The organism is Methylorubrum podarium, assembly GCF_022179745.1.
Classification (GTDB): Bacteria; Pseudomonadota; Alphaproteobacteria; order Rhizobiales; family Beijerinckiaceae; genus Methylobacterium; species Methylobacterium podarium.
Genome location: NZ_BPRD01000182.1, coordinates 1 through 40,382, shown reverse-complemented (window position 1 = coordinate 40,382; position 40,382 = coordinate 1). Strand labels below are relative to the sequence as shown.

Here is a 40,382-nt window from a genome sequence, read left to right as displayed (position 1 = left end):
CCCCCACCTCCTGCCTCCTCCCCACAAAGGGGAGGAGCGGAGCGACGGCGGCCGAAGCGATCGGGCGGATGGGGTAGGAGCTGAAAGGCCTCCTACGGCACCACGCGGGTCGAGACCGAGGCGCCCGTCAGGATCGCGGTGACCGAGCTCGGCGCGTGCACCGAGCCCACCACGATGGTGAGCCGGCTCTCGCGGGCGAGCGCGAAGGCGGCGGTGTCCATCACCTTGAGATCGCGGGCGATGGCCTCGTCGTGGGTGATCGAATCGTAGCGGACCGCCTCCGGATCGCGCTTCGGGTCGGCGGAGTAGACGCCGTCCACCTGGGTCGCCTTCAGCACGGCGTCGCAGCGCAGCTCCGCCGCGCGCAGGACCGCGGCGGTGTCGGTGGTGAAGTACGGGTTGCCGGTGCCGCCCGCGAGCACCACCACCTGGCCCTTGTCGAGATGGTGCAGCGCCGGCTGGCGGGCATAGGTCTCGCAGATCGTCGGCATCGAGACCGCCGACATGGTGCGCGCCTGCACGCCCGCGGCGTTGAGCGCCGTCTCGATGGCGAGCGAGTTCATCACGGTCGCCATCATGCCGAGCGAGTCGCCGGTCGCCCGGTCGATCCAGCCCGCCTGCGAGATGCGCGCGCCGCGGATCAGGTTGCCGCCGCCGACGACGAGCGCGATCTGGATCCCGCGGGAGACCGTGGCGGCGATGTCCTCGGCGAGCGCCGCCAGCATCGGCGGATGGAGCCAGTATCCGTCGGGGGCGGCCAGAGCCTCCCCGGACAGCTTCACGAGGACTCGGCGGTAGGGCGTCGTCTCCGGCATCGAATCCTCGTCGGCTCGGGCTGATAGCGCCGCGGCTTCTAACAACACGAGGGCCGAAACGTCGAGGGGCGGCGGCATCGCTGCCGCCGCCCCCCCGCCGGGTGACCTGTGAGGATCGGTGATGATGCGCGCCGCGACCGGCCCTCATCCCGTCCTTTGCCGCGCTCCCTGACGCCGAACCGGCATCCGTTTCGGCGCGGCGCTCCTCAGCGCGACATGCTCGCGACTTCGGCGGCGAAGTCCGGACCCTCGTCCTTCTCGATGCCCTCGCCCAGCGCGTAGCGGATGAAGCCCTTGATCGTGACCTCGCCGCCGGCCTTGCCCGCGGCCTCCTTGAGCACCTGGGTGATGGTCTTGGAGCCGTCGTGGACGAAGGGCTGCTCCAGGAGGGTGACCTCCTTGTAGTAGCTCTTCAGGCCGCTCTCGACGATCTTGGCCATCACGTGGTCCGGCTTGCCGGCGTTCTTCTCGCGCAGGATGTTCGACTCGCGCTCGACCACGGCCGGATCGACGCCGGAGGCATCGAGCGCCACCGGACTCGTCGCGGCGATGTGCATGGCGATCTGGCGGCCCAGGGTCGAGAGGAACTCGACGTCGCCCTCGGATTCCAGCGCGACGAGCACGCCGATCTTGCCCAGCCCCTCGCTGATCTGGCCGTGGACGTAGGACGCGATCACGCCCTTGCCCACTTCGAGCTTGGCGACGCGGCGCAGGGTCATGTTCTCGCCGATGGTGGCGATGAGGTTCGAGAGCTTCTCCTGGACCGTCTCGGACGAGCCGGGGAAGGTCGCGGCCTGGAGGCCTTCGAGGGTGCCGTCGGTGTTCAGCGCGAGCTTGGCGGCCTCGCGGGCGAACGCCTGGAAGCTGTCGTTGCGGGCGACGAAGTCGGTCTCGGAATTCACCTCGACGATCGCGGCGTGCCGGCCGGCGGACTCGGCGGCGACGAGGCCTTCCGCCGCGACGCGGCCGGCCTTCTTGGCGGCCTTGGCGAGACCTTTTTTGCGCAACCAATCGACTGCTGCCTCGAGGTCGCCGTCGGTCTCGTTGAGCGCGCCCTTGCAATCCATCATGCCGGCGCCGGTCTTTTCGCGAAGCTCCTTCACGAGTGCGGCGGTGATGTTGGCCATGGCGATCCTCTTACGGCTGAAGTGCGGGTCTTGAAGTGCAGGTCTTGAAGTGAATGAGCCCGGCGCTCGTTGAAAGCACCGGGCTTTGCAGAAAGATGACGGTCGGGCCGCCGGGCCGAAGATCCCGGCGGCGAGCGTTGCAACTTACGCCGCGGCGGCCTCGACGAAGGCGCGGGACTGCTCGATCCAGCCGTCGCGGGCGATGCGGCCGTTGAGCTTCAGGTCGGCGTCGAGCTTGGCCACGTCGTCGGGCTGCATGGCGGCGATCTGCCAGTAGTGCCACACGCCGGCATCGTTGAGCTTCTGCACGAGCTGCGGGCCGACGCCGTTCAGCTTGGTCAGGTCGTCGGGCGCGCCGCGGGGGGCGGCGAGCTGCTCGAAATGCTCGGTCGACTCGGCGAGCGCCGCGACGTCGGCCGGAGCGATCGCGTCGGAGGCCACCGAGGCCACGACGTCGTCGTTGGCCGGCAGCTCCTCGGCGGTGGGCTCCTCGGAGGCGCCGACATCGATGCCGAGCGCGCCCTGGCCGCGGCCGATGCCCTCGATCGCCGCGCGGGCGATCAGGTCGCAGTACAGCGCGATGGCGCGGCCGGCGTCGTCGTTGGCCGGGACGATGTAGGAGATGCCGTCCGGGTTGCAGTTCGTGTCGACGATGGCGGCGACCGGGATGCCGAGGCGCTGGGCCTCCTTGATCGCGAGCTGCTCCTTGTTGGTGTCGATCACGAACAGGAGGTCGGGCACGCCGCCCATGTCCTTGATGCCGCCGAGCGCCTTCTCGAGCTTCTCCTTCTCGCGGGTCAGCATGAGGCGCTCCTTCTTGGTGAGGCCGACGGCCCCGCCTTCGAGCGTCTCATCGACCTTGCGCAGGCGCTGGATCGAGCCGGAGATGGTCTTCCAGTTGGTCAGCATGCCGCCGAGCCAGCGGGAGTTGACGTAGTACTGGGCCGAGCGCTTGGCGGCCTCGGCGATGGCATCCGCCGCCTGGCGCTTGGTGCCGACGAACAGCACGCGACCGCCGCGGGCGACCGTGTCGCTCACCGCCTGGAGGGCGGCGTGCAGGGCCGGCACCGTCTGGGCGAGGTCGATGATGTGGATGTTGTTACGGGTGCCGAAGATGTAGGGCTGCATCTTCGGGTTCCAGCGGTGCGACTGGTGCCCGAAATGGGCGCCGGCCTCGAGGAGCTGGCGCATAGAGAAATCGACGGCCATGACTTTTGTTCTCTCCGGTTGATACCGCCGCGGAGGAAGCAGCCGGCCGATCGGCCAGCCACCGGAAACGCCTCATTCAGGCATGAGGCCGGCTCCGCGTGTGGGATGGGCGGGGCGTTAGCAGAGACGCAGGCGGATGGCAAGGCAGCGTGGCCGGCAATGATCGGAGCCACGCAACAGCCTGGGCCGCACACCGGCGGGCCGCGAGGCTACCCTCTCGGACACGTTCGGGCTCGATCCCGACTCTCCGGCGGGACTGCTCACCCCGTGGCGGGCGCGGGCGCCTCATACGGTTTCTGGTTGATTACTTCGGTTTCACCATCCGCCGTCATTGCGAGGCGAAGCCGTGGCAATCCAGGGCGTGACTTTTCCGGAGAGGGCGCGCCCTGGATCGCTTCGGCTCCGCCTCGCGATGACGGAACGGGGCACGGCCCGAGGTGATCAGCCAGAAACCGTATCAGGCGGGGGCGGAACCAAGAGCCGTCCCGCCCGAACGGCGATAGCCGGCCCGGCGGCTCACGCCGCCGAAGCCACCGCCGGCGAGATCATCTTCCTCGCCTTCTTGTCCTCGGTCGAGCCGAGGAAGGCCTGGGCCTCCTCCTTGCGCTCGAAAACGTGGGGGGCGACGCCGCGCTTGGTCAAGGCCTCTTCCATCTTCAGGCGCAGGAAGGCGCTCGTCGCGTAGCGGGTCGTCGTCGCGTAGTAGTTCGCCTGGAGATACTGAATCATCCCGGCGTAATCGTCGTAGAGGTTCTCGTTGAGCCGGAACCCGTCGTGGTTGATCACCGCGTTGACCCGCTGGCCGGCCTTGCGGCAGGCCTCGACGATGGTCATGCGCAGCTCGTCCATGTCGCTCTTCACCCGGCAGTACCAGCCCTCCAGGTTGATGAAGAGGATGTTGCGCTCGGCATCCAGGCTGACGCGCGACTTCAGATCCAGGTTGAGCAGGTCCGAGATCAGATCCATCGGCTCGTCGCGGAAGATGCGCGCGTCCATGCTCACCGGATTGCGCACCACGGGGGCGAAATCCATGTGGGCGAGGATGTCGCGCTCGATGTCGATGCCCGGCGCCACCTCGATCAGTTCGAGCCCGTCCTTGGTGAGCTGGAAGACGCAGCGCTCGGTCACGTAGATCACCGGCTGCGAGCGCTCGACCGCGTAGGGGCCGGAGAAGGTGTTCTGCTGGACTTGGCGAACGAACTTCCGGGCCCGGCCTTCCTGGACGATCTTCACCTGCCCGTCCTGGACGGCGATCTCCAGGCCGCCCGCGGTGAAGGTGCCGGCGAAGACGACCGAGCGGGCGTTCTGCGAGATGTTGATGAAGCCGCCGCAGCCGTTGAGCTTGCCCCCGAACTTCGAGGTGTTGACGTTGCCGGCCGCGTCGCACTCGGCCATGCCGAGGCAGGTCATGTCGAGACCGCCGCCGTCGTAGAAGTCGAACATCTGGTTCTGGTCGATGATGCAGTCGGCATTCGTCGCCGCGCCGAAGCTCGACCCCGAGGCCAGGACGCCGCCGACCGCGCCGGCCTCCGTGGTGAGCGTGATGTAGGGGGTGATCTTCTCCTCGTTCGCCACGGAGGAGATGCCCTCGGGCGCGCCGACGCCGAGGTTGACCACGCCGTTGGGCGGCAGTTCGAAGGCGGCGCGCCGGGCGATGATCTTGCGCTCGTTGAGCGCCATCCGCTTGATGCCGGTGACGGGGACGCGGATCTCGCCCGCGAGCGCGGCGTCGTACATCACGCCGTAGTTCATGCGGTGCATCTCGGGCTCGGCGACCACGACGCCGTCGACGAGGATGCCGGGCACCCGCACGTCCTTCGGCAGCAGGTAGCCGTCATCGACGATGCGCTCGACCTGGGCGATGACGATGCCGCCGTTGTTGCGCGCGGCCATGGCCTGGGCGAGGCAGTCGAGGGTCAGCGCCTCCTTCTCGAAGGAGAGGTTGCCCGACGGGTCGGCGGAGGTGGCGCGGATGAAGGCCACGTCGATCTTGGTGGCGGTGTAGAACAGCCACTCCTCGCCATCGACCTCGACGAGCTTGACGATGTCCTCCGTCGTCAGCTCGTTGACCTTGGCGCCGCCGTGGCGCGGATCGACGTAGGTCTTCAGGCCCACCTTCGAGAACAGGCCCGGCTGGCCGGCGGCGCAGGCGCGGTAGAGCTGCGAGATCACGCCCTGGGGCAGGTTGTAGCCGCGGATCCGGTTGGCCTGGGCCGCCTGCGCCACCTTCGGCATGCGCCCGAAATTGGCGGCGATGACCCGCGAGAGCAGCCCGTCATGGTGCAGCCGGCCGGTGCCGAGGCCCTTCGAGTCGCCCGCGCCCGCGGTCATGATCAGGGTGAGGCCGCGGGGCGAGCCGGTCTCGACGAAGCGCTTCTCGAGGGCGGCGTGCAACGCTTCCGGGATGCAGCTCTGGACGAAACCCGTGGTCGTCAGGACATCGTTCTCGCGGATGAGGGCGATCGCCTCCTCGGCCGTGATGACCTTGTTCTTCTTCATAGGTCCCGCCGTCCTCCGCTTGCCTGGCCCGGCCGGGCGGTAGGGTCCGCCTCTCGCCGCTTCCGCCCGGATCATCGTTGCCCGGCCCCGCAGGATCGGACAGATTCCGTCCGCTTAGGGCCGCCTGAATTCTGCATGCACTTATCATTGCAGTGCATCGGTATGCTGTCGCACTGCAATAAACTGCACGTCTCGTCTACGACAATACCCGAAAACCTTGCCGGCGTACGCCTGAAAAACTCTTCGTTCCAGCTTGAGAAAAATTGCAGGCCGCGCGGCAGGGGCTGCCGGAGCCCGCGAAACCGCCGCGCGGAAACGGGACCGGGACATTGCCTTTCGCTCGCCGCGCTTGCCCGTGCCCCGGCGCATGATTACGAGGGCCGCGATGCCCGGATCATCGTCCGGGCCGCCCGACACTCGAAGACCTTTCGGAGATCTCCCATGGGCTTTCTCGCCGACGCCCTCTCGCGGGTGAAGCCGTCCGCGACCATCGCGATGACCCAGAAGGCGCGAGAGCTCAAAGCCTCCGGCGTCGACGTCATCAGCCTCTCGGTCGGCGAGCCGGATTTCGATACGCCCGACCACATCAAGGAGGCGGCGATCGACGCGATCCGCCGCGGCGAGACCAAGTACCCGCCCGTCTCCGGCATCAACCCGCTGCGCGAGGCGATCGTCAAGAAGTTCAAGCGCGAGAACGGGCTCGACTACAAGGTCTCGCAGACCATCGTCGGCACCGGCGGCAAGCACGTCATCTACAACGCGCTGCTGGCCACGCTGAATCCCGGCGACGAGGTGGTGATCCCGCGTCCCTACTGGGTGTCCTACCCGGAGATGGTGATCCTGTGCGGCGGCACCCCGGTCTTCGCCGACACCGACATGGCGCACGATTTCAAGCTCCAACCGGACGAGCTCGAGCGCGTCATCACGGGGAAGACCAAGTGGATCATCCTCAACTCGCCGTCGAACCCCTCGGGCGCCGCCTACACCCGCGACGAGATGAAGAAGATCACCGACGTGCTGATGCGCCATCCGCAGGTCTGGGTGCTCACCGACGACATGTACGAGCACCTGACCTACGGCGACTTCGAGTTCGTCACCCCGGCCCAGGTCGAGCCCGGCCTCTACGAGCGCACGCTCACCATGAACGGCGTCTCGAAAGCCTACGCCATGACCGGCTGGCGCATCGGCTACGCCGCCGGCCCGGAGCCGCTCATCAAGGCGATGGACTTCGTGCAGGGCCAGCAGACCTCCGGCGCCTCCTCGATCTCGCAATGGGCGGCGGTGGCGGCGCTGGACGGCACGCAGGAGCACCTCGCCCGCTTCAAGGCGGCGTTCCAGGAGCGGCGCGACCTCGTGGTCTCGATGCTGAACCAGTCGAACGGCCTCAAGTGCCCGACGCCGGAGGGCGCGTTCTACGTCTACCCGTCCTGCGCCGACCTGATCGGCAAGACCACCGAGACGGGCAAGACCATCGGCTCGGACGAGGATTTCGTCACCGAGCTGCTGCAGGCCGAGGGCGTCGCCGCGGTCCACGGCTCGGCCTTCGGCCTCGGCCCGAACCTGCGCATCTCCTACGCCACCTCCAACAAGACCCTGGAGGAGGCCTGCCGCCGCATCCAGCGCTTCTGCGGCTCGCTGCGGTAAGCGGAAGCGAACCTGACGTCGGAGGAGCGGCGTCACGGCGCGGTTGCCCGCGGCGGCGCGGACCTCTACATCGGCCCTCCCCGCGGCCGATGCGCCTGACGGTTTCGCGAGCCCTCTCGGGCCTGCGTGGCGGCGGGGCCGGCAGTGACGGGGCGGTGCGGACCAGTTCTCTGCGCCGTTCCTGTGACGCTCAGTGGGCCGAGCGGCTGCAGGTGCGTCGGCAGCGCGGGGAACAGGAACCGCGATGTCGGCGCATGGCCCACCCGACTCCCGCACCCCGATCCGCGGCCGAGCCCGGATCGGGGACGGCGGTCCAGGATGCGGGAAACGTTAACGGTCTTTCGCAAGGGAAAACGAACCAGCAGCATGCGATCCCTCGACCTGTTGTCCCAGAGAGGTCGCACCATGTCTCAATCCGGCAGAGCCCGCGTCTCCGCCCGCCAATATCTGCCGGAATCGAAGCTGGAAGACCTCGCCAGCAGCCTGCGGCGCCTCGCCAACCACCGCGGTCTCATCCGCAGCGAGATCGCCAGCCCGATGCTGCTGCGCCTCCTGCCGCCGCCCCGGCGCGCCGAGGAGAAGAAGTACGAGGCCGACCTGCGCCAGCGCATCGCCGACGCCAACCTCGACGGGCCGCGCATCGCCTACCTGACGGCCGATGCCGAGCGGGAGATCGCGATCGCCCATACGCGCCTGTCGGGCTGAGGGGACGGAGACCGGGCGGGCCGCGAGCGGTTCCGGCTCAGACGACCTCGATCCGCCCGTCGAGGCCGATCACGCGGCCCAGACCGCGAACGCGGCTCAGCAGGCGCTCGCCGTTGAGGTCGGCCCAGTCGGCGGGCAGGCGCAGCACCACCCGGCCGTCCTCCACCGCGATCGGCATCCGGGTGAGCGGGCCGGCCATGCCGCACGAAACCGGAAAGGCGACCCGCATCAGCGCGCCGACGAGGCGGGCGCGGTCGAACAGGCGGGGGCCGGCGAGGGTGCGCAGGGTCGGGCTCGCCTTCTCCGGGGCCACGCCCTCGTGGCGGAAATAGCCCGACAGAGCGAGATAGGCCCGGCCCGGATGGTCGATGCCGGCGAAGGCCGCGTTGGCGATGACGTTGAGGCTCTGCTCGCCGCGATAGTCGGGATGGGCCCGCCAGCCGATATCGGAGAGCAGGCAGGCGGCGTGGCGCAGGCGGCGCTCGCCCGCGGTCTCCGGACCGTCGAGGCTGGCGATGAAGTGGTCGGTCCAGCCGCGCAGCTCCTCGCCGTGGCCGGGGGAGCGGGCGCGCTGAAGGTTGAGTTCCTGCGCCGAGACGATCAGCGGGTCGAGGGCCCGGGTCTCGCGGTCGAGCTGCTCGAACAGGAGGCCCTCGCGGACGCCGAAGGCGGAGATGGCGATCTCGCGGGGCCGGCCCAGCCGGATGATCTCTTCGAGCACGACGGCGCCGAAGGCCAGCAGAGGCCGGCGCGCCTCGGAGATGGTCTCGACCTCTTGCAGGGTCGCCGCGTCGGTCGCCTCGACCATTTCGAGGAAACTCAGTTCGTCGGACGGCTCGACCGCGTAGCCGTGCATGACGTGGAGCGGGTATTCGCGGGCGGCCTGGTGCAGGCGGGCGAGCGCCCGCCACGTGCCGCCGACGGCGTAGAAGGTGCGGCCGCGCAGGGTGTCGAGCTGCGGCTCGGCCTTCTTCAGATGCTCGCGGGCGATCTTGCGCGCCTTCTTGAGCGAGCCCTCGGAGAGATCCTGGAGCGCCAGCCCGCCGAGCGGCATGGTCACGCCCTGGCCGACCGTGGTGCCGTTGACGTCGACGAGTTCGAGGGAGCCGCCGCCGAGGTCGCCGACCACGCCGTCGGGCGCGTAGAAGCCCGAGACGACGCCGAGCGCCGACAGCTCCGCCTCGCGCCGGCCGGAGAGGAGCTGGATGTCGTGCCCAAGCGCCTCGCGCGCCGCCTCCAGGAAGGCCGGACCGTTGGCGGCGTCGCGCGCGGCGGCGGTGGCCAGGACGAAGATGCGCGAGACTCGCATCGTGTCGCACAGGACGCGGAAGCGGCGCAGGGCCATGAGCGCCCGCTGCACGGAATCCTCGTTGAGGCGGCCCGTGGAGAAGACGCTGCGGCCGAGGCCGCACAGGACTTTCTCGTTGTAGAGCGGCGTCGAGGCGCGCTGGAGCCCGTCATAGGCGACGAGCCGCACCGAGTTCGAGCCGATATCGATGATCGCGACGGGATCGAACGTCATGCCAGTGATCACCGGAGCCGGGCGTTCGACGGAGTGGGCGAGCGTCAGGTGAGGACGTGTCGGACCCATGCAGCCCCCATGTCAGGGAGGCGCCCCGCGGACGGGACGCTCACGATCGTTCGGGGCCGCGAGGCCGGCACCGCGATCAGGACCGCTGGGCGCGGCGACTGAGGGCCCGCGGGCTCGATTTCTTCGACGACTTGCCGCGCCCGGACAGGCTCGGATTCGTCATGAAGTACTTGTGCGCGTTGAACGGCTCCTCCCCTTCCGCGGGGCTGATCCGCTCGCTCGCGCCCGATGCCAGTACACGCCAGCTCTGCCGGTTGTCGAGCAGGTTGGCCAGCATGATCTGGTCCAGCACCTGCTGATGCACAGTCGGGTTGGTGATCGGCAACAGCGCCTCGACCCGCCGGTCGAGGTTGCGCTGCATCAGGTCGGCTGAGGAGATGTAGACGGTGGCCTTCGGGTGCGGCAGCCCGGCGCCGTTGCCGAAGGCGTAGACGCGCTCGTGCTCGAGGAAGCGCCCGACGATCGACTTCACCCGGATCGTGTCGGACAGGCCGGGGATCCCCGGCCGCAGGCAGCAGATGCCGCGCACGATGCAGTCGATCTGCACGCCCTCCTGGCTCGCGTCGTAGAGCGCGTCGATGATCTGCGGATCGACCAGCGAGTTGCACTTGATCCAGATCGCCGCCGGGCGCCCGGCCTTGGCGTGGGCGATCTCCTCCTCGATGTGCTGGAGCAGGCGCGGCTTCAGCGTCAGCGGCGAGACCGCCATGCGCTCCAGCTCCGCCGGCTCGGCATAGCCGGTGATGAAGTTGAAGATGCGCGACACGTCGCGGGCGATGGCCGGGTCGGCGGTGAAGAAGGAGAGGTCGGTGTAGATCCGCGCGGTGATCGGATGATAGTTGCCGGTGCCGACGTGGCAGTAGGTGACGAGGCGGTCGCCCTCGCGGCGCACCACCATCGACAGCTTGGCGTGCGTCTTCAGCTCGACGAAGCCGAACACCACCTGCGCGCCCGCCTTCTCGAGGTTGCGCGCCCAGCGGATATTGGCCTCCTCGTCGAACCGGGCCTTCAGCTCGACCAGCGCGGTCACCGACTTGCCGGCCTCCGCGGCCTCCGCCAAGGCGGCGACGATCGGCGAGTTGGAGGAGGTGCGGTAGAGCGTCTGCTTGATCGCCACCACGTTCGGGTCGCGGGCGGCCTGCCCGAGGAACTGCACCACCGAGTCGAACGATTCGTAGGGGTGGTGGACGATGAAGTCCTTCTGCCGGATCGCGGCGAAGACGTCGCCGCCCGATTCGCGGATCCGCTCGGGGAAGCGCGGATTGTAGGGCTTGAACTTGAGGTCGGGCCGGTCGATCCCGACGATCTGCGACAGTTCGTTGAGCGCCAGCATCCCCTCGACCACGAAGATGGAATCGGGGGCGATCTCCAGCTCGTCGGCGACGAAGGCGCGCAGATCCTCGGTCATGCCCGCCTCGATCTCCAGGCGGATGACGACGCCGCGGCGGCGGCGCTTGATCGCCGATTCGAAGTGCAGGACGAGATCCTCCGCCTCCTCCTCGATCTCGAGATCGGAATCGCGCACGACGCGGAAGGCGCCCTGCCCTTTCAGCGAGTAGCCGGGGAAGAGCCGGCTCGCGTATTTCGCGATCACCTGCTCGATGGCGACGAAGCGGGCGGTGCCGTCGCCAGCGACGTCCGGCAGGCGCACGAAGCGGTCGAGCAGGGACGGCAGGCGGATCAGCGCGCGCAAGGTCCGCCCGTCGCGGGGGCGCACCATCATCAGCGCGACGGTGAAGCCGAGATTGGGGATGAACGGGAAGGGATGCGCCGGGTCGATGGCGAGCGGCGTCAGCACCGGGAAGATGTAGGACAGGAAGTAGTCGTCGAGCCAGGCGAGGTGCTCGTCCGACAGTTCGGCCGGGTCGGCGAGGTGGATGCCGCTGGCGTTCAGCTCCTCCCGCAGCGCCCGCCAGCGCTCCTGCTGGTCGAGGGCCAGCCGCGAGACCTCGCTGCCGATGCGCGACAGCTGCTCCGCCGGGGTCAGGCCGTCCTGCGAGGGCACGACGAGGCCGGCGCGGACCTGATCGTGCAGGCCGGCGACGCGCACCATGAAGAACTCGTCGAGGTTGTTGGCCGAGATCGAGAGAAAGCGCAGCTGCTCCAGCAGCGGATGGTTCGGGTTGGCGGATTCCTCCAGCACCCGGCGGTTGAACTGGAGCCAGGACAGCTCGCGGTTCACGAAGCGCTCGGGCGAGTGCCGCAGGGAGCGTCCGGCCTCAAGCACCGGCTCGCGGGCGGCCTCCGCCGGATCGCTCTCGCTGGCGGCGTCGGGCTCGGTCGGCTTCTCGGCGGCCTTCTCCGCGGCGAGGATGCGGGCGGCGCGGGCGGTGCGGGCGCGGGCGGATTCGCTGCGCACGCCCCGCTCGGTGGCGAGACTGGTCTCCTCGGCCTCGGTCGTCTCCGTGTCCCGGCCGACCACATCCGATTCCACTTCCGACAACGCGCTGGCTCCCTTCGATTTCGGTCCGGCTCCCTAGCACGGGGCCTGCCGCCCAATTTGACAGTTCCGTGACACCGCCGCGAACCGGCCGAGCGAAGCGTCACCCCGCATTTTGGCGCTATGGCAGCCGAAAAGGAAAGGGTCCTAGTGACAGGTGTCAGCCGTCGCCTTACATTCGAGGACAAGCATTATCTCAGCTTCCACCTTGGGGAGGCGCATATGCGTTCATCACGCAACACTTTTGGGACCTTTCTCAACACATTCAATAATCTTGAGAAGGAAAGCAACCGCTCGATCGATCAGCAGGTCAGCACGGACGTTCTCATGCACGTCGTCAAAGACATTGCTGCCAGCGGTGACAAGAAGCCGGTCGCGGACATCGTGAAATCTCTCGACTTCGATGGCAGCCGCATTTTCTCCGCGGTCGTCGAGGGCAAGCAGAAAGGCCTTTTTGAAGTAACGGACAATCATGGAGAATCGCTGGCGACGCTGACTCCTCTGGGCCGAGCCTTCTCACGGTAGCGTCCTGATCGCGACACGCATCGGCGTGCATCATTTTACGCGATCGATCCTATGAGCGAGCCGAAGGGAAGGGGACGGTCGCCACGGTGATCGCTCGGGCTCCTGAGATTTCGTCCGGGTCTCGGCTTCTGGATTCAATCGGCCCGTTGGCGGACCATCACGGCTCCCGCGTTCAAGACCGAACCGCGCCGTTTCAATCGAAATCTGCAAATTGCCCTGTAATCAACTCAAAGTCGTGCTAGACTCCCGCGAGCGCGAGGGATGCCGCGGGACAAGATCGCATGACAACGATGCCCTTCATCCTTGTCTTCATATTCGGGGTCCTCGTCGGGATCGCCGAACTCGTCTCCCGGCACAGCGACTATCGTTTCCGCGCACTCGCGACGGCACCGAGCCTCGGATATCTATTCCTGAACGGGCTTCTATCGGTGTTCGCGCTTATCGTGATCGACTACCTCCGCCCGCAATGGCTTGGTTACACCTTCGACGCCGGCGGAGCATTGATCAAGCAGCCTGAAACGATCTGGCTGGTCCTCACGGCAGGCTTCGGCGCCGCGGCATTCTTTCGATCCTCGCTGTTCAAGATCAAGACGCAGGACGGCGAGATCTCGGTCGGACCTGCCATCATCATCGACATCCTCCTCGATGTCATCGACGAGGCGGTCGATCGCGTCATCGGCAACAGGCGCCTGAAGGACATGACCGAGGTCATGCAGAACGTCGACTTCGTCAAGGCATCGAAATCGCTGCCGACGCTGTGCTTCGCAAGTCTGCGACGGCTCTCGCCGGAGGTCCAGCGGCAGTTCGCGCTTCAGCTCAAGGAACTCGTCGACGACCCGAACATGAACGGCAAGGTCCGTGCGCTGAGTCTGGGATTGGCCATCATGAATCTTACCGGCAAGGCGATCTTGCTGGAGGCCGTCCATCAACTCGGTGACGACATCAGGGCCTGAACCTCCCTATTCCTCGTCATCGATCTCTGCCGCCGAGCGATTCGGGTTCTGCTCCATCCGATCGAGGACGGCCAGCGCCAGCGGCCGGGTGATGCGCCGCCGACGGCCCAGCGCGTCGCGGTCGAGTTCGGCCACGACCTCGCGGACGCGGGCGAGCGAGCGGTCGATGCGCAGCGCCAGGGCATCGACCACCGAGGTGTCGATGCCGAGCTGTCGGTCGGCGAACAGCTTGACGATGACCGCCTTCAGGAGCGCGTCGTCCGGCGGGCCGATCTCGGCGCCGGGCGCGAGCCGCAGCCGCGAGCGCAGGTCGGCGACCTTGAGGCCGAAGCCGTCCACCGGGCCGCAGGCGGTGAGCAGCACGGGAAAGCGCCGCTCGCGGGCGAGGTTCAGTAGGTGGAACAGGGCCGCCTCGTCGCGGCCGGCCTCCCGGTCCACGTCCTCGATCACGAGGGCGCCGTTGGAGACGAGGTGGGAGACGTTGCTCCCGGAGACCTCGGCGGCGGAGACCGTCCAGGCCTGCGCCCGCGTCGCCCAGATCGAGGCGAGATGGCTCTTGCCGCTGCCGGGCGGGCCGCGGAGCAGCAGCACGGTGTCGGGCCAATCGGGCCACGCCTCGATCAGGGCGTAGGCCTCCTCGTTCGAGGGGCTGACCAGAAAATCCTCCGCGCCGTAGCGCGGGTCGAGCGGCAGGTCGAAGGCGAGCTGCTTCGGGGGGGCGTTGTCGCGCATGGTGACCACCATACACCGCCTCGCGCGATCAATCGCGGGCGGGCAGCGAGGGGCTCCCGGAATCCCCGATCAGCACGGGTCCGTCGCCCCGGTAGAGCTTGCTCTCGAGATAGCGCTCGATGCCGAAGCGGACGACGACGCCGATGGAGGCGGCGACCGGCACGGCCAGCAGCAGCCCGAGGAAGCCGAACAGCGAGCCGAAGGCCAAGAGCGCGAACATCAGCCAGACCGGGTGGAGGCCGACGGAGTCGCCCACCAGCTTGGGCGAGATCACGTTGCCCTCCAGGAACTGCCCGACGAGGAACACGCCGACGGTGAGGCCGATATGGAGCCAGTCGCCCGATGGCCACCACTGCACCAGGGCGACGCCGACGGAGAGCATGAAGCCGGTGAGCGTGCCGACATAGGGGATGAAGGTGAGAAAGCCCGAGATCATCCCGATCAACACGCCGAAGTTCAGCCCGACCAGGAACAGGCCGACCGCGTAGAACGAGCCGAGGATCAGGCAGACGAGGCTCTGCCCGCGCACGAAGCCGGTCACCGCCCCGTCGATCTCGCCCGCGAGCCGCCGCGCGGTCGGGCGGTGGCGCGGGGGCACCCAGCCGTCGAGGGTGGCGATCATCCGGTCCCAATCGTGCAGCACGTAGAAGGCGACGACCGGCGTGACGACGAGCAGGGAAGCGATGGAGACCAGCGCCTGGCTCCCGGTCCAGAGCGACTTGAGGAAAGCCAGGAACCACGCCCCGCCCTGCCCCACCAGGGTGCCGACGGAGGATTGCAGCTCGCTGACGACTTCCGAGCCGCCGACACGCTGGAGGAGCGGGCCGGCCCGCTCCACGAGGATGCCCTGCAGCCGCCCGACCATGGTCGGCAGGGCGTTGACGAGGGAGGCGACCTGCCCGGCGGCGAGCGGCACGACGATGATGAGCACCACCACGAGCCCGACGACGAAGCCCGCCAGGATCAGCAGGGTCGCGGCGAGCCGGCCGAGGCCGAGCCGCTCCAGCCGGTCGGCCAGCGGATCGAGCAGGTAGGCGAGCGCCAGACCCGCCACGAAGGGCAGCATCACCTCGCGCAGCTCGTAGAGCAGGAAGACGAGGACCGCGAGAATCGACAGCCCGATGATTGCTCTGCTGCGCATCGAGGCGTCTTCCCCTTCCGAGTCCGTCCGGCGGGGAGAGTGGGAAGCGTGGCACGCCCGGTCAAGGCGGACCTTGCCGCGGGCGGCGGAAGGGCGTTCGATGAAAGCCCGCCTTCGACGGAGACCCGACGCCATGGACACAGAGGACACCGACCGGATCGACGCCGCGGTTCTGGCCCTGCTTCGCCTCACGCTCCACGACGGCGACCGCGCCTGGAAGGAGCATTCCTGGGACGTGCTGGGCCGCCTTCACGCCCAGGGCCTGATCTTCGACCCCGTCAACAAGGCGCGGTCGGTGCAGTTGACGCCGGAGGGGCTGGAGCGCTCGGCCACCCTGTTCGAGGCGCTTTTCGGCCGCGGCGCGGCTTGAAGCTGTGCCCGAACGCGCCGCCTGCGCCCGGACCAGTGGCCAACCGCGCCGCGATGTGGCAGCGGGTTTCCGCATGATCGGCGAAACCACCACAGACCGGACCACGGGGCGGCGATGACGGCGCAGGACGGAAACGGACTCACCTACGCGCAGGCCGGCGTCGATATCGACGCGGGCAACGCGCTCGTCGAGACGATCAAGCCGCTGGTGCGCGCCACCCGCAGGCCGGGCGCCGACGCCGAGATCGGCGGCTTCGGCGGGTTGTTCGATCTCAAGGCGGCCGGCTTCAAGGATGCGATCCTGGTCGCCGCCAACGACGGCGTCGGCACCAAGGTGAAGATCGCCATCGAGACCGGGCGCCACCACACGATCGGCATCGATCTCGTGGCGATGTGCGTCAACGACATCATCGTGCAGGGCGCGGAACCCCTGTTCTTCCTCGACTACTACGCCACCGGCAAGCTCGTGCCCGGCGTCGGCGCCGACATCGTGCGCGGCATCGCCGAAGGGTGCCGGCAGGCGGGCTGCGCGCTGATCGGCGGCGAGACCGCCGAGATGCCGGGCCTCTACGACGGCGCCGACTACGACCTCGCCGGCTTCTCGGTGGGCGCGGCCGAGCGCGGCACGCTGCTGCCGCGCCCCGGCATCCTGCCCGGCGACGTGGTGCTCGGCCTGCCCTCCTCGGGCGTCCACTCGAACGGCTTCTCGCTGGTGCGGCGGATCGTGGCCAAGACCGGGCTCGGCTACGACGCCGACGCGCCCTTCGCCCCCGGCCGCAGCCTCGGCGAGGCGCTGCTGGAGCCGACCCGGATCTACGTGAAGCCGCTGCTCGCCGCCCTGAAGCGGGCCGGCGGCATCAAGGCGCTCGCCCACATCACCGGCGGCGGCTTCCCCGACAACCTCCCTCGCGTCCTGCCCGACGGCGTCGGCATCGCGATCGACCTCTCCGCGGTTCCCGTACCGCCGGTCTTCGGCTGGCTCGCGCGCGAGGGCGGCGTCGCGGAGGCGGAGATGCTGCGCACCTTCAACTGCGGCATCGGCATGGTGGTGGTCGCCGCCGCCGACGCGGCGGATGCCGTGGCGGACGCGCTGACCGAGGCCGGCGAGGCCCCGGTCCGGCTCGGGCGCATCACCGAGCGCGGGGCGGAGGCCGTGACGTTCGAGGGGCGGCTGGCGTTGTGAGCGCGCGGCCCGAAAAGAAACGCGTCGCGATCCTGATCTCGGGGCGCGGCTCGAACATGGTCTCGCTGATCGAGGCGGCGCGCGCGTCCGATTATCCGGCCGAGATCGTGCTCGTGCTCTCGAACCGCCCGGACGCCGCCGGCCTCGCCCGGGCGCGGGAGGCCGGCATCCCGGCCCGCGCCATCGACCATAAGGCGTTCCCGGACCGGGCGGCCTTCGACGCCGCGCTCCAGGCGGAGCTGGACGCCGCCGGGATCGAGCTGATCGTGCTCGCCGGCTTCATGCGCATCCTCACCGACGCCTTCGTGGAAGCCTGGGCGGGGCGGATGATCAACATCCACCCCTCGCTGCTGCCGCTGTTCAAGGGCACGCACACCCACGAGCGGGCGCTGGACGCGGGCATGCGCCTGCACGGCTGCACCGTGCACTACGTCGTGCCGGAGCTCGATGCCGGGCCGATCGTGGCCCAGGCCGCCGTGCCGGTTCTGCCCGGCGACGACGCCGACACGCTGAGCGCCCGGGTGATCGTGCAGGAGCACCGGCTCTACCCGGCGGCGCTCGCCCTGGTCGCCGGCGGCGACGCCGTGCTGGAGGGGGGCCGGGTGCGCTTCACCGCGCGGGCGCGCGACGCGGGGGCCGCGATCCTGTCGCTCTGAGCCCTGATTTCACGCACTGCTCCCCATCCACCACCTCATCCTGAGGTGCCCGCGGCAGCGGGCCTCGAAGGATCCTCCCGTTCCCGCGCGATCCCTGGAAGATCCTTCGAGGGCGACGCTGCGCGCCGCCACCTCAGGATGAGGGTGAGGGTTGGAGAAGAGTGGCGGAGCAAACGCTCCAAGAGATCAGAAAAAGATCGGACGCGCGCTCGCGGAGTGCTCGACCAGCACCGCGCCGGTTGCCGGATCGACCTCCTTCAGCACCGCGTCGTAGCCCCAGAGGTCGGCGAGGTGCTGCAGCACCCGGCGCGCATCCTCCCGCTGCAGGGTGATGCGGTTGAGCGCCTTGTGGTGGAGGATGAGCCGGCGGTCGCCCTCCAGATCGACGTCCACCACCTCGATATCGGGGTCGAGCCACGCCACGTCGTATTGCCGGGCGAACGAGCGGCGCATCTTGCGGTAGCCGCGCTCGTCGTGGATCGCCTCGACCCGCATCTCCGGCTCGTCGGGATCGTCCACCACGTGGAACAGGCGCATGTCGCGCATGAGCTTCGGGCTCAGGAACTGCGCGATGAAGCTCTCGTCGCGATAATTCTCCCAGCAATCGCGCAGGACCGCCATGGCGTCGCCGGTGCCGGCGATGTCGGGGAACCAGTCGCGGTCCTCCTGGGTCGGCTGCTCCACGATGCGGGCGATGTCCTGCATCATGGCGAAGCCCAGGGCGTAGGGGTTGTGGCCGCCGAAGGAGCGGTCGTCGAAGTTCGGCTGGCGGATGACGTTGGTGTGCGAGGTGAGGAACTCGAGATAGGCCGCCTCGCTGAGCTGCCCCTTCTGCGAGAGCGCGTTCATGATCCGGTAGTGGCAGTAGGTGGCGCAGCCCTCGTTCATCACCTTGGTCTGGCGCTGCGGGTAGAAGTACTGCGCGACAAGACGGACAATCCGAAGAATCTCGCGCTGCCAGGGCCGCAGGCGCGGGGCCACCTTCTCGAGGAAGTAGAGGATGTTCTCCTGGGGCAGTTCCAGGAGGGCGCGCCGCCGCTCCAGCGCCGGGTCGCCCTTCTGGCCGCCGGCCTTGGCCGGCAGGGTGCGCCAGAGGTCGTTGTAGATCTGCTCGCCGTGCTCCTCGCGCTCGCGCTCCCGGCGCTGTTCGGACGCCAGGTCCGGCCGCTTCTTGCGGGGGTAGCGGTGGACGCCCTGGCTCATCAGGGCGTGGGCGGCATCGAGGACGTGCTCCACCGCCTGATGCCCGTAGCGCTCCTCGCAGCGGGCGATGTAGCCCTTGGCGAAGTCGAGATAGTCGAGGATGCCCTCCGCGTCGGTCCACTGGCGGAACAGATAGTTGTTCTTGAAGAAGTGGTTATGGCCGAAGGCGGCGTGGGCGATCACCAGCGTCTGCATCGTCGCCGTGTTCTCCTCCATGACGTAGGAGATGCACGGATCGGAGTTGATGACGATCTCGTAGGCGAGCCCCATCAGGCCGCGGCGGTAGCTCGCCTCGTGCTGGGCGAAGTGCTTGCCGAAGGACCAGTGCTTGTAGAACAGCGGCATGCCGATCGAGGCATAGGCGTCGAGCATCTGCTCGGCGGTGATGATCTCGATCTGGTTCGGGTACCACGACAGGCCGAGTTCCGGCCCGGCGACCGCCTCGCAGGCGTCGTGGATGCGCCGGATCGTCTCGAAATCCCAGTCGTTGCCGGAAAACAGCAACTCGCCCGGCTTCGGGGCGGTGGACTTCGTGCGGCTCAGGCTCGCGACCATGCGAGAATCCTTCTCGACGCTGTCTCCCCTCCCCCCTGCGGGGAGGGGAAAGCTTCTCACGCCTCCGCCTTCGCGTTCTTGCGGCCGAACAGCTCGCGGAACACGGGGTAGATGTCGCGGCGGTGGTTCACCTTGCGCATGGCGAGCGGCTCGCCGGCCTTGGCCAGCGCCTCGTAGGTCCGCCACAGGGTGGTGCGGTGCTCGACGAAGCCGGCGCGGGGGCCGTTCTCGTCGCCGACTTCGAGATAGGCGAAGTGCTGGCAGGCGGGCAGGATGTGGCTGCGCAGGAGCTCCGTGGAGGTCGGCCCGTCGGAGGAGACGTTGTCGCCGTCCGACGCCTGCGCCGCGTAGATGTTCCAGTCGTCCGGCGAGTAGCGCTCGTTGACGACGCGCTTCATCTCGACCAGCGCCGAGGAGACCAGCGTGCCGCCGGTCTCGCGGGATCCGAAGAAGGTCTCCTCGTCCACCTCCGTCGCCTTGTCGGTGTGGCGGATGAAGACGATCTCGACGTGCTTGTAGCGGCGCGTCAGGAAGATGTGCAGCAGGATGTAGAAGCGCTTGGCCAGGTCCTTCATGTGCTCGGTCATCGAGCCCGAGACGTCCATCAGGCAGAACATCACGGCCTGGGCGATCGGCTTCGGATAGGGCTCGAAGCGGCGGAAGCGCAGGTCGATCGGATCGACGTAGGGGATGCGCTTGGAGCGCTCGCGCAGCTCCAGCAGCTTGAGCGTCAGGTCGGGCAGGCGCGGGTCGTTGGCGGCCTCGGCCTCGGCGATCTCCGCCTCCAGCGCGGCGACCTCCTCCAGCTTCGGCCGCTTGAGGGCGATGCGCCGGGACATCGAGTTGCGCAGCGTCCGCGAGAGCGCGAGGTTCGCCGGCGAACCCGAGACGGTGTAGCCGGCCCGGCGCAGGCCCTCCGTCTCCACCACGGCGAGACGGCGCTTGGCGAGGTCGGGCAGTTCGAGGTCTTCGAGGAAAAGGTCGAGGAACTCTTCCCGCGTCAGGACGAAGTGGAAGGCGTCCTCGCTGTTCTCCGAGCCCTCGCCGCCCTCGCCCGCGCCGCCGCCGCCCCCGCCGCCCGGCGGGCGCTCGATGCGGTCGCCCTCCACGTAGGTCTTGTTGCCGGGCAGGATGTAGTCCTGATGCCCCGTGCCCGGCTGGCGGGAGAAGCGCGGCTCGCGCACCCCGTCGCCCGGCACGGAGATGCGCCCGTCCTTGCCGAGATCCTTGATGTCCTTCTCGCGGGCGGATTCCCGAACCGCGCGCTGCGCGACGTCCTTGACCCGGCGCAGGAAGCGCTGGCGGTTCGGGAGGCTCTTCCCACCTGGATTGAGCCGACGGTCGACGATGTGCATCCGGAGTCGCTCAGCGCCTTAAGTCTCACGTCCCGTTGTGCGGGACAAAGGTGCGAAAGTGCGGCGGATGCCTGGGGAAAACGCTCCCCTCAACCCGCCTGCTTCACGCGCATGTACCATTCCACGAGTCGCCGGACCTGCCGCTCGGTGTAGCCCCGGTCGGTCATGCGATCGACGAACTCGCCGTGCTTCTTCTCGGTCTCGCTGTCCTTCTTGGAACCAAAGGAGATCACGGGAAGCAGTTCCTCGACCTGGGAGAACATGCGCCGCTCGATCACCTCGCGGAGTTTCTCGTAGGACGTCCAAGAGGGGTTGCGCCCGCCGTGCTGCGCCCTGGAGCGCAGGGCGAACTTGACGACCTCGTTGCGGAAATCCTTCGGATTGGCGATGCCTGCCGGCTTCTCGATCTTGGTCAGCTCCTGGTTCAGGAGCTCGCGGTTGAGGAGCTGGCCGGTCTCGGCGTCCTTGAAGTCCTGATCCTCGATCCAGGCGTCGGCGTAGTCGATGTAGCGGTCGAACAGGTTCTGGCCGTAATCGTGGTAGGATTCGAGGTAGGCCTTCTGGATCTCGTGGCCGATGAACTCGGCGTAGCGCGGGGCGAGTTCGGTCTTGATGAACTCGATGTAGCGCTTCTCGGTTTCCGGCGGCAGCTGCTCGCGCCGGATCGCCTGTTCCAGCACGTACATCAGGTGGACCGGGTCGGCCGAGACCTCCGTCGTGTCGTGGTTGAAGGTCGCGGCCAGCACCTTGAAGGCGAAGCGGGTCGAGATCCCGTCCATGCCCTCGTCGACGCCGGCGGTGTCCTTGTACTCCTGCATCGAGCGGGCGCGGGGATCGACTTCGCGAAGGCTCTCGCCGTCGTAGACCCGCATCTTCGAGAACAGGTTGGAGTTGGCGTGCTCGCGCAAGCGGGAGAGCACCGAGAAGCGGGCCAGCATCTCCAGCGTGCCCGGGGCGCAGGCGGCGGTCGACAGCTCCGAGCCCGAGATCAGCTTCTCATAGATGCGCTGCTCCTCCGTGACCCGGAGGCAGTAGGGCACCTTGATGACGTAGATGCGGTCGATGAAGGCTTCGTTGTTCTTGTTGGTCTTGAACGACTGCCATTCGGCCTCGTTCGAGTGCGCCAGGATCACGCCGGTGAAGGGAATCGCGCCGATATTCTCGGTGCCGACATAGTTGCCCTCCTGCGTCGCGGTGAGCAGGGGGTGCAGCATCTTGATCGGCGCCTTGAACATCTCGACGAATTCGAGAACGCCCTGGTTCGCCCGGTTCAGGCCGCCCGAGTAGGAATAGGCGTCCGGATCGGCCTGGGAGAGGGTCTCGAGCCGGCGGATATCGACCTTGCCGACCAGCGAGGAGATGTCCTGGTTGTTCTCGTCGCCCGGCTCGGTCTTGGCGATGGCGATCTGGCGCAGCCGCGAGGGCCGCACCTTGATCACCTTGAAGCGCGAGATGTCGCCGTCGAACTCGTCGAGGCGCTTCAGAGCCCAGGGGCTCATCAGGCCGGTGAGGCGGCGGCGCGGGATGCCGAAGCGCTCCTCGATCTCCCGGCCCATCGCCTCGGGGTCGAACAGGCCGAGCGGGCTCTCGAAGACCGGCGAGATCTCGTCGCCCGCCTTCAGCACGTAGATCGGGTGGACCTCCATCAGCGCCTTGAGGCGCTCGGCGAGCGACGACTTGCCGCCACCGACGGGGCCGAGCAGGTAGAGGATCTGCTTGCGCTCCTCCAACCCTTGGGCGGCGTGGCGGAAGAACGAGACGATCCGCTCGATCGTCTCCTCCATGCCGTAGAACTCGGCAAACGCCGGGTAGACCCGGATCGTCCGGTTCATGAAGACGCGGCCGAGGCGGGCGTCGCGCGCGGTGTCCACCATCTCGGGCTGACCGATCGCATCGAGGATGCGCTCGGCGGCGGAGGCGTACATCAGCGGATTGTCGCGGCACGCCTCAAGGTACTCGGAGAGGGTCATCTCCGTGTCGCGGCGCGCTTCATAGCCGCGAGCGAAGCTCTGGAACAGGTCGTTCGTCGAGTGCAGCGGCATTCGAACACCCCCTTCAGGCTGATGACAGCTTCATCCTGTCTCGGGTCGAACGCAACCGACATTGCGGGTTTTGTCGCACCGCCCACAGGCTGGCCGTCCGGCGTGTGAAACGGGACACACTCAAAGTTGGCCGGGATTTAGCGCGAGCTTAACCGGCTTCGGGTATGAGGCGGCCGCCCCCGGCCCGCCGGCCGGAGGCTTCCAAGATCGACGAAAATTGCTGCATCGCAGCGCGGCGGCGTGCCGGGCCGTCCTCCCGATCAGAGATCCGTGCCGCTCTTCTTCTCGTCCTTGGGCTTGTCGCCCTTGTCGACGGTGATGCGGATGTCGCGCTTCTCGACCTCGCCGTCGGAATTCTTGATCTCGACCACGACCCCGTCGGAGCCGGTATAGCCGCCGTTGGGCTGGTAGAAGATCGCCTGGACCTCGGCATCCTTGTTCGGGCAGCGGTACTTGGCGGGGGTCTTCAGCTTGCCGGCCTTGGTGATGAGCGAGCCGGAGGTCGGCGGCGTCACCACCTTGATCTCGGGCATCGGGCCGAGCGAGCAATCCTTCTTGAGGTTCGGCACGATGACGAGGCGGGCCTGCTTGCCGGCGGGGACGGTCTCGCTCTTGGTGACGGTGGTCTGCGCGAGGGCCGGTCCGGCGAGGCAGAGCCAGGAGGCTGCGACGGCGGTGGCGAGGGCGGCGGGCAGGACCGCAATCGGTTTCGCGGCAGAGGTCGGCAGATCCATCGGCGTTTCCTTGAGCGTCATCGCGCGACCCGCCGCGGGCGGCCAGACGATCCGGCCTCGGCGCCGCAGGGCGCAAACGAGGATGTGGGGAGATCGAAGGTCCGCGTCGAGGCTTGCCGCGTCGAATCTTGCCGCTTCGAATCCTGCCGGACGCGGCGCGCGCTCAGTGCTGCAGCGCAGCGGCCACCGTCCCGGCCACGCGGGCGATCTGCGCCTCGTCGAGATGGCCCGCCAGCGCCTGGGTCAGCGCCTTCTCGACGCGCTCGCGCTCGCCGAGATCGGCGAAGGGCGCGGGCGGGATGTCCCCGTCGGCGAGGTCGCAGACGCGGCGGATGGTGTCGGCGGCCTTGAGCAGGGTCTCCCGGTCGGCCGGTCCCATATCCCAGAGCGGCGCCCGCAGCCGGCTGATGACCCGCCGCGCGTCGCGGTACTCCCGATCGACCGTGGTCGAGGCCTCGATCTGGCTGACGAGGAACATCAATTCCAGAACCTCGTTGGCGGCTTCCGGGCAAGCGCGCACGATCCGCATGACGCGGGCGATGAGTTCCTGGGTCGGAGACATCCGGGGGCGAGGGGCAGCCATGGCGCCTCAACGCCGATCCGCCGGTAAAGTTCAGCTCACATCGGCGCGCGCTACCGCCGCAGCCAGCGGAAATCCGCAAGGCCAGTCAATGCCTTGCGCACAAGCGAGTTGCGACCGGCCTCAGGCAGCCTCGTTGTTCGCCTCGTGATCCGCCTCATCGAGGCCCGCGAGCAGGGCGCGGCAGGCGCGCAATTCGGCGAGCGCCCCCTCCAGGGCCCGGCGATCCGCCGCGGCGGCCTCGACGCTCTCCTCGTCCCGGTCGGCCCCGGTCGGCGCGCCGACCTCCACCTCGCCGCGGCCGAGCGCCTGGACGAAGCGCACGCCGTTCTCCTTGAGGACGCGCTGCGCCCCGCGGATCGTGTAGCCCTGCCCGTGCAGCAGCCGGCGCACGCCCTTGAGCAGATCGACGTCGTCGGGCCGGTAATAGCGCCGGCCGCCCGCCCGCTTCATCGGCTTGATCTGGCTGAACCGGCTCTCCCAGAAGCGCAGGACGTGCTGAGGCACCCCGAGTTCCTCGGACACTTCCGTGATGGTGCGGAAGGCGCCGGGGCTCTTCTCGCCGCGCTCCTCATCGGCGGGTGATTCGAGGGTCGGGGATTCCAGCGGCAGTCCCATCGCTCGTCCCATCGGCTGTCCCATGGCAGCGCCTCAAACCGATCTGTGCCGGAGCGGACCGGGACGGCCCGGCCGGATCACTCGTCCTCGTCCGCGTCGAGCCCGTTGACGTGGCCGCCGTTGATGCGCGCCTTGAGCACGTTCGACGGCTTGAACACCATGACCTGCCGCGGCTCGATCTCGACCTCGACACCGGTCTTCGGATTGCGGCCGATGCGCTTGCCCTTCGAGCGCACGACGAAGGAGCCGAACGAGGACAGCTTCACCGTCTCGCCCGCGGACAGGCAGTTGCAGATCTCGCCGAGCACGGTCTCGACCAGGGCGGCCGATTCGGCCCGCGACAGGCCGACCTGCTGGTAAACGGCCTCGCTCAAATCGGCGCGTGTGACCGTCTTGCCTGCCATGCGCTCCCCCTTCGGCCGAGTTTTTGGCATCCGCGCCGCTGCTTCAGGACGCACGGACCCCGTCTCCGCTCACATGCCGGGCGAGGCCCCGAAACAGGATCCCGCCGTGTATCTCTATGATCGAACACGCTAATCGGCAGAGGGACGACGGTCAACAGAACCTTGCGGTTGACAGAATATCGGAGCCGGCCGCGAAGGCCGCTTCGGCCTACCAGCGGATCAGCGCGGCGCCCCAGGTGAAGCCGCCGCCGATCGCCTCGATCATCACGAGATCGCCCTCGCGGATGCGCCCGTCGCGGCGGGCGGCGTCGAGCGCCAGGGGGATCGAGGCGGCCGAGGTGTTGCCGTGGCGATCGACGGTGAGCACCACCTTCTCCCGGGCGATGCCGAGCTTGTCGGCGGACGCCTCGATGATCCGGCGGTTGGCCTGATGCGGCACGAACCACGCGAGGTCGTCGGCGGTGGTGCCCGAGGCGCGGAACGCCTCCTCGATCACGTCGGTCACCGAGCCGACGGCGAAGCGGAACACCTCGCGGCCCTCCATGCGCAGCTTGCCGGTGGTGCCGGTCGAGCCGGGGCCGCCATCGACGTAGAGCTTGGCGCGGTGGCGCCCGTCCGAGCGCAGGCAGCTCGACAGCACGCCGCGGTCGGCGCGCGTTCCTATGTCTTTGCCTTCGCCCTCGCGGGCCTCCAGCACGATGGCGCCCGCGCCGTCGCCGAACAGGACGCAGGTGGTGCGGTCCTCCCAGTCGAGCAGCCGCGAAAAGGTCTCGGCGCCGACCACCAGGGCGCGCTTGGCGCCGCCCGTGGTCAGGAAGCGGTCGGCGGTCGCCACCGCGTAGACGAAGCCGGCGCAGACCGCCTGGAGGTCGAAGGCGAAGCCGCCCTCGATCCCGAGCGCCGCCTGGATCTGGGTCGCGGTGGAGGGGAAGGTGTGGTCGGGCGTCGAGGTCGCGCAGATCACGAGGTCGATGTCGGCCGGCGAGAGCCCGGCCTCGTCGAGCGCCGCGAGCGCCGCGCGGGTCCCGAGGACGGAGGTGGTCTCGTCCGGCCGCGCGATGTGGCGCTGGCGGATGCCGGTGCGCTGGACGATCCACTCGTCGGAGGTCTCGATCCCGCGCTCGGCGAGGTTCGTGTTCGTGACGACGGTGTCGGGCAGGTACGCCCCGCAGCCGACCACGACGGAGCGCCGATGCGCCATCAGATCCGTCCTTTTCTCACTTCTGTGCCAGGCTCGCATCGAGCCCGGAATCCATGCCGGCGGCGATGGCCGGCGTCTGTTCCAGCATGTCGCGGATCGTGCGCATCAGGTCGTAGCGCGCCATGTCGTAGGCAAGATCGACCGCCGCCGCGAATCCTTGCGCGTTCTCCGAGCCGTGGCTCTTGATGACGATGCCCTCCAGCCCGAGGAACACGCCGCCATTGGCCCGGCTCGGGTTCATCTTCTCGCGCAGGGCCGCGAAGGCCTGGCGGGCGAAGAGGTAGCCGATCTTGGCCGAGAGCGTCCGCCCCATCGCCGCCTTGAGGTAGGAGGCGATCTGCTTGGCGGTGCCTTCCGCCGTCTTGAGGGCGATGTTGCCGGTAAAACCCTCCGTCACCACCACGTCGGTGGTGCCGCGGCCGAGATCGGTGCCCTCGACGAAGCCGTGATAGGCGAAGTTGGCCGGCTCCGACTCGCGCAGGAGGCGGGCGGCCTCCTTCACGGCCTCGTTGCCCTTCATCTCCTCGGTGCCGACATTGAGGAGGCCCACCGTCGGCCGCTCGACGTCGAGGACGATCCGGGCCATGGCCGAGCCCATCACCGCCATCTCGACCAGATGCTCGGCATCCGTGCCGATGGTGGCGCCGACATCGAGCACCACGCTCTCGCCGCGCACCGTCGGCCACAGGCAGGCGATGGCCGGGCGCTCGATGCCGGCCATGGTCTTCAGGCAGATCTTCGACATCGCCATCAGCGCGCCGGTATTGCCGGCCGAGACCGCGGCCTGGGCCTCGCCGTCGCGCACGGCCTGGATTGCCCGCCACATCGAGGACTTGCCCCGGCCCTGGCGCACCGCCTGGCTCGGCTTGTCGTCCATGGCGATGGAGACGGTGGTGTGGCGGATCTCGACGGCGCCCTTCAGCCGCGGCTCGGCCTCGACGAGGGGGCGCACCACCGCCTCGTCGCCGAACAGGATGAAGTGAAGCTCGGGGTGCCGCTCGCGGGCGATGGCCGCACCGGGCACGACGGTCGTGGGGCCATGATCGCCGCCCATGGCGTCGAGCGAGATGCAAACGCGGTTCGACATGGTTCCTTTGGGAGGCCGCGGGAAGAGCCGGCGGGCAGCGAGCGTGAAGGGGCGTCACGGGCCCCGGAATCGGCGGCGCAAAATAGCGGCAGAGCCCCGCCGGGCAAACAAAAACTCAACCCTTTCTCGCGCGGGCTCCCGTCGGAGGGCGGATCACGCCTTGTGGATCACGCCTTGTCCTGGCCGAGCTTGTCCCGCAGCGCGGCGAGGTCGGAGAACGGCAGCGGCTCCTCGCCGACCGTGACGGGCTCGAAGGCGACGCCGGGCTTGCGCGGATAGGGATCGAGGCCGAGCGCCAGGAACTCCGCGGTCAGCACGCCGAAATCGACGCGCCCGTTCACGATCGGATCGGGCAGGTCGACCTCCTCCGCCTCGGTGCCCTCGAGGATGTCGGCATTGGTGAACTCGACCTCGACGGGCTCGGAGATCTTCGCCTCGAACGGCTCCAGCGTCACCGTGCAGACCTGGGTCACGACCGCCTCGACCCGCCCATCCGCGCGCAGCCGCGTCAGCGAGCCGCTCAGGGCGAAGCGGCCGACGAGGTCGCGGATGGCGGGGATCTTGAAGTCGCGGGCGAGCGCCTCGCACTCGGCCGGGCTCGCCTCGACGACGATCTCGGCGCGGTCCTTGGGCAGGCGCTCGACGTTGACGGAGCGGGAGAGCGGCCCGGCGGGCTTCGGCGTCATCGATGGTCTCCTGACTCGTCGGCCGCACCGGTCGGCTCGGGGAAGCGCGGCCCCTCCGCCAGCAGGCCATCGAGATCCTGCGCCGCCAGGTCGGAAGCGGCGGCCTCGACGTAGGCGGCGAGCGGACCGGCCGCCGCGGCGTCGGCGCCGTCGAGCACGTTGCGGGCGAGCGCGGCGGCGAGCCCCGCGCGGTCCCCCGCATCGAGCGCCGCGCCGTAGGACCCGGCCCTGGCGTAGAACGAGGCGCCGAGCTTCTTGATGCGCTTGGGCACGCCCATGTCGCCGATGCCGAGTTCGCGCAGCGAGGCATCGAGCTGCATGAAGACGGAATCGACCAGATCCTGCGCCACGTCCGCGGCCGGCGGCGGCAACTGGCCGAGGCGGCGCAGCACGAGGATGACGTGCAGGCTCAGCGCCTCGAACCGTCCCTCGACGGTGTCGGGCACGCCGAGCACGGTGTAGAGGCCGGGCCGGCGCGCGGCCTCGCCGATCCGCTGGTGCAGCGTCCGGATCGTCTCGCGCCGTCGGCCGGCGCGGCGGAAAAGCCCCGCTATCATGCGATCCACCGGATCGGACGGCGCTGTGGCCGAGCTTGCCTTGTCAAAGCCATAACCCCGCGGTACGGCAACCGCGGACCAGGGTGCAAGTCCGAAGACGCGCGCGTTCCAAGCGCGCCGCGGATGACGGCCCTTTTGGCAGAAAATCAGGGGGGCCGATGTCGCGCCGTCTCGTCTCGTCGCTTGCCCGCGCGGCCGTTCTCGGCTCCGTCGCGATCGGCGTATCAGGCTGCATCGGCGAGGAGATCCGCCACGGTTATCAGATCGATCAGGCGGCCCTGGCCACGGTGAAACCGGGCATGAGCGCCGAGCAGGTGCTGCAGATCCTCGGCACGCCGTCCACCGTCTCCACGGTCGGCAACAAGTCCTGGTACTACATCAGCCAGAACACCCGCCGCACGGTGATGTTCCTCGGCGAGCAGGTCGAGGACCAGAAGGTCACGGCGGTCTACTTCAATGCCGGCATGAAGGTGGAGCGCGTCGCGCTCTACGGCCTGCAGGACGGACGCGTCTTCGACTTCATCGAGCGCACGACCCCGTCCAGCGGCGCCGACCGCGCCTTCCTCAGCCAGCTCTTCCGCGGCCTGACCCGCTACGAGCCGTTCGGCAGCGGCGCCGGCGCCTCGGTCGTCCCCGGCGCCCGCGCGGGTCAGTAACAGCGCCCGGCCGGGTCCGCGAGGGCCCGCACCACCGCGCCGGGCTCGGCGAACAGGTGGGCCGGCCCCGTGTCGGCCAGGGCCTCGGGGCTGTTGTAGCCCCAGGCCACCGCGGCGAAGGCGCAACCCGCCTGCCCCGCCGCCTCCGCGTCGCGGATCTCGTCGCCCACCGCCAGCATCGCGGCGGGTTCGACGCCCGCTTGCCGCGCGACCGCCCGCAGGTGACGTGCCTTGCCGAAGAGCGAGGCGCCGCACTCGCAGTGGCGGATCAGCCCCGCCGACGCGCCGAGCGCCCGGCGGACATTCGCCTCGCCGTTCGAGCTGACCACGGCGAGCCGAAATCCCGCGGCATCGAGGCCCGCCAGCATCTCCGGCACGCCGGCAAACAGCCGCACCTGCCCCGCGTCGCGGGTCGCCAGCCCGCGCATGTGGCGGGCGATCAGCGGCACCTTCCAGGCGGGAATGCCGAGATCCGCCAAGATCGCCCGGGCGCTCAGCGCGCGCAGCCGCCCGGTCTCGTCCGCCTCGACCCGGCGGAAGCGGTAGCGCGCGGCCACGTCGTTGAGGTTGGCGCAGAACCACGGGAAGGTGTCGGCCAGCGTTCCGTCGAAGTCGAAGGCGACGAGGCGGTAGGGAACGGCCTCCGGCGTCGTGGCACTCGGCGTGACGGCACTCACGGACTCGGCTCCCCGGACGGACGAAGGCGGCCCCGCTTCCGCGAGGCCGCCTCCCGTGACGATCATGCGCGCGGCCCGAGGACCGCTTCGGGTTACGCCGCCTTCTGCGACAGCGTCGGATAATCGACGTAGCCTTCCGGACCCTGGCTGTACCAGGTCTTCATGTCGTCCTTGGCGAGCGGCAGGCCCTGGGCGATGCGCTCGACCAGATCGGGGTTGGCGATGTAGGGCCGGCCGAAGGCGATGGCGTCGGCCTCGCCCGAGGCGACCGCCTGCTCGGCGCGCGCGGCATCGTAGTCGCAGTTGAGGATGACCGGACCGCCGAAGCGCTCCTTGATCACGGGGGCCACTGGCGGCACGGTCGCCTTGCCGAAGGTGCCGTCCGGACCCGGCTCGCGCATCTCGATGAAGGCGAGGCCGACCCGCTCCATCATCTCGGCGGCGAGCCCGAAGACCTCGTGCGGGTTGGAATCGTCCACGCCCTGGATCGGGCCGTTCGGCGAGAAGCGGATGCCGGTGCGGTCCGCGCCGACCACGCCGGCCACCGCCTGCGCGACCTTGGTCACCAGCCGCACCCGGTTCTCGACCGAGCCGCCGTAGCGGTCGCTGCGTTTGTTGCTGCCGTCGCGGATGAACTCGTCGAGCAGGTAGCCGTTCGCCGCGTGGATCTGCACGCCGTCGAAGCCCGCCGCGACGGCGTTCCTCGCCGCCCGCTCGTAATCGGCGATGAGGCGCGGGATCTCGTCCTCGCGCAGCGCCCGGGCCTGGCTGTAGGGCTTCTTGCCCGAATAGGTGTGCGCCTGGTCCGGCGCCGTGGCGACCGAGGGGGCGACCGGCGGCTCGCCGCCGAGGAAGTCTGAATGGACGAGATAGCCCATGTGCCAGAGCTGGCAGACGATGCGCCCGCCCGCCTCGTGCACGGCCTTCACCACCGGCTTCCAGGCCTCGGTCTGCTCGTCGGACCAGATGCCCGGCGCGTAGGGCCAGCCGAGTCCTTCCTGGCTGATGCCGGTGGCCTCGGAGATGATGAGGCCGGCCCCGGCGCGCTGGGCGTAATACTCGCCCATCAGCGGCGTCGGGACATGGGTCCGCGTGCCGCGGGCGCGGGTCAGCGGGGCCATGAGGATGCGGTTCGGCAGCTTCAGCGCGCCGAGCGTGATCGGGTCGAACAGTGAGGGCATTCGAGACTCTGTCTGGAGGGGGCGGCTCTCGGGAGCGCCGTGCGATGAGCGCGAGAGCGGCCTTCGGGTGGGCTGAACCTTGTATCCGGCCCTCCGGTTCGCCAGTGCGCTGGCGCACCTGCGCTGCGGTGCACAAGCCACGGTGACGCCGCGCGTCAGCCCCCGGTCAGCGTCTTCTCGTAGCAGCCCGCCTCCATGCCGTCCTCGTAGTAGTCCGGCTTCGTCCCGGTCCGCGCATAGCCGCCCCGCTCGTAGAGCCGGATGCCGCTGCCGTTGTCGGCCCGCACCTCGAGGCGCAGCCGCTCGCAGCCATGGGCGCGGGCATCGGCCTCCGCCGCCTCGAGCAGCCGGCGGCCGAGCCCGAGGCCGGTTCGGGCGGGGGCGACGGCGAGCGAGGAGAGCCGGGCGACGCGGCTGGTGCGCCGCCGCTCCATGGTGGCCGCGCCGACGAGGATTTCGGCCTCGCCGCCCTCCGCCCGCTCCCGGATGATCGCGACGAGAAGGGTCATGCTGGCCGAGCGGATCGCGTGGCGGATCGCCCGCCGCTCGGCCCGGTCGGTGGCGAAGGCGGCGTGTTCGAGCGCCACCAGCGCGTCGAGGTCGGCGAGGCAGGCCGGCCGGATCTCCACGGGCAGGCGAGCGGCGGCGCGCCCGGTCCGGGTGCTCACGCCGCGCTCCAGGGATAGGACCACGTCTCGGTCAGGGCCTGATCGTCCTTCTTCAGATAGACCCGCAATTCGGTGGTGCCCGGCCCGTCGAGGCGGACGTCGAGGGCGACGCGGAAGCCGCCGATATGGGGATTGGGCACGATCGAGGTCGCGACGATGCGGCCGAGGCTCGCGCCCGCGACGATCTCGGGCGGCGCCTCGCCGGGAATCCGGCCCAAGCCCCCGCCGCCGAAATCGATCAGGAAGCGCCGGCTGCGCAGGAGGGCGGCATCCGCGGCCGCGTTGGCCTTGCGCGCCGCGCCGCTCGCGGCGGGCTCAGCGATGAAGGTGTTCACCACCTTGCCGTTCGGGTGGAGGTCCTCGCCCGTATGCGCGCGGATCGTGTAGGCGAGCCGCACCGGCTTTCCCGCCGGATAGGGCTGCCTCGGGCGCCAGAAGGCGACGATATTGTCGGCGGTCTCGTTGTCCGTCGGCAGTTCCATCAGCACGACGCTCCCCTCGCCCCAGGCCCCCTCGGGCTCGACGAAGTAGCCGGGGCGGCGCTCGTAGCCGGCTTCCAGATCCTGATAGCTGGCAAAGGCGCGGTCGCGCTGCATCAGCCCGAACCCCTTCGGATCGCGGTCGAGGAAGGTCGAGATCCGCCGGCTCTGCGGGTTGTCGAGCGGTCGCCACAGCCACTCGCCGGAGCCGGCGGCGATCTGCAGCCCGTCGGAATCGTGCAGTTCCGGCCGGTAGTCGTCGCTGTGGCCGCGGTCGGTCTCGCCGATGAAGAACATCGAGGTCAGCGGCGCGATTCCGACGGTGGCTAGGTCCCGCCGCGGCGTCAGCGTCGCACTCACCCGCACGCTCGTGTTCCGGCCCGGCTCGACCGTGAAACGGTAGGCGCCGACGACCGAGGGGCTGTCGAGCAGGGCGTGGATCGTCAGCGCCGTCGCGCCCTCGGGCGGAACCTCGACGAAGAAGGCGCGGAAGAAGGGAAACTCTTCCCCGTCGCCATCCGTGCCGATCGCGAGGCCGCGGGCGGAGAGGCCGTAGAGTTGGTCCTGGCCGAGGAAGCGGAAATAGCTCGCGCCGACGAAGACGATGAGTTCGTCGAGGCGGTCGGGGCGGTTGAGCGGCGCGTGGATCCGGATGCCGGCGAAGTTCAGGTCGCTCGGCAGCGTCCCCTCGATCCGCGTGCGGCCGAAATCGAACAGGGCCGGATCGTAGGCGATCGGCGTGCTGACCCCGTCGCGCACGAGATTCACCGCGACGGGCCTCGGATACAGGAAGCCCCGGTGGAACAGCTGGAGCCGGAACGGCCCGCCGGCCTCGCCGAGAAAGGCGCGCTCCTTCCGGAAGCGGATGTCGCGATAGGCGTCGTAATCGAGGTCTGCCAGCGGCGGCGGCAGCGGCGGGAAGCCTCCGTCGAAGGGCCGCGCCGCGAGCGCCTGCGCCCAGCGCTCGACGACACCGGGCTCGAAGGGAACAGGTTCGGCGAAGGACGGGATCCGGGCTCCCTCCTCGGCGGCGGCCGGCAGGGCCGCGGCGAGGCCGGCGCCGGCCAGGGCCGCCATCACGTCCCGGCGGGAGGGTGCGCCCGCCGACGGCGTCGGCGCGGGGCGGCTTTCTTCGGGGTGATGGCCTCTGGCGCGGATCATGATCCCATTCCGAAATGCCACGGTTCAATGGCCGCTTCGGTCGGGCTTGGGAAGGGGTCGTCCGGACCCGTGCAGGGGGATGGTGCGTCTTTCGCGCCACAATCCCGCCCGGCCGCCCTCGATCCCCGAAATCCAGAGCGGAATCGGCCTTTTTCCCTTGTCGCCGGGAGCCCTCCGCCGTATATCGCCCCTGCCCAATTTCGCACGTGCCTGTGGCCGCGTGTCGGTTGGTGGGCATCCGGTCAACTGCCGGACAGCCGCCAGGGGTCTTAAAGGATCGATGGTCGCAAGGGTGGATCCCTACGGCCGGCATCCGGGTGGCGACACCAGACTCCAACAACAACCGGCAGCCGGAGGCGAAACCGGCGAACCCCGCTCTCCACGGGGGACGCAGCTTAAAGCAACGACGAACGGGCTTTTTTGGTCTCGTCGGCTCCTCCAAAGGCCGACACCGAAGAGGCTTGTTTTTCCTTGCCCGGCGTGCGGTTGGGGTTCCCCCATCCAATCCACGGCAGCTTCCGGGTGCTCTGCGCCTGTTGCCATCCGCGCGTCTCCAAAGCGCACGGATGACGCGACGCATCGCCCCCTGACGCCGACGGCTCGTGTCCGGGCCGTCCCGATTCGATCTCGCGCCCGACGATGGCGCCTCGAACCTGTGGTGGGGACGACCAATGACCGATCGCATCCGCGATTACCTGCGCGCGCGCCGTGATCTCGGCCGGGACGAGGGTCCGGTGATGGTGCTCGACCTCGAGGTCGTGCGCGACAACTACACCGCCTTCGCCCGCGCGCTGCCCGACACCCGCGTGTTCTACGCCGTGAAGGCGAACCCGGCCCCGGAAGTGCTGCGCCTGCTCGCCGAGATGGGCTCCTGCTTCGACACCGCCTCGGTGGCCGAGATCGAGATGGCGCTCGCTGCCGGCGCCACCGCCGACCGCGTCTCCTTCGGCAACACCATCAAGAAGGAGCGCGACGTCGTCCGCGCGCTCAAGCTCGGCATCCGCCTCTTCGCCGTCGATTGCCAGGCCGAGGTCGAGAAGATTCTTTCCGCGACGACGCAGGCCGAGGTCGCGGCCGCCGACGTTCAGGTCTTCTGCCGCATCCTGTGCGACGGTGCGGGCGCGGATTGGCCCCTTTCGAGAAAATTCGGCTGCGAGCCGGAGATGGCGGTGAACGTGCTGGAGCACGCCCACCGGCACGGCCTGCACGCCTACGGCGTCTCCTTCCACGTCGGCTCGCAGCAGGCCAACACCGAGGCCTGGGACGGGGCGCTCGCCTCGGCCTCCGAGATCTTCCGCGAATGCGCCCTGCGCGGCATCGGCCTGTCGATGGTCAATCTCGGCGGCGGCTTCCCCACCAAGTACCTCAAGCAGGTGCCGGGCGTGGAATCCTACGGCGACGCGATCTTCCGCGCGCTGACCAAGCATTTCGGCAACCGGATCCCGGAGACGATCATCGAGCCGGGCCGCGGCATGGTCGGCAATGCCGGGATGATCGAGGCCGAGGTCGTTCTCGTCTCCAAGAAGTCGGAGGCCGAGGACGAGGTGCGCTGGGTCTATCTCGACATCGGCAAGTTCGGCGGGCTGGCCGAGACCATGGACGAGTCGATCCGGTACGCGATCAAGACCGACCACGACGAGGACCGCATGAGCCCCTGCGTCGTCGCCGGCCCGACCTGCGACTCGGTCGACGTGCTCTACGAGAAGAACCGCTACCCGCTGCCGGTCTCCCTCTCGATCGGCGACAAGGTGTGGATCGAGGGCGCGGGCGCCTACACCACGACCTACGCCGCGGTGGCCTTCAACGGCTTCCCGCCGCTCGAGCAGATCGTGATCTGATCCGCGCGGGGCCCCGCACTCGGCTGCGGGGCCGGTCAGGCTTCGTTCACGCCTTTCCCTTCAGAAGAGCCGCGCGCCTCACGAGGCGCGCCCGTCGATGTGTCCCGGACGGCCCGCTTCCCGCGGGTGCGAGGGCTGTTTCTTCCCGCTTGTCAGCGACCTGGGAGGGTACGGCCGTGATCCAGATCCGCGATGAGATCGCCTCGGACGTCGCAGCCCGCGAGCACCTGCTCGACGCCTGCTTCGGTCCGGGCCGCTTCCTGAAGACATCGCAGCGCCTGCGCGAGGGCCGCCGTCCCGCGCGCGGCCTCGCCCTCTCCGCCGTGCGGGACGAAAAGCTCGTCGGCACCGTGCGGCTGTGGGATGTCGAGACCGGCTGCGGCCGTCCGGCCCTCCTGCTCGGCCCGCTCGCGGTCGATCCCGCCCTGCAGGGCGCCGGCCTCGGTGCCATGCTGATGCGCACCGCGCTGGTCCGCGCCGCCGAACTCGGCAACGGGGCCGTGCTGCTGGTCGGTGACGCGCCCTATTATGCCCGCTTCGGCTTTGCGCAGGCGAAGGCCGCCGACCTCTACATGCCCGGCCCGTTCGAGCGCGAGCGCTTCCTCGGCCTCGAACTCGCGGCCGGCGCGCTCGAAGGCGCCGCGGGCGTGCTGCGCGCGACGGGCGCGCTCGACACCCTGCCGGAGGTCGCCGCCGACATCGCCGCGGTCGCCGCGCGACGACGCGCCGCCTGATCCCACGGTGAGGGCGGCTCCGCCCGCCTCCCTCCGGACCGCCGTCAGGCCTCGACCGCCTCCTGCGCCTGCCGCGCCTCGCGGAAGCGCTGGTACATGAGGCGGTACTCGGTCGGGATGTCGCGCATCGAGATCATGCCGACCGCCCGGCCGTCCCGCATCACGGGGAGGTGGCGGAAATGGCCGTCGAGCATCGCCTGCAGCGCGTCGGCGAGGCCGTCACCAATTTCGACGGTCTTCGGATCCGGCGTCATCGCCGACCGCACCGGCGTCTCGGCCGGGTTTCGCCCGCGGGCGACGACGCGGGACACGACGTCCCGCTCGCTGATGATGCCGACGAGTTCGTCGCCGTCGAGAACCGCCAGCGCACCGACATGGTGGCCGTCGAGGCGGCGGCAGACCTCGAGGATGGTTTCGTGGCTGCCGACGGCGTGGAGAGGCCGGCCCTCGATGAGTTCACCGATGCTGCGGAAGATCATGGCTGCGCTCCGCCCCGGGGCGGTGTCCGCCCAGGTCTCTCCGGTCAACCCGAGAACGGCTCAGCCGGTTCGCGCCGTTGTCATAAAACTGTCATCACTTCTCGACGCCGCGGATCGCCGTCTCGAAACGAGCGGTCAGCGTCCCCGCGGCCTCAGCGATGATAGGGCCACGCCGCGGAGGAGAACGACAGCCGGCTCGCGCTCGCGTGGTAGGCGCGGGCGTGCCGGGCCGCGGCATGGACGGCGTGGCCGCTGTTGCGGACGAGGGCGCTCAGGAGCGTGATGATGCCCGGATCGCGGTCGAGCGACTCGACTTCCGGATGCAGGGTCGGGGCGGTGAGAACGGTCAGCATGGCTCAGATCCCTGTGCGTGATGGCGGCTGCTGGACGTCCCTCCTTTGTTGCATCGCAACATAAGCAGCTTCCTCAGCGCGCACCTCCGACGCGAACTCGCTTTAGCCATGCGATTCAGTCATGGCTAAGGCTCCGCTTCCTTCACAGTTCCGCAACATTCTCTTCAACCGACCGGTTGACCGGCAGGCGCCGAACCGTCATCCGCTCGTCATTTCCAGGCATCAAGCACGCCGCTCTCAACCGTAGAGCAGCCTCGACAAGGAGTGTCCGCGCATGTCCGATGGCCCGCAGAAGGATTGGCCGGTCCACGGCCGCATCACCGGCCCGATCGTCATGATCGGCTTCGGTTCGATCGGGCGGGGAACCCTTCCCCTGATCGAGCGGCATTTCACGTACGACAAGAGCCGCTTCACGGTCATCGACCCGTCCGACGCGCACAAGGATCTCGCCGACAAGCACGGCCTGCGGTTCGAGAAGGTCGCGCTGACGAAGGAGAACTACCGCGACGTCCTCACCCCGCTCCTCACCGAGGGCGGCGGCCAGGGCTTCTGCGTGAACCTGTCGGTCGACACCTCCTCGCGCGACATCCTCGAACTCTGCCGCGAACTCGGCGCGCTCTACATCGATACGGTGGCCGAGCCCTGGGCCGGCTTCTACTTCGACAAGGACCTGAGCCAGGCCGACCGCACCAACTACGCGCTGCGCGAGAACATCCTCGCCGCCCGCCGCGCCGCCCCCGGCGGCCCGACCGCGGTGTCGTGCTGCGGCGCCAATCCGGGCATGGTCTCGTGGTTCGTCAAGCAGGCGCTCCTCAACATCGCCAAGGATAGCGGCTCGACCACCCCCGAGCCGAAGAGCCGCGAGGAATGGGCCGCGCTGATGCGCGAACTCGGCGTCAAGGGCGTCCACATCGCCGAGCGCGACACCCAGCGCGCCAAGCATCCGAAGCCGATGGGCGTGTTCGTCAACACCTGGTCGGTCGAGGGCTTCGTCTCCGAGGGCAACCAGCCGGCCGAGCTCGGCTGGGGCACGCACGAGACCTGGAAGCCCGCCAACGCCGAGGGCCAGACCAAGGGCTCGCGCTGCGCGATCTTCCTGCTCCAGCCCGGCGCCGACACCCGCGTGCGCACCTGGGTGCCGACCGCGGGCGCGCAGTTCGGCTTCCTCGTGACCCACAACGAGGCGATCTCGATCTCGGACTACTACACGGTCCGCGAGGGCGACGAGGCGGTCTACCGCCCGACCTGCCACTACGCCTACCACCCGGCCAACGACGCCGTGCTCTCGCTGCACGAGATGTGGGGCAATGCCGGCAAGGTGCAGGAGCGTCAGCACATCCTCGACGAGAACGAGATCGTCGACGGCATCGACGAGCTCGGCGTCCTCCTCTACGGCCACAAGAAGAACGCCTACTGGTACGGCTCGCAGCTCTCCATCGAGGAGACCCGGCGCATCGCCCCCTACCAGAACGCCACCGGCCTTCAGGTGACCTCCGCCGTGCTCGCCGGCATGGTCTGGGCGCTGGAGAATCCGGAGGCCGGCATCGTCGAGGCCGACGAGATCGACTTCCGCCGCTGCCTGGACGTGCAGACGCCGTATCTCGGCCCGGTCGTGGGCGTCTACACCGACTGGACCCCGCTCACCGACCGTCCGGGCCTGTTCCCGGAGGACATCGACCCGAGCGACCCCTGGCAGTTCCGCAACGTGCTCGTGCACGGCTGAGTGCTTCTGCGCTGAAGGTCATTGGGGTCGCCCTGTTCGGGGCGGCCCTTTTTCGTTACGTTCCGGCCTTCGCACAGGAGGCTACGGCGATGGCTGTTCCGGCGCGCCGCGATACACGCATGCGGGTTGTCGAGTATCGGGATTGGGCCGCGACGCGGCCGGACGGCGAGCGCTGGGAATTGATCGAAGGCGTGCCGGTGCTGATGTCGCCTGCCAAGGGCCGGCATCAGCGCATCGTCATGAATATCGCCAAGCATCTCGACGACCTCGCCGAGCGCCGAGGCTGTGGTGCCTATCCGGGACTCGCGATCCTGAGCGAGGCCATGGATGACTACGCGCCCATCCCGGACGTGGTGGTGCAATGCGGCGAGCCGCCGGAAGACGGTTACACCAGCGATCCTTTGCTCGTCGTCGAGGTTCTCTCCCCCTCGACCCTCCTGCTCGACCGCGGACGCAAGACCGAGTTCTACCAGAGCATCCCCTCGCTCGCCGTGCTCCTGCTCGTGCATCAGGACGAGGCGCGGGTGGAGGTCTGGCGCCGTGCGCCGGACTGGACGGTCCAGCTCGCCGGCCCCGGCACGGTCATCGAGCTGCCCGAACTCGGCGGCACGCTGCCGGTCTCGAAGGTCTATGCGCGCCTCACCCTCTGATCCTGCACCGCAGAGCGCTTGCCTGCCGGACGGGCGATGCTAGCATCGGGCTCGTTCTCGGAGGTCCCTCGATGGCGCTCGCCCTTCGGCGCGACCCCGGCATGCGGGTCGCGGAGTATCAGGCCTGGGTCGCTCCCCTTCCCGACGAGGAACGCTGGGAGCTGATCGACGGCGAGCCGGTGCTGATGGCGCCGCAGAGCGAGCGGCACCAGCAGATCGTGGTGAGCCTGTGCCTTAGGCTCTCCGACATCGTCCGCGACCGCGGCTGCCGCGCCATTCCCGGCATCGCCGTGCTGAGCGAGGCCATGGACACCTTCGCGCCGATCCCCGACGTGGTGGTGCGCGGCGGCCCGATGCTGAAGGACGGCTATGCCCGCGACCCCGTCCTCGTGGCGGAGGTGCTCTCGCCCTCGACCATGAGCCGGGACCGCGGCCGCAAGACCGACTTCTATCGCAGCGTCGCCTCGCTCAAGGTTTTCCTGATCGTCTATCAGGACGAGCCGCGGGTAGAGGTCTGGCGGCGCGACGCCGACGGCTTCTGGGCGTTCGAGGCCCGGGACCTGAACGCCGCGATCGACCTGCCCGAACTCGGCGGCCGCTTGGCCGTTGCCGAGATCTACGACGACATCGCCTTCTAGACGACGAACCCGCGCGGGACCGGCCTTGCCCCATTTCGAAGACTACTACGCCAACAAGCTGCGCGGCTCGCTCGGAGTCACCGACGCGGAATCGGTGCTCGATCTGCGCGGGGCCAACCGCCCGACCGCGGAAGCCTCGCTGACCGACATGCTGGAGCGCAGCCGCTTCGCCAAGGGCAAGACCGTGGCGATCCGCCTCGATCCGCCGCCGGAGGGCGGGGGCGAGACCCTGTTCCAGCCGATCGGGCGCCAGCTCCTCGACGCCAAGCGCCGCGGCTGGATCGACCGGCTGCAGACGCTGCCCGCGGGCGACGGGCTCGGCTTCTACGTGGCGCTGGCCGGCAAGCCCGACCGCGAGCGCGACTGAACCGGGATGGCTTGGAGCCGGAACGACAACGCGCTGGAGCACCTCGCCCGCTTCGGCTACGGCGCCCGCGGCGTCGTCTACTGCGTCGTGGGGGCGCTCGCCGTGCTCGCCGCCTTCGGGCAAGGCGGCTCGGCCGGCGACAGCAAGAGCGCGATCCGCGCCGTGCT

Annotated in this window: 40 protein-coding genes; 15 read left to right on the top strand and 25 right to left on the bottom strand. The window is 69.1% G+C overall.

Annotated elements, in window-relative coordinates; all coding sequences use genetic code 11:
* Window positions 1-92: 92 nt before the first annotated feature.
* From pyrH to MFF42_RS09865, 4 genes are all read right to left on the bottom strand, one after another.
* A complete protein-coding gene (pyrH, locus tag MFF42_RS09880) occupies window positions 93-815 on the bottom strand; it encodes a UMP kinase (protein WP_238255583.1) in 723 nt (240 codons plus the stop codon).
* Window positions 816-1,021: 206 nt separating this feature from the next.
* On the bottom strand, window positions 1,022-1,942 hold the full coding sequence (tsf, locus tag MFF42_RS09875) for a translation elongation factor Ts (protein WP_238255582.1): 921 nt from the start codon (window positions 1,940-1,942) through the stop codon (window positions 1,022-1,024).
* A gap of 144 nt (window positions 1,943-2,086) precedes the next feature.
* Entirely contained in the window at window positions 2,087-3,151 is a 1,065-nt protein-coding gene (locus MFF42_RS09870) for a 30S ribosomal protein S2 (protein ID WP_238255581.1), read from the bottom strand.
* Window positions 3,152-3,667: 516 nt separating this feature from the next.
* A complete protein-coding gene (locus tag MFF42_RS09865) occupies window positions 3,668-5,650 on the bottom strand; it encodes an acyl CoA:acetate/3-ketoacid CoA transferase (RefSeq protein ID WP_238255580.1) in 1,983 nt (660 codons plus the stop codon).
* A gap of 441 nt (window positions 5,651-6,091) precedes the next feature.
* On the opposite strand from MFF42_RS09865, the gene MFF42_RS09860 reads away from it, so the two are divergent.
* A complete protein-coding gene (locus MFF42_RS09860) occupies window positions 6,092-7,294 on the top strand; it encodes a pyridoxal phosphate-dependent aminotransferase (RefSeq protein WP_238255579.1) in 1,203 nt (400 codons plus the stop codon).
* A 405-nt stretch (window positions 7,295-7,699) separates the two neighbouring features.
* Window positions 7,700-7,999 (top strand): hypothetical protein, encoded by a 300-nt coding sequence (locus tag MFF42_RS09855; protein WP_238255578.1) that lies wholly within the window; start codon window positions 7,700-7,702, stop codon window positions 7,997-7,999.
* Between the two features lie 37 nt (window positions 8,000-8,036).
* Here MFF42_RS09855 and ppx read toward each other — a convergent pair whose 3' ends face one another.
* Window positions 8,037-9,590, bottom strand: a complete 1,554-nt coding sequence (gene ppx, locus MFF42_RS09850; RefSeq protein WP_238255577.1) for an exopolyphosphatase — start codon at window positions 9,588-9,590, stop codon at window positions 8,037-8,039.
* A gap of 76 nt (window positions 9,591-9,666) precedes the next feature.
* The gene (locus MFF42_RS09845) at window positions 9,667-12,033 is read right to left on the bottom strand and encodes an RNA degradosome polyphosphate kinase (RefSeq protein ID WP_238255576.1); all 2,367 of its coding nucleotides are present in this window, start codon (window positions 12,031-12,033) and stop codon (window positions 9,667-9,669) included.
* 147 nt (window positions 12,034-12,180) lie between these two features.
* On the opposite strand from MFF42_RS09845, the gene MFF42_RS09840 reads away from it, so the two are divergent.
* Window positions 12,181-12,555, top strand: a complete 375-nt coding sequence (locus tag MFF42_RS09840) for a hypothetical protein (RefSeq protein WP_238255575.1) — start codon at window positions 12,181-12,183, stop codon at window positions 12,553-12,555.
* 290 nt (window positions 12,556-12,845) lie between these two features.
* On the top strand, window positions 12,846-13,508 hold the full coding sequence (locus tag MFF42_RS09835; protein ID WP_238255574.1) for a hypothetical protein: 663 nt from the start codon (window positions 12,846-12,848) through the stop codon (window positions 13,506-13,508).
* A 6-nt stretch (window positions 13,509-13,514) separates the two neighbouring features.
* Here MFF42_RS09835 and MFF42_RS09830 read toward each other — a convergent pair whose 3' ends face one another.
* Both MFF42_RS09830 and MFF42_RS09825 read right to left on the bottom strand, forming a co-directional pair.
* The gene (locus MFF42_RS09830) at window positions 13,515-14,240 is read right to left on the bottom strand and encodes a P-loop NTPase family protein (RefSeq protein WP_238255586.1); all 726 of its coding nucleotides are present in this window, start codon (window positions 14,238-14,240) and stop codon (window positions 13,515-13,517) included.
* Between the two features lie 28 nt (window positions 14,241-14,268).
* A complete protein-coding gene (locus MFF42_RS09825) occupies window positions 14,269-15,381 on the bottom strand; it encodes an AI-2E family transporter (protein WP_238255573.1) in 1,113 nt (370 codons plus the stop codon).
* A gap of 133 nt (window positions 15,382-15,514) precedes the next feature.
* Here MFF42_RS09825 and MFF42_RS09820 point away from each other — a divergent pair, with 133 nt between their 5' ends.
* The 3 genes from MFF42_RS09820 (at window position 15,515) to purN (ending at window position 17,589) form a co-directional block, all read left to right on the top strand.
* Window positions 15,515-15,751: a DUF6429 family protein gene (locus tag MFF42_RS09820; RefSeq protein WP_238255572.1), complete on the top strand. Its 237-nt coding sequence runs from the start codon at window positions 15,515-15,517 to the stop codon at window positions 15,749-15,751.
* A 114-nt stretch (window positions 15,752-15,865) separates the two neighbouring features.
* The gene (purM, locus tag MFF42_RS09815; protein WP_238255571.1) at window positions 15,866-16,933 is read left to right on the top strand and encodes a phosphoribosylformylglycinamidine cyclo-ligase; all 1,068 of its coding nucleotides are present in this window, start codon (window positions 15,866-15,868) and stop codon (window positions 16,931-16,933) included.
* On the top strand, window positions 16,930-17,589 hold the full coding sequence (purN, locus tag MFF42_RS09810) for a phosphoribosylglycinamide formyltransferase (protein WP_238255570.1): 660 nt from the start codon (window positions 16,930-16,932) through the stop codon (window positions 17,587-17,589). Before purM ends, purN begins: the two co-directional genes overlap by 4 nt.
* Window positions 17,590-17,775: 186 nt before the next feature.
* Here purN and MFF42_RS09805 read toward each other — a convergent pair whose 3' ends face one another.
* From MFF42_RS09805 to MFF42_RS09755, 11 genes are all read right to left on the bottom strand, one after another.
* Window positions 17,776-19,347 carry a SpoVR family protein gene (locus MFF42_RS09805; RefSeq protein WP_238255569.1) on the bottom strand — a complete coding sequence of 524 codons (1,572 nt, stop codon included), beginning with the start codon at window positions 19,345-19,347 and terminating at the stop codon, window positions 17,776-17,778.
* A 56-nt stretch (window positions 19,348-19,403) separates the two neighbouring features.
* Window positions 19,404-20,702, bottom strand: a complete 1,299-nt coding sequence (locus MFF42_RS09800; RefSeq protein ID WP_238255568.1) for a YeaH/YhbH family protein — start codon at window positions 20,700-20,702, stop codon at window positions 19,404-19,406.
* An 89-nt stretch (window positions 20,703-20,791) separates the two neighbouring features.
* Window positions 20,792-22,744 (bottom strand): PrkA family serine protein kinase, encoded by a 1,953-nt coding sequence (locus MFF42_RS09795; RefSeq protein ID WP_017485416.1) that lies wholly within the window; start codon window positions 22,742-22,744, stop codon window positions 20,792-20,794.
* 260 nt (window positions 22,745-23,004) lie between these two features.
* Window positions 23,005-23,478: a 4-aminobutyrate aminotransferase gene (locus MFF42_RS09790; protein ID WP_238255567.1), complete on the bottom strand. Its 474-nt coding sequence runs from the start codon at window positions 23,476-23,478 to the stop codon at window positions 23,005-23,007.
* Between the two features lie 163 nt (window positions 23,479-23,641).
* On the bottom strand, window positions 23,642-24,061 hold the full coding sequence (locus MFF42_RS09785) for a hypothetical protein (RefSeq protein ID WP_238255566.1): 420 nt from the start codon (window positions 24,059-24,061) through the stop codon (window positions 23,642-23,644).
* 120 nt (window positions 24,062-24,181) lie between these two features.
* A complete protein-coding gene (locus MFF42_RS09780; protein WP_238255585.1) occupies window positions 24,182-24,676 on the bottom strand; it encodes a MerR family transcriptional regulator in 495 nt (164 codons plus the stop codon).
* A 77-nt stretch (window positions 24,677-24,753) separates the two neighbouring features.
* Entirely contained in the window at window positions 24,754-25,080 is a 327-nt protein-coding gene (locus MFF42_RS09775; RefSeq protein ID WP_238255565.1) for an integration host factor subunit alpha, read from the bottom strand.
* 208 nt (window positions 25,081-25,288) lie between these two features.
* The gene (locus MFF42_RS09770) at window positions 25,289-26,281 is read right to left on the bottom strand and encodes a beta-ketoacyl-ACP synthase III (protein WP_238255564.1); all 993 of its coding nucleotides are present in this window, start codon (window positions 26,279-26,281) and stop codon (window positions 25,289-25,291) included.
* A 16-nt stretch (window positions 26,282-26,297) separates the two neighbouring features.
* Window positions 26,298-27,368: a phosphate acyltransferase PlsX gene (gene plsX / locus MFF42_RS09765; RefSeq protein WP_238255563.1), complete on the bottom strand. Its 1,071-nt coding sequence runs from the start codon at window positions 27,366-27,368 to the stop codon at window positions 26,298-26,300.
* Between the two features lie 167 nt (window positions 27,369-27,535).
* Complete coding sequence (locus MFF42_RS09760; protein ID WP_238255562.1) at window positions 27,536-28,054, bottom strand: YceD family protein; 519 nt, start codon at window positions 28,052-28,054, stop codon at window positions 27,536-27,538.
* Window positions 28,051-28,611: a ubiquinol-cytochrome C chaperone family protein gene (locus tag MFF42_RS09755; protein ID WP_238255561.1), complete on the bottom strand. Its 561-nt coding sequence runs from the start codon at window positions 28,609-28,611 to the stop codon at window positions 28,051-28,053. The genes MFF42_RS09760 and MFF42_RS09755 overlap by 4 nt, the downstream gene beginning before the upstream one ends.
* 158 nt (window positions 28,612-28,769) lie before the next feature.
* Here MFF42_RS09755 and MFF42_RS09750 point away from each other — a divergent pair, with 158 nt between their 5' ends.
* Window positions 28,770-29,267 (top strand): outer membrane protein assembly factor BamE, encoded by a 498-nt coding sequence (locus MFF42_RS09750; RefSeq protein ID WP_238255560.1) that lies wholly within the window; start codon window positions 28,770-28,772, stop codon window positions 29,265-29,267.
* On the opposite strand, the gene MFF42_RS09745 is transcribed toward MFF42_RS09750, so the two are convergent.
* The 4 genes from MFF42_RS09745 to MFF42_RS09730 form a co-directional block, all read right to left on the bottom strand.
* Window positions 29,261-30,010 carry an HAD hydrolase-like protein gene (locus tag MFF42_RS09745; RefSeq protein WP_373875169.1) on the bottom strand — a complete coding sequence of 250 codons (750 nt, stop codon included), beginning with the start codon at window positions 30,008-30,010 and terminating at the stop codon, window positions 29,261-29,263. The two genes, MFF42_RS09750 and MFF42_RS09745, sit on opposite strands and share 7 nt — an antisense overlap.
* A 26-nt stretch (window positions 30,011-30,036) precedes the next feature.
* Entirely contained in the window at window positions 30,037-31,125 is a 1,089-nt protein-coding gene (locus tag MFF42_RS09740) for an alkene reductase (RefSeq protein ID WP_238255558.1), read from the bottom strand.
* 155 nt (window positions 31,126-31,280) lie between these two features.
* Window positions 31,281-31,793, bottom strand: a complete 513-nt coding sequence (locus MFF42_RS09735) for a GNAT family N-acetyltransferase (RefSeq protein WP_238255557.1) — start codon at window positions 31,791-31,793, stop codon at window positions 31,281-31,283.
* Entirely contained in the window at window positions 31,790-33,433 is a 1,644-nt protein-coding gene (locus MFF42_RS09730; RefSeq protein WP_238255556.1) for a glucan biosynthesis protein G, read from the bottom strand. The genes MFF42_RS09735 and MFF42_RS09730 overlap by 4 nt, the downstream gene beginning before the upstream one ends.
* A gap of 671 nt (window positions 33,434-34,104) precedes the next feature.
* On the opposite strand from MFF42_RS09730, the gene MFF42_RS09725 reads away from it, so the two are divergent.
* Together MFF42_RS09725 and MFF42_RS09720 are read left to right on the top strand one after the other, a co-directional pair.
* Window positions 34,105-35,271, top strand: coding sequence for a type III PLP-dependent enzyme (locus MFF42_RS09725; protein WP_238255555.1), 1,167 nt, complete (start codon window positions 34,105-34,107; stop codon window positions 35,269-35,271).
* A 176-nt stretch (window positions 35,272-35,447) separates the two neighbouring features.
* Window positions 35,448-36,005, top strand: coding sequence for a GNAT family N-acetyltransferase (locus MFF42_RS09720; RefSeq protein ID WP_238255553.1), 558 nt, complete (start codon window positions 35,448-35,450; stop codon window positions 36,003-36,005).
* A gap of 44 nt (window positions 36,006-36,049) precedes the next feature.
* On the opposite strand, the gene MFF42_RS09715 is transcribed toward MFF42_RS09720, so the two are convergent.
* Together MFF42_RS09715 and MFF42_RS09710 are read right to left on the bottom strand one after the other, a co-directional pair.
* Complete coding sequence (locus MFF42_RS09715) at window positions 36,050-36,484, bottom strand: CBS domain-containing protein (RefSeq protein WP_238255552.1); 435 nt, start codon at window positions 36,482-36,484, stop codon at window positions 36,050-36,052.
* A 152-nt stretch (window positions 36,485-36,636) separates the two neighbouring features.
* The gene (locus MFF42_RS09710) at window positions 36,637-36,837 is read right to left on the bottom strand and encodes a hypothetical protein (RefSeq protein ID WP_238255551.1); all 201 of its coding nucleotides are present in this window, start codon (window positions 36,835-36,837) and stop codon (window positions 36,637-36,639) included.
* A 274-nt stretch (window positions 36,838-37,111) separates the two neighbouring features.
* Here MFF42_RS09710 and MFF42_RS09705 point away from each other — a divergent pair, with 274 nt between their 5' ends.
* The 5 genes from MFF42_RS09705 to MFF42_RS09685 all read left to right on the top strand — a co-directional run.
* Entirely contained in the window at window positions 37,112-38,560 is a 1,449-nt protein-coding gene (locus tag MFF42_RS09705; protein WP_238255549.1) for a homospermidine synthase, read from the top strand.
* A gap of 89 nt (window positions 38,561-38,649) precedes the next feature.
* Window positions 38,650-39,210 (top strand): Uma2 family endonuclease, encoded by a 561-nt coding sequence (locus MFF42_RS09700; protein WP_238255548.1) that lies wholly within the window; start codon window positions 38,650-38,652, stop codon window positions 39,208-39,210.
* A gap of 71 nt (window positions 39,211-39,281) precedes the next feature.
* Window positions 39,282-39,848, top strand: a complete 567-nt coding sequence (locus tag MFF42_RS09695) for a Uma2 family endonuclease (RefSeq protein WP_238255547.1) — start codon at window positions 39,282-39,284, stop codon at window positions 39,846-39,848.
* Between the two features lie 25 nt (window positions 39,849-39,873).
* The gene (locus tag MFF42_RS09690; protein WP_141951228.1) at window positions 39,874-40,215 is read left to right on the top strand and encodes a hypothetical protein; all 342 of its coding nucleotides are present in this window, start codon (window positions 39,874-39,876) and stop codon (window positions 40,213-40,215) included.
* Window positions 40,216-40,221: 6 nt separating this feature from the next.
* Window positions 40,222-40,382, top strand: a 161-nt coding sequence (locus MFF42_RS09685) for a DUF1206 domain-containing protein (RefSeq protein ID WP_238255584.1), incomplete at its 3' end; no start/stop codon positions are given.

What these genes read in the sequence shown, in the direction of transcription:
- ppx (WP_238255577.1), bottom strand. Translation starts at nt 9,590, where the DNA reads ATGGGTCCGACACGTCCTCACCTGACGCTCGCCCACTCCGTCGAACGC.
- MFF42_RS09865 (WP_238255580.1), bottom strand. Translation starts at nt 5,650, where the DNA reads ATGAAGAAGAACAAGGTCATCACGGCCGAGGAGGCGATCGCCCTCATC.
- pyrH (WP_238255583.1), bottom strand. Translation starts at nt 815, where the DNA reads ATGCCGGAGACGACGCCCTACCGCCGAGTCCTCGTGAAGCTGTCCGGG.
- MFF42_RS09870 (WP_238255581.1), bottom strand. Translation starts at nt 3,151, where the DNA reads ATGGCCGTCGATTTCTCTATGCGCCAGCTCCTCGAGGCCGGCGCCCAT.
- MFF42_RS09750 (WP_238255560.1), top strand. Translation starts at nt 28,770, where the DNA reads ATGTCGCGCCGTCTCGTCTCGTCGCTTGCCCGCGCGGCCGTTCTCGGC.
- MFF42_RS09705 (WP_238255549.1), top strand. Translation starts at nt 37,112, where the DNA reads ATGTCCGATGGCCCGCAGAAGGATTGGCCGGTCCACGGCCGCATCACC.
- MFF42_RS09800 (WP_238255568.1), bottom strand. Translation starts at nt 20,702, where the DNA reads ATGCACATCGTCGACCGTCGGCTCAATCCAGGTGGGAAGAGCCTCCCG.
- MFF42_RS09855 (WP_238255578.1), top strand. Translation starts at nt 7,700, where the DNA reads ATGTCTCAATCCGGCAGAGCCCGCGTCTCCGCCCGCCAATATCTGCCG.
- MFF42_RS09755 (WP_238255561.1), bottom strand. Translation starts at nt 28,611, where the DNA reads ATGATAGCGGGGCTTTTCCGCCGCGCCGGCCGACGGCGCGAGACGATC.
- MFF42_RS09740 (WP_238255558.1), bottom strand. Translation starts at nt 31,125, where the DNA reads ATGCCCTCACTGTTCGACCCGATCACGCTCGGCGCGCTGAAGCTGCCG.
- MFF42_RS09835 (WP_238255574.1), top strand. Translation starts at nt 12,846, where the DNA reads ATGCCCTTCATCCTTGTCTTCATATTCGGGGTCCTCGTCGGGATCGCC.
- purM (WP_238255571.1), top strand. Translation starts at nt 15,866, where the DNA reads ATGACGGCGCAGGACGGAAACGGACTCACCTACGCGCAGGCCGGCGTC.
- MFF42_RS09770 (WP_238255564.1), bottom strand. Translation starts at nt 26,281, where the DNA reads ATGGCGCATCGGCGCTCCGTCGTGGTCGGCTGCGGGGCGTACCTGCCC.
- plsX (WP_238255563.1), bottom strand. Translation starts at nt 27,368, where the DNA reads ATGTCGAACCGCGTTTGCATCTCGCTCGACGCCATGGGCGGCGATCAT.
- MFF42_RS09745 (WP_373875169.1), bottom strand. Translation starts at nt 30,010, where the DNA reads ATGATCGTCACGGGAGGCGGCCTCGCGGAAGCGGGGCCGCCTTCGTCC.
- MFF42_RS09760 (WP_238255562.1), bottom strand. Translation starts at nt 28,054, where the DNA reads ATGACGCCGAAGCCCGCCGGGCCGCTCTCCCGCTCCGTCAACGTCGAG.
- MFF42_RS09830 (WP_238255586.1), bottom strand. Translation starts at nt 14,240, where the DNA reads ATGCGCGACAACGCCCCCCCGAAGCAGCTCGCCTTCGACCTGCCGCTC.
- MFF42_RS09695 (WP_238255547.1), top strand. Translation starts at nt 39,282, where the DNA reads ATGGCGCTCGCCCTTCGGCGCGACCCCGGCATGCGGGTCGCGGAGTAT.
- MFF42_RS09860 (WP_238255579.1), top strand. Translation starts at nt 6,092, where the DNA reads ATGGGCTTTCTCGCCGACGCCCTCTCGCGGGTGAAGCCGTCCGCGACC.
- MFF42_RS09725 (WP_238255555.1), top strand. Translation starts at nt 34,105, where the DNA reads ATGACCGATCGCATCCGCGATTACCTGCGCGCGCGCCGTGATCTCGGC.
- MFF42_RS09780 (WP_238255585.1), bottom strand. Translation starts at nt 24,676, where the DNA reads ATGGGACTGCCGCTGGAATCCCCGACCCTCGAATCACCCGCCGATGAG.
- MFF42_RS09715 (WP_238255552.1), bottom strand. Translation starts at nt 36,484, where the DNA reads ATGATCTTCCGCAGCATCGGTGAACTCATCGAGGGCCGGCCTCTCCAC.
- MFF42_RS09700 (WP_238255548.1), top strand. Translation starts at nt 38,650, where the DNA reads ATGGCTGTTCCGGCGCGCCGCGATACACGCATGCGGGTTGTCGAGTAT.
- MFF42_RS09795 (WP_017485416.1), bottom strand. Translation starts at nt 22,744, where the DNA reads ATGCCGCTGCACTCGACGAACGACCTGTTCCAGAGCTTCGCTCGCGGC.
- MFF42_RS09775 (WP_238255565.1), bottom strand. Translation starts at nt 25,080, where the DNA reads ATGGCAGGCAAGACGGTCACACGCGCCGATTTGAGCGAGGCCGTTTAC.
- MFF42_RS09790 (WP_238255567.1), bottom strand. Translation starts at nt 23,478, where the DNA reads ATGGATCTGCCGACCTCTGCCGCGAAACCGATTGCGGTCCTGCCCGCC.
- tsf (WP_238255582.1), bottom strand. Translation starts at nt 1,942, where the DNA reads ATGGCCAACATCACCGCCGCACTCGTGAAGGAGCTTCGCGAAAAGACC.
- MFF42_RS09710 (WP_238255551.1), bottom strand. Translation starts at nt 36,837, where the DNA reads ATGCTGACCGTTCTCACCGCCCCGACCCTGCATCCGGAAGTCGAGTCG.
- MFF42_RS09825 (WP_238255573.1), bottom strand. Translation starts at nt 15,381, where the DNA reads ATGCGCAGCAGAGCAATCATCGGGCTGTCGATTCTCGCGGTCCTCGTC.
- MFF42_RS09785 (WP_238255566.1), bottom strand. Translation starts at nt 24,061, where the DNA reads ATGGCTGCCCCTCGCCCCCGGATGTCTCCGACCCAGGAACTCATCGCC.
- MFF42_RS09805 (WP_238255569.1), bottom strand. Translation starts at nt 19,347, where the DNA reads ATGGTCGCGAGCCTGAGCCGCACGAAGTCCACCGCCCCGAAGCCGGGC.
- MFF42_RS09730 (WP_238255556.1), bottom strand. Translation starts at nt 33,433, where the DNA reads ATGATCCGCGCCAGAGGCCATCACCCCGAAGAAAGCCGCCCCGCGCCG.
- MFF42_RS09820 (WP_238255572.1), top strand. Translation starts at nt 15,515, where the DNA reads ATGGACACAGAGGACACCGACCGGATCGACGCCGCGGTTCTGGCCCTG.